The 57,671-nt window shown below is 71.1% G+C and carries 40 protein-coding genes, 1 tRNA gene and 3 pseudogenes (1 of these 44 cut by a window edge); 18 read left to right on the plus strand and 26 right to left on the minus strand.

Going from position 1 to position 57,671, the window contains the following annotated elements; translation table 11 throughout:
- Positions 1 to 195 precede the first annotated feature (195 nt).
- The gene (locus MCBG_RS34555; protein ID WP_223201392.1) at positions 196 to 414 is read left to right on the plus strand and encodes a hypothetical protein; all 219 of its coding nucleotides are present in this window, start codon (positions 196 to 198) and stop codon (positions 412 to 414) included.
- Positions 411 to 832 (plus strand): annotated as a pseudogene (locus MCBG_RS30360) (roadblock/LC7 domain-containing protein). Before MCBG_RS34555 ends, MCBG_RS30360 begins: the two are co-directional and overlap by 4 nt.
- Before the next feature lie 51 nt (positions 833 to 883).
- Here MCBG_RS30360 and MCBG_RS30365 read toward each other — a convergent pair.
- Positions 884 to 2,377 carry a GH1 family beta-glucosidase gene (locus tag MCBG_RS30365; RefSeq protein WP_043329818.1) on the minus strand — a complete coding sequence of 498 codons (1,494 nt, stop codon included), beginning with the start codon at positions 2,375 to 2,377 and terminating at the stop codon, positions 884 to 886.
- 854 nt (positions 2,378 to 3,231) lie between these two features.
- Between MCBG_RS30365 and MCBG_RS30370 the strand changes: the two genes are divergently transcribed.
- Entirely contained in the window at positions 3,232 to 6,129 is a 2,898-nt protein-coding gene (locus MCBG_RS30370; RefSeq protein ID WP_181373777.1) for a glycoside hydrolase family 48 protein, read from the plus strand.
- Positions 6,130 to 6,417: 288 nt separating this feature from the next.
- Here MCBG_RS30370 and MCBG_RS30375 read toward each other — a convergent pair whose 3' ends face one another.
- On the minus strand, positions 6,418 to 7,107 hold the full coding sequence (locus MCBG_RS30375) for a DUF3159 domain-containing protein (RefSeq protein WP_043329822.1): 690 nt from the start codon (positions 7,105 to 7,107) through the stop codon (positions 6,418 to 6,420).
- A gap of 92 nt (positions 7,108 to 7,199) precedes the next feature.
- Between MCBG_RS30375 and MCBG_RS30380 the strand changes: the two genes are divergently transcribed.
- On the plus strand, positions 7,200 to 8,081 hold the full coding sequence (locus MCBG_RS30380; protein WP_043329825.1) for a phosphatase PAP2 family protein: 882 nt from the start codon (positions 7,200 to 7,202) through the stop codon (positions 8,079 to 8,081).
- 8 nt (positions 8,082 to 8,089) lie between these two features.
- On the plus strand, positions 8,090 to 8,761 hold the full coding sequence (locus tag MCBG_RS30385; protein ID WP_043329826.1) for a maleylpyruvate isomerase N-terminal domain-containing protein: 672 nt from the start codon (positions 8,090 to 8,092) through the stop codon (positions 8,759 to 8,761).
- A gap of 2 nt (positions 8,762 to 8,763) precedes the next feature.
- Here MCBG_RS30385 and MCBG_RS30390 read toward each other — a convergent pair whose 3' ends face one another.
- Together MCBG_RS30390 and MCBG_RS30395 are read right to left on the minus strand one after the other, a co-directional pair.
- On the minus strand, positions 8,764 to 9,603 hold the full coding sequence (locus MCBG_RS30390; protein WP_043329827.1) for a DUF1028 domain-containing protein: 840 nt from the start codon (positions 9,601 to 9,603) through the stop codon (positions 8,764 to 8,766).
- Positions 9,604 to 9,656: 53 nt separating this feature from the next.
- Entirely contained in the window at positions 9,657 to 10,868 is a 1,212-nt protein-coding gene (locus MCBG_RS30395; RefSeq protein WP_043331146.1) for a low temperature requirement protein A, read from the minus strand.
- A gap of 144 nt (positions 10,869 to 11,012) precedes the next feature.
- On the opposite strand from MCBG_RS30395, the gene MCBG_RS30400 reads away from it, so the two are divergent.
- A complete protein-coding gene (locus MCBG_RS30400) occupies positions 11,013 to 11,987 on the plus strand; it encodes an LLM class F420-dependent oxidoreductase (RefSeq protein ID WP_043329828.1) in 975 nt (324 codons plus the stop codon).
- 1 nt (position 11,988) lies between these two features.
- Positions 11,989 to 12,789 (plus strand): SDR family oxidoreductase, encoded by an 801-nt coding sequence (locus MCBG_RS30405; RefSeq protein ID WP_043329829.1) that lies wholly within the window; start codon positions 11,989 to 11,991, stop codon positions 12,787 to 12,789.
- A 24-nt stretch (positions 12,790 to 12,813) separates the two neighbouring features.
- Here MCBG_RS30405 and MCBG_RS30410 read toward each other — a convergent pair.
- The 6 genes and pseudogenes from MCBG_RS30410 to MCBG_RS35395 form a co-directional block, all read right to left on the minus strand.
- A pseudogene (locus MCBG_RS30410) lies at positions 12,814 to 15,121 on the minus strand (DUF3488 and transglutaminase-like domain-containing protein).
- Entirely contained in the window at positions 15,097 to 16,251 is a 1,155-nt protein-coding gene (locus MCBG_RS30415; protein WP_043329830.1) for a DUF58 domain-containing protein, read from the minus strand. The pseudogene MCBG_RS30410 and the gene MCBG_RS30415 overlap by 25 nt, the downstream one beginning before the upstream one ends.
- Positions 16,252 to 16,253: 2 nt before the next feature.
- Positions 16,254 to 17,249, minus strand: a complete 996-nt coding sequence (locus MCBG_RS30420; RefSeq protein ID WP_043329831.1) for an AAA family ATPase — start codon at positions 17,247 to 17,249, stop codon at positions 16,254 to 16,256.
- Between the two features lie 25 nt (positions 17,250 to 17,274).
- Positions 17,275 to 19,839, minus strand: coding sequence for a fibronectin type III domain-containing protein (locus MCBG_RS30425; protein WP_181373778.1), 2,565 nt, complete (start codon positions 19,837 to 19,839; stop codon positions 17,275 to 17,277).
- Positions 19,840 to 20,046: 207 nt separating this feature from the next.
- A complete protein-coding gene (locus MCBG_RS30430; protein WP_223201393.1) occupies positions 20,047 to 21,102 on the minus strand; it encodes a fibronectin type III domain-containing protein in 1,056 nt (351 codons plus the stop codon).
- A 2,169-nt stretch (positions 21,103 to 23,271) separates the two neighbouring features.
- A pseudogene (locus MCBG_RS35395) lies at positions 23,272 to 23,397 on the minus strand (hypothetical protein); the annotation flags it as partial.
- Positions 23,398 to 23,645: 248 nt separating this feature from the next.
- Here MCBG_RS35395 and MCBG_RS30440 point away from each other — a divergent pair.
- Positions 23,646 to 23,729 (plus strand) — tRNA-Leu (locus MCBG_RS30440).
- A gap of 692 nt (positions 23,730 to 24,421) precedes the next feature.
- On the opposite strand, the gene MCBG_RS30445 is transcribed toward MCBG_RS30440, so the two are convergent.
- Together MCBG_RS30445 and MCBG_RS30450 are read right to left on the minus strand one after the other, a co-directional pair.
- Complete coding sequence (locus MCBG_RS30445) at positions 24,422 to 25,138, minus strand: hypothetical protein (RefSeq protein WP_043329837.1); 717 nt, start codon at positions 25,136 to 25,138, stop codon at positions 24,422 to 24,424.
- Positions 25,139 to 25,641: 503 nt separating this feature from the next.
- Positions 25,642 to 25,890 carry a hypothetical protein gene (locus MCBG_RS30450; RefSeq protein WP_140946419.1) on the minus strand — a complete coding sequence of 83 codons (249 nt, stop codon included), beginning with the start codon at positions 25,888 to 25,890 and terminating at the stop codon, positions 25,642 to 25,644.
- A 291-nt stretch (positions 25,891 to 26,181) separates the two neighbouring features.
- Here MCBG_RS30450 and MCBG_RS32185 point away from each other — a divergent pair, with 291 nt between their 5' ends.
- On the plus strand, positions 26,182 to 27,615 hold the full coding sequence (locus MCBG_RS32185) for a TIGR02710 family CRISPR-associated CARF protein (RefSeq protein WP_181373774.1): 1,434 nt from the start codon (positions 26,182 to 26,184) through the stop codon (positions 27,613 to 27,615).
- Between the two features lie 22 nt (positions 27,616 to 27,637).
- Here MCBG_RS32185 and MCBG_RS32190 read toward each other — a convergent pair whose 3' ends face one another.
- The 3 genes from MCBG_RS32190 to MCBG_RS32195 are packed head-to-tail and all read right to left on the minus strand — an operon-like array spanning position 27,638 to position 33,685.
- Positions 27,638 to 29,176: a phospholipase D-like domain-containing protein gene (locus tag MCBG_RS32190; protein ID WP_181373775.1), complete on the minus strand. Its 1,539-nt coding sequence runs from the start codon at positions 29,174 to 29,176 to the stop codon at positions 27,638 to 27,640.
- Positions 29,169 to 30,434, minus strand: a complete 1,266-nt coding sequence (locus MCBG_RS32735; protein WP_140946420.1) for a hypothetical protein — start codon at positions 30,432 to 30,434, stop codon at positions 29,169 to 29,171. Before MCBG_RS32735 ends, MCBG_RS32190 begins: the two co-directional genes overlap by 8 nt.
- Positions 30,431 to 33,685: a DEAD/DEAH box helicase gene (locus MCBG_RS32195; protein WP_181373776.1), complete on the minus strand. Its 3,255-nt coding sequence runs from the start codon at positions 33,683 to 33,685 to the stop codon at positions 30,431 to 30,433. Before MCBG_RS32195 ends, MCBG_RS32735 begins: the two co-directional genes overlap by 4 nt.
- 467 nt (positions 33,686 to 34,152) lie before the next feature.
- Between MCBG_RS32195 and MCBG_RS32740 the strand changes: the two genes are divergently transcribed.
- From MCBG_RS32740 to MCBG_RS30475, 3 genes are all read left to right on the plus strand, one after another.
- Positions 34,153 to 34,329, plus strand: coding sequence for a hypothetical protein (locus MCBG_RS32740; protein WP_157560799.1), 177 nt, complete (start codon positions 34,153 to 34,155; stop codon positions 34,327 to 34,329).
- Positions 34,330 to 34,728: 399 nt separating this feature from the next.
- Positions 34,729 to 35,922 carry a hypothetical protein gene (locus tag MCBG_RS30470; RefSeq protein ID WP_140946421.1) on the plus strand — a complete coding sequence of 398 codons (1,194 nt, stop codon included), beginning with the start codon at positions 34,729 to 34,731 and terminating at the stop codon, positions 35,920 to 35,922.
- Positions 35,919 to 38,750 carry a right-handed parallel beta-helix repeat-containing protein gene (locus tag MCBG_RS30475; protein ID WP_043329847.1) on the plus strand — a complete coding sequence of 944 codons (2,832 nt, stop codon included), beginning with the start codon at positions 35,919 to 35,921 and terminating at the stop codon, positions 38,748 to 38,750. The genes MCBG_RS30470 and MCBG_RS30475 overlap by 4 nt, the downstream gene beginning before the upstream one ends.
- A gap of 87 nt (positions 38,751 to 38,837) precedes the next feature.
- Here the strand turns inward: MCBG_RS30475 and MCBG_RS30480 are convergent, their stop codons facing one another.
- From MCBG_RS30480 to MCBG_RS30495, 4 genes are all read right to left on the minus strand, one after another.
- Positions 38,838 to 40,271 carry a GH1 family beta-glucosidase gene (locus tag MCBG_RS30480; RefSeq protein WP_140946422.1) on the minus strand — a complete coding sequence of 478 codons (1,434 nt, stop codon included), beginning with the start codon at positions 40,269 to 40,271 and terminating at the stop codon, positions 38,838 to 38,840.
- A complete protein-coding gene (locus MCBG_RS30485) occupies positions 40,268 to 41,167 on the minus strand; it encodes a carbohydrate ABC transporter permease (protein ID WP_043329848.1) in 900 nt (299 codons plus the stop codon). Before MCBG_RS30485 ends, MCBG_RS30480 begins: the two co-directional genes overlap by 4 nt.
- A 10-nt stretch (positions 41,168 to 41,177) precedes the next feature.
- A complete protein-coding gene (locus MCBG_RS30490) occupies positions 41,178 to 42,110 on the minus strand; it encodes a carbohydrate ABC transporter permease (protein WP_030500465.1) in 933 nt (310 codons plus the stop codon).
- 64 nt (positions 42,111 to 42,174) lie between these two features.
- Positions 42,175 to 43,446 (minus strand): ABC transporter substrate-binding protein, encoded by a 1,272-nt coding sequence (locus MCBG_RS30495; RefSeq protein WP_043329850.1) that lies wholly within the window; start codon positions 43,444 to 43,446, stop codon positions 42,175 to 42,177.
- A gap of 267 nt (positions 43,447 to 43,713) precedes the next feature.
- On the opposite strand from MCBG_RS30495, the gene MCBG_RS30500 reads away from it, so the two are divergent.
- The 3 genes from MCBG_RS30500 to MCBG_RS30510 all read left to right on the plus strand — a co-directional run bounded on the left by MCBG_RS30500 (position 43,714) and on the right by MCBG_RS30510 (position 48,045).
- Positions 43,714 to 44,727 carry a LacI family DNA-binding transcriptional regulator gene (locus MCBG_RS30500; protein ID WP_043329852.1) on the plus strand — a complete coding sequence of 338 codons (1,014 nt, stop codon included), beginning with the start codon at positions 43,714 to 43,716 and terminating at the stop codon, positions 44,725 to 44,727.
- Positions 44,728 to 45,318: 591 nt separating this feature from the next.
- Positions 45,319 to 46,731: a glycosyltransferase family 2 protein gene (locus tag MCBG_RS30505; protein WP_043329853.1), complete on the plus strand. Its 1,413-nt coding sequence runs from the start codon at positions 45,319 to 45,321 to the stop codon at positions 46,729 to 46,731.
- Between the two features lie 90 nt (positions 46,732 to 46,821).
- On the plus strand, positions 46,822 to 48,045 hold the full coding sequence (locus MCBG_RS30510; protein WP_043329855.1) for a glycosyltransferase: 1,224 nt from the start codon (positions 46,822 to 46,824) through the stop codon (positions 48,043 to 48,045).
- A 250-nt stretch (positions 48,046 to 48,295) separates the two neighbouring features.
- On the opposite strand, the gene MCBG_RS30515 is transcribed toward MCBG_RS30510, so the two are convergent.
- The 6 genes from MCBG_RS30515 to MCBG_RS30540 all read right to left on the minus strand — a co-directional run bounded on the left by MCBG_RS30515 (position 48,296) and on the right by MCBG_RS30540 (position 54,153).
- Positions 48,296 to 50,086, minus strand: coding sequence for a substrate-binding and vWA domain-containing protein (locus tag MCBG_RS30515; RefSeq protein ID WP_043329857.1), 1,791 nt, complete (start codon positions 50,084 to 50,086; stop codon positions 48,296 to 48,298).
- 84 nt (positions 50,087 to 50,170) lie between these two features.
- Entirely contained in the window at positions 50,171 to 51,448 is a 1,278-nt protein-coding gene (locus MCBG_RS30520; protein WP_051611444.1) for a serine/threonine-protein kinase, read from the minus strand.
- A 309-nt stretch (positions 51,449 to 51,757) separates the two neighbouring features.
- The gene (locus MCBG_RS30525) at positions 51,758 to 52,318 is read right to left on the minus strand and encodes an NADPH-dependent FMN reductase (protein ID WP_043329859.1); all 561 of its coding nucleotides are present in this window, start codon (positions 52,316 to 52,318) and stop codon (positions 51,758 to 51,760) included.
- An 11-nt stretch (positions 52,319 to 52,329) separates the two neighbouring features.
- Complete coding sequence (locus tag MCBG_RS30530; protein ID WP_043329860.1) at positions 52,330 to 53,268, minus strand: ROK family protein; 939 nt, start codon at positions 53,266 to 53,268, stop codon at positions 52,330 to 52,332.
- Positions 53,269 to 53,276: 8 nt separating this feature from the next.
- Positions 53,277 to 53,630 carry a DoxX family protein gene (locus MCBG_RS30535; protein WP_030500471.1) on the minus strand — a complete coding sequence of 118 codons (354 nt, stop codon included), beginning with the start codon at positions 53,628 to 53,630 and terminating at the stop codon, positions 53,277 to 53,279.
- A gap of 91 nt (positions 53,631 to 53,721) precedes the next feature.
- Entirely contained in the window at positions 53,722 to 54,153 is a 432-nt protein-coding gene (locus MCBG_RS30540) for a type II 3-dehydroquinate dehydratase (RefSeq protein WP_030500472.1), read from the minus strand.
- A 332-nt stretch (positions 54,154 to 54,485) separates the two neighbouring features.
- On the opposite strand from MCBG_RS30540, the gene MCBG_RS30545 reads away from it, so the two are divergent.
- The 3 genes from MCBG_RS30545 to MCBG_RS30555 are packed head-to-tail and all read left to right on the plus strand — an operon-like array spanning position 54,486 to position 57,509.
- On the plus strand, positions 54,486 to 55,649 hold the full coding sequence (locus MCBG_RS30545; RefSeq protein WP_043329862.1) for a DegT/DnrJ/EryC1/StrS family aminotransferase: 1,164 nt from the start codon (positions 54,486 to 54,488) through the stop codon (positions 55,647 to 55,649).
- Positions 55,646 to 56,776, plus strand: coding sequence for a Gfo/Idh/MocA family protein (locus MCBG_RS30550; protein WP_043329864.1), 1,131 nt, complete (start codon positions 55,646 to 55,648; stop codon positions 56,774 to 56,776). Before MCBG_RS30545 ends, MCBG_RS30550 begins: the two co-directional genes overlap by 4 nt.
- A 37-nt stretch (positions 56,777 to 56,813) precedes the next feature.
- Entirely contained in the window at positions 56,814 to 57,509 is a 696-nt protein-coding gene (locus MCBG_RS30555) for an HAD-IA family hydrolase (RefSeq protein WP_043329866.1), read from the plus strand.
- A gap of 63 nt (positions 57,510 to 57,572) precedes the next feature.
- On the opposite strand, the gene MCBG_RS30560 is transcribed toward MCBG_RS30555, so the two are convergent.
- Positions 57,573 to 57,671 carry part of the coding region annotated (locus MCBG_RS30560) for a non-ribosomal peptide synthetase (RefSeq protein WP_084789693.1) on the minus strand (this coding region is incomplete at its 5' end). Its footprint extends 3,109 nt past the window's final position, so 99 of the 3,208 annotated nt are shown.

Raw genomic sequence — 57,671 nt, forward strand, 5'->3', positions numbered from 1 at the left:
ACGGGCCGGAGGCGCCGACGTCCGGATCGCCGGCGCCCGCCGCGCCGGCCGGCGCCGTGCCGCGCCCCCGGCCGGCCCGGGCCGAGGACGTCCTGACCCCCGGCTGTCGCCGGACCCGCCGGCGGTGGGTGGTTCAGCCGGCAGGGGCCGACGGCGTCGCCGCTGGGTGTGACGCCCGCCCCGGCGCCGACGCCGGTGACCGGAGGGACCAACGAGCGGGGACTTCCGGTACGGGTGCCGATGGCCCAGCTCGCCCCGGCCTCCGTGGCCGACCGCCCGGTGATGCGGCACGAGCCGGACCCGGAGGCGGTCGGCGGCATGCTGTCGCGCCTCTACAGCGGGGTGCGGCGCGCCGAGGCCGAGGAGACCACCGAGATGTACCTGCCGCGCGACGAAGGAGGACGACGACAGTGACGACGTTGAGCCAGGAGGCACGCGACCTGAGCTGGCTGGTGAACGCGTTCGCGGAGCGCGTTCCCGGGGTGGCGCACGCGGTGGTGGTGTCCTCCGACGGGCTCCTGGTGGCGATCTCGGCGCATCTGCCCCGGGACCACGCGGACAAGCTCGCCGCGGTGACCTCCGGCCTGATGAGCATCACCGCGGGCGCGGCCCAGATGTTCGACGGCGACGTCGTCAAGCAGACAGTGGTCGAGATGGGGCGCGGCTATTTCCTGGTGATGCAGATCCGGGACGGCTCGATCCTGGCCACGCTGGCCGGGGCGGACCCGACATCGGCGTGGTCGGCTACGAGATGGCGCGGCTGGCCAAACAGGCCGGCGAGATGCTCACCCCGGCGCTGCGCGCCGAGCTGCAGCAGGCGCTGCCGCGCTGATCCGCCGATGCGGGGGCCCGGCCGGCGCGCAGCCGGCCGGGCCGCCACCGCCTACAGCCCGTTGCGGCGGATCACGTCGCGGTACCAGTGGGCGCTGCGCTTGAGCACCCGCCGCTGGCTCGCGTAGTCCACGTAGACCAGGCCCCAGCGCTGCTCGTACCCCTCGGCCCACTCGAAGTTGTCCAGCAGCGACCAGACGTGGTAGCTCTCCAGCGGTACCCCGTCGCCGATGGCCCGGTGGGCGGCGGCGAAGTGGTCGCGCAGGAAGCTGACCCGCCCGGCGTCGTCGACGTTGCCGTCCGCGCCGGGCACGTCGGGGCAGGGCAGGCCGTTCTCGGTGATGGTGATCGGCACCCGGCCGTAGTCCCGGGTGACCCGGGTGAGGATGTCGTACATGCCCTCGGGGTAGATCTGCTGCCACTCCGCCTCGGAGGTGGGCCACTTGCGGACCGTGCTGCCGTCGCCGGTGACGTAGATCGGCGTGTAGTACTGCACGGCGAGCAGGTCGACCGGGCTGGAGATGATCTTCAGGTCGCCGTCGCGGACGCCGCGGACCATCCGGCTGTCCGGGCCGCGGTCGTCCAGCACGTCCTGCGGGTACGCGCCCTTGAAGATCGAGTCGAGGTAGAGGCGGTTCTCGTAGCCGTCGTGGAGCTTGGTCGCGGCGGCCGCCTCGGCGCTGTCGTCGGCGGGGTAGCAGGGGTGCAGGTTGAGGGCGGGGCCGATCCGGCCGGTGAGGCCGGAGGCGCGCAGCGCCCGCACGGCGAGGCCGTGGGCGAGCTGGAGGTGGTGGGCGACCAGGTACGCCGCGTCCTCGTCCCGGAAGCCCGGGGCGTGGTGGCCGAAGATGTAGCCGTTCTGCACCACGGTCTTCGGCTCGTTGACGGTCAGCCAGACCGGCACCTGGTCGCCGAGGGCGTGGAACACCGCGTCGGCGTACTCGGCGAAGCGCTCGGCGGTGTCCCGGTTCTCCCAGCCGCCGGCGTCCTGGAGGGCCTGGGGGAGATCCCAGTGGAACAGCGTGGCCATCGGCGCGATGTCACGCTCGTGCAGCCCGTCCACCAGGCGGCGGTAGAAGTCGAGGCCGCGCTGGTTGGGGCGGCCGGAGCCGTCGGCCTGGATGCGGGGCCAGGAGATGGAGAACCGGTAGCTGCGCAGTCCCAGGTCGCGCATCAGGTCGAGGTCCTGCGCGTACCTGTGGTAGTGGTCGGCGGCGACGTCGCCGGTGTCGCCGTTGCGGATGCGCCCCGGCGTGTGGCTGAAGGTGTCCCAGACGGACTCACCCCGCCCGTCCTCCTTGGCGGCCCCCTCGATCTGGTACGCCGAGGTCGCCGCGCCCCAGCCGAAGCCGTCCGGGAAGCGCAGTCCGCGGTCCTGCTCCGGGTCGGTGGCGCGCTCGGGCGGGCTGTCGCAGCCGCCGAGCGCGACTGTCGACGCGGCGGTCGCCGTCGCGGTGGCGCCGGCGAGCCCGGTCCGGGCCGCGCCGGCCGCGGTCGCGGACAGGGCGGCGCGGCGGAGCAGGCGCCGTCGGGTGAGTAACGACATGAGGTTTCTCCTCGGAGTGACGGGCCGCCCTGGGCCGGGAGCGCTCCCATCATAGCCAGGGAGCGGCCGGCCCTGATCCGGCGGTCGCGGCGAGGTGCGGCGCGGCCGGCGGGCGGCCGGAAAGTGGGTGGGCGGGGGCGTCGCTCGGGAACGCCGCTCGGGGCGGCGTGAGCGGCGAGGGGTGGGGTGGATAGCGAGAAAGGCCGTCCGGGTGGCGTGTCACGCCTGTCCCGTCGGCCTCTTTTGCCGTCGACAACGGGGGTTTAGTGTGGGGACGGGGGAGGGCAACCCCCGTCCCCACCGATGGTGCACACACGCACGAAGTGGAATTGGCGTCCGTCGTGCGCGTCGCGCGGGAGCCGGGCCACGCGAGTGGCTCTGGTTCCACCTCCCTCCGTTTGGCGGGTGGCGGCCGGTGGCGGCGTCCGGGCTGGTCCGCCGCCGGCCTCTGGGCCGACGCGCCGGGCACGGGCGTACCCGGCGATCCAGTACTTGTATCACCGTCGATGGAAGCGCTCCCATCGGCGATGCTGCGACTGTAACGCCCGTCACGGGTTTGGAAAAGCCCCTAAACGAGATCGAAACATGGAAGCGCGTATCTGCGCTGGCCGTTGTGGTGGGAGCGCTTCCATGTCACACTCTCGTCACGCCACGCGGAGCCAGTGACGCGAGCGCGGGCCGCCGAGGGCACCCGGTGACAACCGGTGCGGCGCCCCGATCCCCGGCACGGCCGGGACGACCACCTTTCCGGACGCCTCCGTCCCCCCGCGTACGCCCCGTCGACGCGTGGAGGCGCCCCGCCGGGACCCCGAGGTCCCGGCCCGGTCCGAGGAGACACCGCCCACATGAGACTTCTGGCCAGACGTCGCCGTACGGCGATGCTCGCCGCCGCCGCCCTCGTCATAGGCGGGGTGGCCCTGCCCGCGGGCGCCGCCCAGGCCGCGCCCGCCTGCGACGTGACGTATGCGTCGAGCGACTGGAACAACGGCTTCACCGCCAACGTGACCATCAAGAACCTGGGCGACGCGCTCAACAACTGGTCGCTGAAGTTCACCTTCCCGAACAGCAGCCAGCGCGTGGTCCAGGGCTGGTCGGCCCGGTGGAGCCAGTCCGGCAGCGAGGTGACCGCCACGAACGAGTCGTGGAACGGCAGCCTGCCCACCGGCGCGTCCACCAGCATCGGCTTCAACGGCAGCTTCAGCGGCAGCAACCCGAAGCCCACCGCGTTCACCCTCAACGGGGTGGCGTGCAACGGCGCGCAGACCAACCAGCCGCCGACGGTCTCGCTGAGCGTGCCGTCCGGCCCGTTCGAGGCGCCGGCGGACGTCCCGCTGACCGCGACCGCCAGCGACCCCGACGGCACCATCAGCAAGGTCGAGTTCTACCGCAACGGCCTGCTGGTCAACACCGACACCACCGCGCCGTACGGCTACGACCTGCTCGACCTGCCGGCCGGCAGCTACACGGTGCAGGCCAAGGCGTACGACAACGCCGGCGCCTCGGCGGTCTCGGAGAAGTCGTTCACAGTGACCGCGGCCACCGGGCCGAAGCTGGTCGCCACTCCGTCCGCGGTCACCGTCAGCGAGGGCGGCAGCGCCACGGTCCGGTACACGCTCAGCGCGGCGCCCAGCGCCAACGTGCCGGTGACCCTCGCCGTCACCGGTGACAGCGACATCACCGTGTCGCCGACCACGCTGACGCTCACCCCGAGCAACTGGAGCACCGGCGTCACCGCCACGGTCTCCGCCGCGGAGGACGCCGACACGGTCGGCGGCACCGCCACGATCACCGCGTCGGCCACCGGCTACGCGCCGGTCTCCGTCGTGGCCACCGAGGCGGACAACGACAGCCCCGGCGGCGACAACGCCTACATCAAGAAGTTCCTCGACCAGTACGGCAAGATCAAGAACTCGGGGTACTTCAGCCCCGAGGGCGTGCCGTACCACTCGATCGAGACGCTGATCGTCGAGGCGCCCGACCACGGCCACGAGACCACCTCGGAGGCGTTCAGCTTCTGGCTCTGGCTGGAGGCGCAGTACGGCCGGGTCACCCAGAACTGGGCCCCGTTCAACAACGCCTGGACGGTGATGGAGAAGTACATCATCCCGTCGCACGCCGACCAGGCCACGGCCGGCTCGCCCGGCACCCCGCAGTACGCCGCCGAGCACAACCTGCCCAGCCAGTACCCGTCGACGCTGGACGCCAACGTCCCGGTCGGCCAGGACCCGCTGCGCTCGGAGCTGCAGTCCACCTACGGCACCGGTGACATCTACGGCATGCACTGGCTGCTCGACGTGGACAACACGTACGGCTACGGCCGCTGCGGCGACGGCACCACCCGGCCCGCGTACATCAACACCTTCCAGCGGGGCACCCAGGAGTCGGTGTGGGAGACCGTGCCGCAGCCGTCCTGCGACACGTTCAAGCACGGCGGCCCGAACGGCTACCTGGACCTGTTCGTCAAGGAGTCCAACGCCCCGGCCAAGCAGTGGAAGTACACGAACGCCCCGGACGCCGACGCGCGTGCCGTCCAGGCCGCCTACTGGGCGCTGACCTGGGCCAAGGCGCAGGGCAAGGCGGGCGACGTGGCGGCCACCGTGGCCAAGGCCGCCAAGATGGGCGACTACCTGCGCTACGCGCTGTTCGACAAGTACTTCAAGAAGATCGGCAACTGCGTCGGCGCGAGCACCTGCCCGGCCGCCAGTGGCCGTGACTCGGCGCACTACCTGCTCTCCTGGTACTACGCCTGGGGCGGCGCGTACGACGCCTCGCAGAACTGGTCGTGGCGGATCGGGTCCAGCCACAGCCACTTCGGCTACCAGAACCCGTTCGCGGCCTGGGTGATGACCAACGTCGCGGAGCTGAAGCCGAAGTCGCCGACCGCGGCCTCCGACTGGCAGAAGAGCCTCGACCGGCAGCTGGAGTTCTACACCTGGCTCCAGTCGGCCGAGGGCGGCATCGCCGGTGGCGCCACCAACAGCTGGGACGGCAGCTACGCCCAGCCGCCGGCCGGCACCGCCACCTTCTACGGCATGTTCTACGACGTCGACCCGGTCTACAACGACCCGCCGTCGAACCAGTGGTTCGGCATGCAGGCCTGGTCGATGCAGCGCATCGCCGAGCTGTACCTGGAGACCGGCAACGCGAAGGCCAAGGCGCTGCTGGACAAGTGGGTGCCGTGGGCGATCGCCAACACCACGCTGGGCACCGACTGGTCGATCCCGTCGGACATGAAGTGGACCGGCCAGCCGGCCAACTGGAACCCCAGCAGCCCGCAGCCGAACACCAACCTGCACGTCGAGGTGACGGTCAAGGGCCAGGACGTCGGCGTCGCCGGCGCCTACGCCCGCACGCTCATCGCGTACGCGGCGAAATCCGGCAACACCGCGGCGAAGGACACCGCCAAGGGCCTGCTGGACGCGCTCTCGGCGGCCGCCGACAGCAAGGGCGTCTCGACGCCGGAGAAGCGCGGCGACTACAAGCGCTTCGACGACGTCTACAACGCCGCCGACGGCCAGGGCCTCTACATCCCCAACGGCTGGACCGGGAAGATGCCCAACGGTGACGTGATCGCCCCGGGCAAGAGCTTCCTGGACATCCGCTCGTTCTACAAGAACGACCCGGACTGGCCGAAGGTGCAGGCGTACCTGGACGGCGGTCCCGAGCCGGTCTTCAACTACCACCGGTTCTGGGCGCAGGCGGACATCGCCATGGCGTACGCCGACTACGGCACCTACTTCCCGCAGGGGTGAGGTGACCCCTCCTTCGTGGGCGGGCTCGCGCCCGCCCACGAAGGAGGCCGACCCGGCCGATGGGGGAACGGAGCGGCCGGGTCGGCGGACGGCCTGACGCCCACGGTCAGGCCGGGTGGGCCGGCCGTCCGGCCGACGCAGCGGACCGGCCGGCCCACCACTCCGCCCGGTGACGACCCATGGCGCGAAAAGGCACGCAAAATTCAGCGGTCCACGGGATCACATCCGGGCCGTGGACGGAGTAACGTATTTGACGGAGAGGCCGCTCCCCCCGTGGCGGCCTCTCCATTACTCTTCCCGGACCGGCTCACCGCCGGGCACCGGCGCCGTCACCGGGTGCCGCAGTCCCGGATGCCCGGCCGGCAGCGACCGCCGGATCACCACCCAGCTCGACGCCAGCGCCGCCGCGATCAGCGGCCAGGTGAGCGCCGCCCGCGCCACGGTGAGCGCGACCACCTGCCCGTCCAGCCACAGCGGGATGAACACCGCCAACCGCAGCACGTAGGTGCCCGCCCACACCCAGCTGCCCCGGCCGTACGCCCGCAGCAGCGCCGGATCACGCCGCCACCGGGTCCGCTGGCCCAGCGCCGTGCCGACCACCACGCCGAGCAGCGGCCAGCGCACCACGATGCTCAGCGCCCAGGCCAGCGCGCTCGCCGCGTTGGCGGCGATCTGCAGCAGGAAGAAGTCCTCGGCCCGGCCGGTCCGCAACGCGACGAGCGCGGCCACGCAGACCGCGAGCAGCCCGATCAGCACCGAGCGGGGGCGGTCCCCGCGCCGCCACCGCCAGCCGGCCACCGCCGTGCCGGTCAGCAGCGCGGCGAGCACACCGCCGCGCAGCCCGCCGAGCACCCAGCCGAGCCCGAACGCGAGCGGCGGCAGCGTGGCGTCGACCGCCCCGCGCCGGCCGCCCAGCAGGTCGGCCAGCGACTCCGGCCGTGGCCCGGCCTGCGGTTCCCGCTGCGGCGTGCCGGTCACGCCCCACCTCCTCGGATCGCCCGCCTCACCGTACGCCGAAGCCGATGGCGCTCCGCCGCGCGCGTCGGCGGCCCTACCGTTAAGTTGTCCGGGTGCGGGAGACGGCAAGGGGTTGGACGGCGGTCTGGTTGGTCGTACTGGCCCTGCTGCAGACGGCTGCGTTCGTGCTGGTGTGGCGCTTCGCCGTGCACACCGAACTGGGCCAGTGGCTGGACACGGTGGCGCTGACCGGCAACCAGATCGGCCAGGACCGCATCGACGGTCCGGTCGACACGCTCCTCAACGCCATGTCCGTGGTGTCGCTGCTGGCCGCGACCGCGGTGATCGGCTTCATCGCGCTGATCCGGGGCCGCAAGGCGCTGGCCGTCACCGCGACGCTGCTGATCGCCGGCGCGAACGTGACCACGCAACTGCTCAAGCACTTCCTGGTCCGGCCCGACTTCGGCATCGACCCGGAGCGGGCCGCCGCCGGCAACAGCCTGCCCAGCGGCCACACCTCGGTGGCCGCCTCGGTGGCGGTCGCGCTGATCCTGGTGCTGCCGCGCAAGCTGCGGGCGGCCGGGGCGTTCCTCGGCGCCGGGTACGCCGCCGCCGCGGGCGTCGCCACGCTCTCCGCCGGCTGGCACCGGCCCAGCGACGCGGTCGCCGCGTACCTGGTGGTCGGCGCGTGGGCCGCGGTCGCCGGGCTGGTGCTGCTGGTCTTCCAGCGGGAGCAGGCGGTGGTCGAGCCCGGCGACGCGCACCGGGTGACCGCCGCCGTGCTCGGCGGCGCCGGCGCGGTGGCGCTGCTGGCCTCCGCGCTCGCGTTGTCCTGGCTGGTGGACCGCTCCACGATCCCCGTCGAGGCGCTCAGCCGCCGTCAGCTCTTCGTCGGGTACGCGGGCAGCGCGGCCGGCATCGCCGGCACGATCGCCGTGGTGGCCGCGCTGGTGCTGGTCGTGGTGCACCGGCTGGTGCCCCGGTGGAAGGGCTGATCCGGCGGATGGAGACGGTACGGGCGGCGTTCCGGGCCGAGTGCGACCGCCTGGAGCGGGTGCTGCGCGACCTGGACGACGCGGCGCTGGACCGGCCCACGCCGTGCCCGCCGTGGCGGGTGCGCGACCTGATCGCGCACGTGAGCACCGGGGCCGGACGCCTGGCGGGCATGCTCGCCGAGCCCGCGCCGCCCCGGGCCGAGGTGGACGCGGCCGCCTACTTCGGCGCGGCCAAGTTCAGCCCGCCGGTGGACCGGGACCGTGTCGAGGGCGCGCAGCGTGCGGCCCGGGAGCATCCGGGCGCCGCCGAGGTGGCGGCGGAGTTCGGCCGGGCCTGGCGCGCCACCGACGAGGCGGTCGCCGCTGAACCGCCCGCACGGGTGGTGCGTACCCGCCACGGTGACGCGATGGCGTTGCCGGAGTTCCTGCGTACCCGGGTGGTGGAGGTCGCGGTGCACGGCCTGGACCTGGCCGACGCGCTGGACCGGACGCCGTGGCTGACCCCGGCCGCCGCGGACGTGGTGATCGGCGTGCTCACCGGCGGCGCGCCGGTGCCGCCCGGACTGGGCTGGGATGCGCTCACCGTGCTGCGCAAGGCCACCGGGCGGCTGCCGGTCACCGGCGACGAGCGCGCGGAGCTGACCCGCGCCGGCATCGGCCGGCTGGCCTTCGGCGGCTGACCTCAGCGCCCGGCGCAGCGCCGCAGGTGCTCCAGCACGATCGGGTCGATCCGGCCGGGCACGAAGCGTTCCTCCAGGTTCTCCAGACCCGTCCAGGCGGCCAGCGCCTCGTCCAGTCCGGCCGGGCCGACCGGGTGCCCGGTGGCGGCGAGCAGTTCGGCCACTTCGGCGGCGAGCGGACCGGTGAGGTCGCGCAGCGTGGCCGGATCGGGGCGGCCGAACAGCATGTGGTGGATGCCGAGCAGGCGGCGCAGCTCGGAGACCGGGTCCACATGATCGTCCACCCGCAGGTCCACCAGCTCGTCGCCGGTTCCGGCGTAGCCGCCGTGGCGCTGCACCACGAGCATCGCCGCGCTCTGCCGCCCGCGCCGGTCGCCGCCGGCCGCGTCGCCGGCGGTGAGCGCGGCCAGCAGCCGCTGCGGGAACGGCAGCTCCGCACGGGCCAGCCAGGCGTCGCGCAGCGCGTCGATCACCTGCGGGCCGGTCAGGATGTTGCCCTGCGCGGCCCAGCCGTCGCCGGCCTGCCCACCGGCCCACGGGTGGCAGCGCGGCCCGGTCCAGGTGGCCCCGTCGCCGGTCGCGCCGACCACGGCGAGCTGCCGGTCGTCGCGTCCCGGATCGGCGGCCACCAGCCCGGCCACCGCGTCGGTGGCGCTGACGCCGGTCCGTAGCAGCGCGAGCGCCTGCGCCCGGTAGGCGAGGTTGGCGTGCGCCTGGGTCGCGACCGCCCCGACCAGCGCCTCGGCGGCCGGCACCAGCGCCCCGGCGGCGAGGAACCGGCTGGCCACTGCCACTCCGAACAGGCGCCCGTCGGCGGAGCGGGCGACGAGCGAGAAGGTCACGCGCGGATCGTAGCCCGCAGGGCGGGCACGGGGCCCCGCTCCGGCTGCACCGCTCAGAACGGCGGCGCGGCGTCCTCCGGCGGCCGGCCCCAGGCCCGCCGGGCGTCGGCGACCGCCACCGCCGTCAGGACCGCCGCGGCGAAGCCCGACGCGACGAGCGGCGCGAGGCGCACCAGCAGCGGTACGGGCAGCAGCAGCGCGGCGATCCCCACCAGCCGGGACGGGGAGACCCGGCCGAACACCTCGTACTCGAAGCGGGCCCGGCCGGCCAGGAACACGGCCGGCCCGCCGAGGATCACGGCCAGCCAGGGCAGCTCGTTGTGCCCGATCGGGTGCTCGATCACCAGCTCGTAGCCGATCGCGGTGGCGACCACGCCGATCACCATGACCAGGTGGGTGTCGGCGGCGGACCGGCCGACGGTGGCCGGGTGCGCCGCCCGGGTCACCGCCTCGCCCAGGATCTGCCCGGCCCGCTGCACGTAGATCCGCCACAGCAGCACCGAGGTGGCCAGCGCGACGGCGAACGCGGTGACCATGCCGGGGCTGGTGGGGGAGCGGGTGAACGACAGGCCGGCGAGCAGGATCGTCTCGCCGAGCGCGACCAGGAAGATCTGCTGGTAGCGCTCGGCCAGGTGCTCGCCGTGGATGTCCCAGCGGGAGACCGTGGACCGGCCCAGGCCCGGCACCGGCCAGCCGAACCGGGCGGCGAGGTACTCCAGCACCAGCGCCGCGGTCCAGAGCGCCACCCGGGCGTTCACCGGCAGCAGCGCGCCGGCCAGCCAGAGCACGCCGGTGGCGCAGAACGTGATCAGCATGCGCCGCTTGAGCCGGCGGTACTGCTGGTTCTGCAGCACCAGCACGAGGATCGCCGGCCGGCTCACCTGGGCCACCACGTACGCGGTGGCGAACATCAGGCCGCTGTGGCCGAATGCGCGGGGGATCGCCACCCCCATCACCATCGCCGAGATCAGCGCGGTGATCACGATGATCTGCAACCACAGGTGGTGCGGGTCGTAGCGGCTGGTCGTCCACGCCGTGCCCTGCCACACGGCCCAGAGCGCGACCAGCAGCAGCAGCGTCTTGCCGCCGCCGGTCACCGCCGACCAGCCCGTCTGCCCGCCCTCCAGCACCAGGTCCTCGAAGGCGCGCGCCGAGATCCGGGTCAGCGCGAACACGTACACCAGGTCGAAGAAGAGCTCCAGGAACGTGGCCCGGTCGGGCCCGCCGCCGGAGCTGCGCAGCGCGGCCGGCTCGGCGGTCCTCACCGCGCTGCCCCGTCCCCGGTCCACCTCATCCGGCAGTCGTAACACTCTTTCCCGGCGTCTCTGCACCGATCGCCCATATCGGTCTGGATCTTGCTCGCGGCGGTGCCGGACGGGCACCATCGACGGGTGACGAACCGATGGGGCATGACAGTGCCGCTGGGCGGTATCCCGCTCGCCGACCACGCCGCCGTCTACGCGGCCCTGGACGACGCCGGCTTCACCGACGTGTGGTCCTCGGAGGTGGCCGGCGCCGACGGGTTCACCCCGCTGGCCCTGGCCGCCGCCTGGTCGCCGCGACTGCGCCTCGGCACCGCGATCACACCGGTGTTCACCCGCGGTCCGGGACTGCTGGCGATGAGCGCCGCCGCGCTGGCCGAGGCGGCGCCGGGCCGCTTCGCGCTCGGCGTCGGCGCCTCCTCGCCGGTGCTGGTGCGGGACTGGAACGCGATCGAATTCGACGAGCCGTTCAAACGGACCCGGGACGTGCTGCGGTTTCTGCGGGCCGCGCTGCGCGGCGAGACCGTCGACGGCGCGTTCGACACGTTCGCCGTACGGCGCTTCACGCTGGAGCGTCCCCCGAGCGTGCCGCCGCCGGTCGTGCTGGCCGCGCTGCGCCCCGGCATGCTGCGCCTGGCCGCCGCCGAGGCCGACGGGGTGATCCTCAACTGGCTGGCCGCCGAGGACGTGCCGACCGCCCTGGCCGAGGTGGGCGAGCGCCGCCCCGGGTTCGAGGTGGCCGCCCGCATCTTCGTCTGCCCCACCGAGGACGCCGCGTACGCCCGCGCGCTGGGCCGCCGCATGATCACCGGCTACCTCACCGTCCCCGCGTACGCGGCCTTCCACAGATGGCTGGGCCGCGAGGACACGCTCGGTCCGATGTGGGCGGCATGGGCCGCGGGGGACCGGCGGGGCGCCTCCGCCGCCGTACCGGACGAGGTGGTCGACGCGCTGGTGCTGCACGGCTCACCCGAGCAGTGCGCGGCCGCCGTCCGCCGCTACGCCGACAACGGCGTCGACGTGCCGGTGCTGGCGGTGCTCCCCACGCCCGAGATCACCGAGGGCGGCGCGGCGGCCTGGATGGATCTGCTGCCCCGGCTCGGCCCCGGGAAGGTGGCCTGAGATGAACCTGACCGACCGGGTGGTCGTGATCACCGGCGGGGCCGGCGGGATCGGCGCGGCACTGGGCCGACGGTTCGCCGCCGAGGGCGCCGCCGCCGTCGTGCTGGCCGACCTGGCCGCCGACGCGGCCCGCGCCACGGCCGAGGCGATCGGCCCGGTCGCCACCGGCGTCGGCCTCGACGTCACCGACGAGGCGGCGGTACGCGCGCTCGTCGAGGAGACCGAGCGCCGCCACGGACGGATCGACCTGTTCTGCGCCAACGCCGGAGTGGCCACCGGCGGCGGCATCGACGCGCCGGACGCCGACTGGGACCGCGCCTGGCGGGTCAACGTGTTGGGGCACCTGCACAGCGCCCGCGCGGTGCTGCCCGGCATGCTCAGCCGGGGCCAGGGCCACCTGCTGCTCACCTGCTCGGCGGCCGGACTGCTGACCGCCGTCGGCGACGCCCCGTACACCGCCACCAAGCACGCCGCCGTGGGTCTCGCCGAGTGGCTGGCGATCACCTACCGGGACGCCGGCATCCGGGTCAGCGCGCTGTGCCCGCAGGGCGTGGACACCCCGATGCTCGCCGACGGCCTCACCGAGGGGCACCTGGGCGCCCGGGTGATCGCCGCGTCCGGGACGATCCTCAGCCCGGATCAGGTCGCCGACGCGGTGATTGCCGGGCTGGCCGAGGAACGGTTCCTGATCCTGCCGCACCCCGAGGTGGCCGATTATGCCCGCCGCCGTGCCGAGGACCCGGACGGCTGGCAGGCCGGGCTGCGCAAGCTCGTCCGGAAGCTGCGCGCCGCCGACCGCTGAGCCCTCACGGCGCGGGCGGTCCGGTCAGCGTCGCCACCGTAGCGGCCCCGGATGGATCGTCCACAGCACCTGTCGCCACCGCGACCGGGCCGCACGCAGCGCGTCGGCGAAGCCGGCGCTCAGCCGTGCGGCCCGGTCCGCCTGTTCCGGCGTGACACTGCCCGGTGCGAAACCCGCCTGGTTGAGCAGAGCGGCCAGCTCGTCCACCGCTGCGCCGTCCGGGCCGTCGATCGCCGCGCCCTCTCCGGGCCGCGCCGCGCGGGCCTCGGCGAGCGTCCGGCGGGCCCGCTCGGCGACCTCCGCCGCCGCCAGGTCCGGCCCGACCGGATGCCCGGCCAGACGCAGCGCGTCGGTCAGCTCCCGCCACGCTCCCGCGACCCGCTCGCCCGGATCGCCCACCGCCAGACGGGAGCGGGTCAGCCGCCGGCGCATCGCGACCAGCGCCGCCAGCACCGCGCCGACCAGCAACACCAGTCCGCCGACACCGCCGCCGACCAGCGCCGGTGTGCCGAGCCCGCCCTCGTTCCGGCCGGGTGCGGGCGCGGCAGCCGGAGGCGTGGCGCTCGGCTCCTCGGTGGGCGCCGGCACCTCCGACGGCGGCGGGTCCTCCGGCTGCGGCCGGAAGTCCTCCTCCACCGGACGGGGCTCCTCGTCCGGGCGCGGCATCGGATCGAACGGCACCCAGCCGACGCCGTCGAACAGCACCTCCGGCCAGGCGTACGCGTCGGCCGCCCGCACCGGCCCGTCGCCGTCGGGCCCGAACCCGACCACCACCCGGGTCGGCAGGCCGGCGAGGCGGCCGAGCACCGCGAACGCGGCGGCGAACTGCTCCGACGTGCCCCGCTGCCCGCCGCCGTTGCGCGGCCCGAACAGGAAGAACGCCAGATTCGGGTACGCGTGCCCGCTCGGCGCGTCGGCTGTCACCCGGTAGTGCTCGGCGAGGAACGTGGCGATCGCGTCGGCGCGCGCGTACGGAGCACCGTTCGACTCGGCGAGCTGGGTGGCCAGCCGGCGCAGCGGTTCCGGGGCGCCGTCGGGCACCCGCAGCACCCGGGCCACCTCGTCACCGGCGGGCACGTTCGCCGTGGGCAGCAGGTTCACGTCCGGGCGCTCCCGCACCGAGGACACCTCGTACCGCAGCCCCGGCCCGAGCCCTTCCGGACGGATCAGCGTCCCGGTCGCCGGGTCGTACGCCACCCGCGCGCCGGTCACCTCGCGCGGCGTGGGCACCGCCGGCAGCAGCCGTCCGGTCAGGTCGCCGACCGTGATCTCCTGGCGCACCTCGTCGGTGGCCGCCTTCGGGGCCGGCTCGGTGGCGGGCAGGATCCGCCCCGCGTTGCGGTACGTGGCGCCGACCCGCCAGGTCACCCCGTCATAGTCGCTGAGCACCGCCAGCCGGATCCGCGGCGCCCCGCCGTCGCCCGCGCCCGCGACGGTGCGCACGTCCAGCAGCCGCTGATCCGGGTTCAACGCCCACCCGGAGATCCGGATCAGCGGGTTCTCGTCCAACGACTCCACCCGCGGCGGCTCCACGTAGCGGCGCGGATCGACCGGCCGCTCGTCCACCTGGGCGGCCACCACCGGGGCGAGCAGCGCCGCCAACGCCACCACCACCGTGAGCCCGGCCGCGCTCGCCGCCACCAGCCGCAGCCGCACCGCCGCGCGTACCGCCGGGGTCAGACCGGCGACCGGATCGGGCGCCGGGCCGTCGCGACGCCCCGGCGTCGCCAGGCCGGCCGCCGCGACCGCCGCGAACACCACCGTCGGGCCAATCGCCGGATCCGCATTCGGCCCGACCACGTAGAGCGCCCCGGCGTAGAGCAGAGCCGGCGGCAGGTAGCCCAGCAGCACCCGCCCGGCGCGCAGCGCCACCTCGGCGGCGGTCAGCCCGGTCAGCCACGCGGCCACCACCGGAACCAGCACCGTGTCCGGCGCCGGCCTCGACCGGAATCATCGCGGTGAGCAGCCGGGGAATAGCGTTACGGGCGGCGTCGGCGGTCACCTCGCCGAGCCCGCCCGGCAGCGCCGCGTGCACGGCGGCCAGCCGCAGCGACAACAGCGTCCACCCGGCCATCGCGGCCACCGACAGCGGCGCCACCAGCCAGGACGGCAGCCGCCGCGCGGCCACGCCGACCAGCACCGACCCGACGGCCGCGCCGGCCATGAGCCGGGTCAGCAGCGGATCCGCGTACACCCGGCCAAGCACCACGCCGGAGAGCGCGACCAGCACGATCAGCGCGGCCGGTACCGGCACGGCCCGCAGCACCCGGACCGCGCGTTCCGCCGCCGGTTGGGTCCGTGGCAGCGTCACCACCGGCGGACCCCGTCCCACTCGGCGGCGAACGCCGCGCCGTCCGCCGCGTCCAGCACCGTGAGGCCCGTCGCGCCGGCCGCCGTCGGCCCGTCCGCGCCGAACACCCCGACCACCACCGACGGGTACGCGCCGCGCAGCGCGCCGACGTGCCCCAGCTCGTCGCGGCCACCCGGCCCGGTCAGGAAGACCAGCGTGTCACCGAGCCGGTCCCGGCGCAGCCGCCCGGTCGCGGCCGGCAGCACGTCCGGCCCGGCGTCCGCCAGCTCCACCGCGGCCAGCCGGTCCAGCGGCCCGGCCGCGCCCTCCGGCTCCACCTCTCCCGGTACGACGAACAGCAGCTGCACCGGCAGGTCCTCCCGCACCGCGGCGGCCACCACCGACGCGGCCGCCTCGCACGCCGACTCGAACGACTCCGCGACCCCGCCCACCCGGCCCGGATGCGCCGACGCGCGGTTGTCCAGCACCACCACCAGGCGCGGCAGGCTGGTGTCCACGTTCTCCCGCACCATCAGCTCACCCACCCGGGCGCTGGTGCGCCAGTGCACGCGGCGCAACTCGTCGCCCACCACGTACTCCCGCAGCGAGTCGAACGTGATCGACCCGTGCGGCACGCTGTCGGTACGCCCGTCCAGGCTGCGCCCGGCACCGGTCGGCACCGCGGACAGCGGGTGGATGCGCGGGTGCACCCACACCGGCACCGTGCCGCCGTAGCCGCGCGCCAGCGCCACCAGCCCCAGCGGATCCCGGCGCACCACCCGCAGCGGCCCCACCGGCACCACGCCGCGCCGGTGCGTCGGCACGTCGTAGCGCACCACGGTGTCCCGGCCCGGACGCAACCGCAGCAGCGGAACCGGCACCAGCGCCCCCGCGCAGCGGTCCTCGGCCACCAGGTTCGCCGCCCGCAGCCGCCCGGTGTTGCGCACCGTCAGCTCCATCGCCGCCGGCTCACCCCGGGCCACCCGGTCCGGGTCGGCCCGCCGCGCCACGTTCAGCCGGGGCCGCCAGGCCGCGTTCACCACGGCGTAGCCGACCGCCACCCCGGCCGCCGCGCCGAGCACCGTCAGCTCCGGGTACGCGTACCGGAACCCCACGCCGAGCAGCACCAGGGCGGCGACGAGCAGCCCGATGCCACGGGCGGTGATCCCCACGCTCAGCCGTGCACCGGCGTGGCCTGGCCCGTCGGCAACGGCACCGGCACCGACGCGACCGCTTGGCGCAGCACCTCGGCGGACGTCACACCACGCACCTGCGCGTCGGGGGTGAGCAGCAGCCGGTGCGCGAACACCGGCTCGACGAGCGCCTTCAGATCCTCCGGCATGATCCAGCCCCGGCCGTCGATGAGCGCGTACGCGCACGCCGCCCGGGTCAGCGCGATCACCCCACGCGGGCTCACCCCGACCCGCACCTGTGGATGGGTACGGGTCGCCGCGGCCAGCCGCACCGCGTACGCGTAGAGCGGCTCGGCGATGTGCACCCGCCGGGCCATGTTCACCATCTCGCCGACAGTGGCGGTGTCGGTGACGGCGGTCAGCGAGTCGGGGGAGCGGACCGTGGCGCCGCGCAGCACCTCCACCTCGACCGCCTCGTCCGGGTAGCCGACCGACAGCTTCACCAGGAACCGGTCGAGCTGCGCCTCGGGCAGCCGGTACGTGCCGTCCATCTCCACCGGGTTCTGCGTCGCCACCACCAGGAACGGCTGCGGCACCGGATGCCGTACGCCGTCCACCGTGACCGTGCGCTCCTCCATCACCTCCAGCAGCGCCGACTGCGTCTTCGGCGACGCCCGGTTGATCTCGTCGGCGATCACGATGTTGGCGAACACCGGCCCCGGGTGGAACTCGAAACCCCGGCTGGCCTGGTTGAAGATCGTCACCCCTGACACGTCGGAAGGGAGCAGGTCCGGCGTGAACTGGATCCGCCGCCACTGCCCCTTCACGGTGGCCGCGATCGCCCGCGCCAGCGTGGTCTTGCCGACGCCCGGCACGTCCTCCAGCAGCACGTGCCCCTGCGCGAACAGCGCGGTCAGCGCCAGCCGCACCACCTGCGGCTTGCCCAGCACGACCGCGTTGACGTTGTCGGCCAGCCGGGCGGCCAGGGCGGCGAAGCCCTGCACCTCCGGCTGGCTGAGCGGTTCGTGCGTGTTCACGGATGCGCCTCTCGGGGTGGTGCGGTCAGCAGGTGGGCAGCACGTCGAGGTCGTCGCCGCCCTCCAGGTTCAGCCAGGCCCACGGGATGTAGGTCTTGCCCTTGTACTCCACCTGGATCCACCAGGTGCTCTTCTTGTTGTTGTTGTAGATCCAGGCGTCCACTTCCTCGCCCTTGGCCTTGCAGTACGTGCGCAGCCGCCGGCCGTCCGGCACCCAGCCGGCCTGACGGTCGTTGTCCTGCCGGGTGACCTCGAAGATCTCATTGCCGTTGCGGCCCGGCACGTCCTTGTCGCAGTACGTCCGCTGGTCGCCGTCCGGACCGTTCTTGCAGGTGGCGATGCCGTACACCGGGTCGGTGGTCTGAGCGCGGCTGGCCGTGCCCTTACCGGCGGCGTTCGATGCGGTCAGCGTCACCGTGTACGCGGTACCCGGCGTCAGCCCGGTCACCCGCAGGCTGGAACAACTGCCGCTCGCCGTCTTCCCACCGGTCGCCGCCGTGCAGGAGGCCCGCCCACCACCCGCGTCCACGGTGAACGTCACAGTCACCGACGTGGCGTCCGCCGACGAGCCGGTCACCGTGATCCGCGGCTCGGCCACCGTCCGCGCGGTGGTGCTCGCCTCCGGCCCGGCCCCGGCCTCGTTCACGGCCTTGACCTTCACCGTCACGTTCTGGCCGTTGCCCAGGCCGCCCACAGTGGCCCGCACATCGGTGACCTCGACGGACTTCCCGGCCGCCTCCACCACGTACTTCGTCACCGGGCGGCCGTTGTCCACCGCCGGGGACCACTGCACCGCGACCGTGCCCGGCTGGTCGGCGACAGTGGACGCGCGCAGCTCGCCGGGCGCCTTCGGCGCCGTGAACGGCACCACCGTGTTGCTCACCGGCGACGCCTTCGACCCGGCGCCCTTCTCGCTCACCGCCGTCACGGTGAACGCGTACTGGGTGCCGTACTCCAGTTGCCCGGCCGCCACCACCAGCTCCGTCTTCGCCGACTCGCCCGCCGGGGCGCTCGCGCCCGCCGAGGTCGCCGTCACCGCGTACTTCGCGATCTTGTTGCCCTGGCCGTCGGCCTCGGGCCAGCTCACCCGCACCGTGCCGTCCGGCCGCGCCTCGGCGGTCACCGACGCCGGCGGGTCCGGCACCTCAGCCGTCGGCACCACCGGGTTGCTGCGCCGCGCCGGCCCCTCACCCTTGGCGTTCACCGCGTGCACCGAGAACGTGTACGTCTCGCCGTTCGTCAGGCCGGTCACCTCCAGCGACCGCTGGTTCGCGCCGACCTGGCGGGTCTGACCGGCGCCCTCCACCACGTACCTGGTGATCTCGGCGCCGTTCGACGCCGCGGCCTGCCAGCTCACCCGCGCCGAGGCGTCACCGGCGGCGGCGGTGACCGACTTCGGCGCGCCCGGCTTGGACACCTTCGGCTTCTTCGGCGCGGGCGGCGGCGGAGCCACCGGCGGCGGATCCCCGCCCAGCACGTCGTTCGCGTACTTGTCGACCTCACGCACCTGGTTGCGGTCGTCGACCACCTGCGCGGTGGACGAGTCCGGCGGGTTGATGAACAGGTGGTTCTCGCGCACCTCCAGCTCGACCGGACCGGGGCGGCTGGCGCCCTTCACGGTCTGCACGAGCTGCCCCTCGGCGTCGAACGCGTAGACCGTGCCGGTCGTCTCGTCGGCGCAGTAGAACCGGCCCGCCCACGCCACCGCCGGGCTGAGCCGCACACCGTCGCCCGGCACCGTGAACCGCTTCACCTCGCGGCTGTCCCGCACCACGTGCACCGACCGCTCACCGGGAACCGTCACCGGCACCTGCTGCCCGCTGGTACGGGTCGGCAGGTAGCCCGGCGCGGTCATGGTCAGCTCGGCCCGCGTGGTCCGGCCGCCCACCACCGTCACCAGCGACGCCGAGGTGCGGTCCAGCACCGCCACGCCCTCGTCCAGCGTGGACACCACAAGCTCGTGCGCCGGCTCGGCCACGTCGTACGTCTCGACGCGCTTCGGGCTGAGCCCGGCGGGCGGCGCGTCACCGGGCGTCTCCGGCAGCTCGGCGGCGGTGACCGCCGAGACGGTGCCCTCGCTCGGCACCGCGATCCACAGCTTGCCGGCGCCGTCGAACGTGCCGCCGGCGATGCCCGGCGGGTAGCGGACCGGCTCGCCCACCGGCGTCAGCGCCCGCGGGTCGAGCTGCCGGACGATGCCCTGCACCGCGTCCACCACGAACGCCGCGTCCTCGTGCAGCGCCACGCTCACCCCGAGCCCCGGCGCGGTAGGCGTGGTCGCGGTGATCTGCAACGTCGCCAGGTCCAGCGAGCTGACCTGGCCGGTCTTGAGGTCGCGCAGGATCAGCAGCCGGTCGGTCTGGGCCACCTGCATCTGGTGCCGCCGCCCACCCGGCACCTCCATCCGGGTGTCCACCCGCGCGGTGACGCCGTTGACCCGGGCCAGCTCGCCGCGGGTGGTGCTCCACAACCAGGAGGAGGCGTCGTAGCTCGCCACCGCGTTGTCCGCGGCGCCCAGCCCGAGCACCGTCAGGCCCATCGCGGCCAGCAGCGCGGCCACCGTGCCGATGGTCACCAGCCCGCCCCGCATACGCGATCGTGGACGAGCCTGCTCCGGCCCGGTGCCCGTGACGTCCTCGATGGTGGTCACTGCCGGCTGCCTCCCCGTGTCGGTGGGGGAGGCGCACCCGCGCGAGGTCGACCCTCCCCAGAGCCGGGAGCCATCATAGGTGCCGCCCGGTGCCGGTGAAACCCGCACCGTCCCCCTGTGGACACCGAGCGTGGCGTCCCCGGACCGTCAGTTCGGCGTCGCGCCGCCCTCCCGGTCCGTGCAGACCTGACCCGAGGTCGAGTACGAATCGGTCGCGTAGACAGCCAGCACGGTGAAGCAGTAGTCCAGCTTCGCGCTCAGCCCGTTCACCGTGTAGCGGGTCTGCCCCGCGTCCACAGTGGCCATCACCCCGAGCTTCTGCCCGGCCCGGCCACCCGCCACCACGAACGGCACCCCGCCGTTGGTCGGGTCGGTCCAGGTCACCGTGACAGTCGTGGTGTCGTCCCGTAGCTGCAAGTCGCCCGGCGGCGGACCGGCCACCTTCGGCGACGCGGAACCGGACGCGGGCGCGGGAGCGGGCGGCGGCGCCGCCTCCCGGTTGAGCAACACCGCGCCGACGCCGACGACGGCCACCACCGCGAGCACCGCGCCCCCGGCCACCAGGGCCAGCACCGTGCGGTTGCGGCCCGGCCGCTCCGGCTCCATCGGGTACGCGCCCGGCGGCTGGACCGGCGCCGGCTGGTGGAACATCGGCGGGTTCACCGGCCAGGCGCCCGGCTCCGGCTGGGCCGGCGGCTCGGGTCGCGTGGACTCGGGGAAGTCCAGCAGGTCCTCGTAGATCGGCATCGGCCGGTTCCGTTCCGGCGCGTCCCCTTCCGCCTGTCCGGCCGCGTCGCCGTTTGTCGGCTCGTCCGGGTCAGGCTCGTCCGTGTCCTGCTCGGGGTCGGCGGGCCGGTCGACCGGCTGGGACGGGGCGACACTGCTCCACGGCGGCGCGACCATGCCCCACGGCGGTACGGAGCCGCCGCTGACCGGCGCGGCGCTGACGGGCGCCGCATGTGCCTGGCCGGCCAGTGACGGGTAGTCGCCGTGACCGGGTGGTCCGCTGACCGGAGGGTAGCCGGTATGGCCAGGTGGTGCGCTGATCGGCGGGTAGGCGCTGTGGCCGGGCGGGGCGTAGGTGCCCTCGCCGGGCGGGGCGCTCACCGGCGTGTAGCCGCCCTGGCCGGGTGGTCCGCTGACCGGTGGTGGGTAGCCGCTGACCGGAATTCCGCTGATCGGGTACGCGGCCGCACCGCTCACCGGTTGCCCCGGTGGGCCGCTGACCGGGTGCGTGGGCGGCGCGCTGACGGGAGGCGGCGTGGGCGTGCCGAGGGCTGGCCTGTTCACCGGTGGCGTGGACGGTGAACCAATCGGTGGTGGGCCGGCTTGAGGTCGTGCTTCACCCGGGGGCGTGCTGGCAGCGGGTGCGCCTGCGCTCACCGGCGGCGCGCTCACCGGCGGCGCGCTCACCGGCGGCGCGATGGCTGGCGGTCCGCTCACCGGGGGTGTGCCGGCCGGGGGTCCGCTGACCACGGGTGTGTCGGCCGAAGGTCCGCTGCTCTGGGTGCCGTCCACCGGCGGTGCGCTGACGGGACCGGATACCGAGGGCTTGGACGCGGTGCCGGCGGCCGCTGTCGCGGCTTGGCGCTCCGACTCCTCCTCCAGCAGCGGGCCGATCTGCTGTACCTGGATCGTCGGCTTGTCCCAGCCCGGTCCACCGGGGACGGTCGGCGGCGTACCCGCGCCAGGGCCGCTCGCGCTCGCCTCGGTCGCTGCGGGGTGGACTTCCGAGGTTGCTGCCGTTCCGGTCCCGGCCGTGCGGTCCGTGGCGGTGTACGGAGGAGCGGCTGCGGCCCCGGCCACCGGTTGGACGGCTGCTGGCCGTGGCGGCACGGGGGTCGACGTCGGCGCCGGAGTGGGAGCAGAGGGCGGCGTGGAATCCGCTTCGGGCCGAGAGGCACCGGCCGGGGACGCCGTCGAGCCGGGCGTGCTGACCGAAGGCGGAGCCGGCGGGGCCGAGGTGGGGGTCGGCGGGGCGACCGTCACTACCGGCGGTGGTGGTAGGACACCGCTCGCCGGTGCGGGGATGCGCGGTGCCGGCGGCAGCACGGTCGGCGGAGGCGGCGGTGGCACGACTCCAGCCGACGGCATCCGCGACGGAGGTGGGGTAACGGAGGCTGGAGGCACCTCGGCGCTCGGCCTCGCTGATGGCGGCGGGATGACCGGTGGGGGCGGTAGCGGGGACGCCGGGCCGGATACGGGCGGCGCCACCGGCCGCCCGTGCACCGGCGTCCCGGCGGCCGGCGCGGCCGTCGGCGTTCCAGCTGTTGCCGTCGGCGTTCCGGGCGCTGCTGGGGGCACCACGGCGCCAGGGACCGCTGGCGGCGGTGGTGGGGCGACCGGAGGACGGGGCGGTACCGGCGTCACTCCGGGGGCTGCGGGCTGCCGACCGTACGTTCCGGGTGCGACGGGGGTGACACCCTGGGCCGGGGGGACCGGCCGGACACCGGGAATCTGCGGGGCCGCTCCGGCGGCCGACTGCGGCGTCAGCGGGGTGGTGGGTTCGGCGGGCACTACCGGGAACCGGGAGGTCGCTTCCTCCGAGATCGGCGCGAAGCGGGCCGTCGCCTCCTCGGATGGCGCAGAGGGCGGCGAGGGCGGCGCCCACGGGCTCGTCGAGGCGGGCTGCTGGCGCGGCGGGACCGGAGGGGCGGGCTGCAGGGGAGTGCCTTGAGGGCTCGGCACGGGATACGGCGACTGCGCGGCGCCGGGCGCCGGGGACGCCGGGCCGGGGCGGGGCGCCCACTGTGCGCCGGATACCGGCGCAGCCGCGGCAGGCGTTCCCTGGGCAGCGGGGCGGGTCGGCGCGGGCGGGTACGGCTGCGGGATCGCCGGCAGCGACACGGTGGGCTCGGACAGAGCGGGACCGGAGTGCCCGGGGGAAGCGGGACCGGGCAGGACCTGTCCAGGCTGTGCGGGCACGACCGGACCGGAGTGCCCCGGCAGAGCCGGGTTGGGGGGTCCTGGCAGGGGCGGACCGGAGTGTGCCGGCGGGGCCGGGCTGTGGTGTCCCGGCAGGGTCGGACCGGGGTGCCCGGGCAGGGACGGACCGGGGTGCGTGCCGGCAGCGGCGGCGAAGCCGCCGGGAGGTGGGCCGTAGCCGGCGGGAGCGGCGGCGGAGCCGCCGAGGTACTGGCGGGCTGCGCGTACCGCGGGGTGGTCCGGACCGAGCACGGCGGACCCGGCGGTGGCCACGCGGCTGTAGTTGCGGCGGGCCTCGTGCCGGTTGCCCAGCTCCTCGGCCACCCCCGCGAGGTCGAAGCTGAGCGCGAGCATCAGCGGGTCGCCGTCGCCCCGGCGGCGCTCGCCGGCGGCGTAGGCCTCTTCGAGTACGCGCCGGGCGGCGGCCGGGTCGTCGGCCTCGCGGTGCAGCCGGGCCAGCAGGTGACCGGTGGCCAGGACGTCCTGGTGGTCCTCGCCGTACGCCGGGCGGGCCGCGACGATCGCGTCGGCGAGCAGGCGGCGGGCGCTGGTCAGGTCGCCGGCGGCCCGCATCGCGAGGGCCTGGTGCTGGGTGGCGATCAACGGGGAGGGGTGGGACACGTGAGCAATGCTGCCCGGAATCGTCAGTTGCGCGCTACCCACCCGATTGTTGTGGCCTCTGACCTGCGCAAACGTGCGGCGTTGGTGCTGATGTGCATGATCGTTCCGGGCCGTGTACAGTAATGCCCCGTGCGGCCCGCCAGGCCGGCCGATGCGGTGAGATGATCACCTTGGCCGACCGGGTAGGCTGGTACGTGCAGGTCCGGGTGGCGGAATGGCAGACGCGCTAGCTTGAGGTGCTAGTGCCCGTATAGGGCGTGGGGGTTCAAGTCCCCCCTCGGACACTCCCGCGTAGCAACCGTGCGACGTTGGACGTTCAGGTGGTCAAGCATGCTTGACCACCTGATTTCACTCTCTGTTACCGCCGTTGGTGGCAGCCTCGTCGTTGGGCGAGGTGGGTCATGACAGACCGGCCGATCGATTCGGTGATCCCGTCGGTGGTTCCGTCAGGCGGACTCAAGATCCGCGGTGACTCGCGTGCCGCGATGAAGCGACCGCCTCTGCCGCTGGCGCGACTAGCTCCTACTCGTGACAGCAGCACGGTGTATGGGCTGGCGACTCTTGATGTGCACGGCCGCGTCGCTGATCGGCCGGTGATGATCGCTCTCGGCTGGGCTCCTGGCCTCAGGCTGGGCATTAGGGAAAGCGGCGGCCTGATCATCGTCGACCCTGACCCGCGTGGGGTGTTCCGGGTGACGAAAGAGGGCCATGTGCGGTTGCCCGCGGTGGTCCGCCAGTGGTGCGGGCTGACGGCCGGCGATCGGGTGTCGGCACCACCGCCACCTACGTCCGCGCAACCATCCACGAGGTTGCCGCCGCGCTGGCGGCACTCACCGGTGAGCCACATCCGCTGACCTAACGGGTGTTGGGGCGGGCCCTGACCTAACGGTCCGGGTCCGCCTACACGCAGCGACGATCGGCGGGAGGGGTCCGGTGGCGGCGCTGGTCGACAACCATCGGCCAGTGCGCGTAGGGCTCAGAGCGCCGACGGTGGGAGCCCGAGAGCAGAGGGCGGCGTTTTCTGCCAGCTCGGGGCCGGCTGACGCAGGTGCTGCGCCGCTGCGTCGGCGGTCAAGCGGACGACCGAGCGGAAGAACCTAACGCAGGCTTCCGCGTCCGCGAGCCGGAGGCCAGGCGCCGCCTGAGTCTTTTGCGATGCTCTCGGGTCTCGAACCGCAGCCAGGACCTTCACGGGCCTTAGGGTGGCGTGCCCGTGCGCGATGTCATGCCGGACCCGCAGCCACTGATCAATGACCTGAGCGACGTGCTTTGGCTCGACGAGCACAGTCGTGCCGCCAGAGCCGCGACCGCCGCGCTGACTCCAGGTCCAGTTGGGCCGTGGGTTGAAACCGGCGCGGCCGAGGAGCGAGCAGGTCTGATCAGGGCCCGGGGTAGCAAACTTTTCCACCGCGGCATCCAGGTCGACCTGCCACTGCTTCATCGCGCCGGCCAGCAGCGGCCCACCGGCGACGGACTGGAGCTCCGTCAGCGTCGCATCGCGGAGCGCCTTGGCGATGTCTTGCACAAAGGCTTGCCAAGTGGCGACGGCGAGAACGATTGTGCCGCGGTTGAGGGAAGTCTCGGTTGTGCGGCGACCAGGCCCGCCGTGGCCGACGGCGCGGTGGATGAGGCTCAGGTTGTCGCAGTGCTCCAGCGCCTTGACGAAGTTGTCGACAGCCTCTTGTACGTCCACTAGGCCTCCGCACTGTCCGATGAGCTGCTCCTGTGCGCGCCGACGACAGGCGCCGCTGTCTGCTGTCGATTGGCAGGATGAGGCAATCGACCAGGCGAGGACAAATGAGATGTCGTCCGGTGCGAAAGGCCGCGGGTTCAGCCGGCGCGACGCGAGTCAGCATTGGTCCGCTACCGCCATTGCGGGCAGGCTCGGCGTCGACACCCCGTTTTGCCCTCCCAGGTAGATCGCCGCGACGCCGGGCCTACCGTGCAGCAGCACACCCATGCCGCAGAGGGCGCGCAACCGGCCATACCAGCGACTCCGGATCCGACCTCGGTCCGCCGCCCCGGCACGTGGTCGAACTGTTTGCGGGCGGCTGGACCCGAATCACCGCAACCACGCGCGGTTGGTCATCACTCATGGCAAGCAGTCTGTAACGCATGGACGAACGCCGCAAGATCGGCATGCAAAGGCTGCGTCCGGCATGAGCTCAACAGGCAGGGTTCGGCCCACCCCTAGTGCTATAGCTCCTTGCTGGTTGACTGCCGATCTCGGACAACGCTGGTCCAGACATACACCCACGGCGGGCCGCCGCCAGCGATCGACTCCAACCCGTACACGCCGTTCACGTCCGCGTCGAGCAACTCGCCGCCGTACTCGATCCACAACCACCTCTGGTCGATCCTCCGAGGGGGTGCGCCGTCCTCGTCGACCGGAACCAGGAGGGAACGCCCGTCCAACGCACCCCCAACGGATGGTACGTCGATCATCGCCCACATGTTCTGATCATCGGCCGAGACTCGGCGGTGCCAGGCGTTTCGCCGATCAGACCCTCTCCGTTGCAGGCGGCGATCTGCAGCATGTTGCCGATCGGCGGGCTGTTCTTGGGTTTGGCGAGCCAGCCGCTGCTGACGGCGAGGTCAGCCGTCCTCGGACCTTTGAACCGCCGCCCCGTAAGCGAGTGCCGAACCACACCGCTTCGGGTATGTTGGTTCTTTGTCTCGTCGAGGGATTGTAGCCCCTCCGAACGTCTGCTGGCGCTCTGCTCGTATTGTCTCTGCATGGAAGCGCTCGGACCAGGTATGGATCGATATCGAAGGATCTTGAACGGTGAAGAGGCGTACGGAGAGCAGGGAACCCGCGTGGAGGCCGCTACCTCCTTCCTCCTTGCCGAGATGCGGACGCAGGTTGCTGACGCGGTAAGAGAACGGTCTGCGATCGACGCGCAGGGCATACCGTTGCTCATTAGCATGAGCGGGCTTACCCCGCTGCCTACGATCCTTGCGTACGATGTGCTCCGACCGAAGCATCTACTGGTCATATACTCTGAAAAGGCCGCCGGTGCTGTGGATGTAATTGGCGATCACGTAGTTGGCCCTGGACAGCTTAAGGCCAGTCAATTTTCTCATGTACCGGTGGATCCCACTGACCCAAGGATTGTCTACCAGGTAATTAACGAATACCTGGCGCGCTTCAATCCTGCTGATGGTCGAGTGATCCTGAATGTTACGGGTGGCAAGAAGGTGATGAGTGCCGCCGCCGCGTTAGCTGCCTGGCAGTTGGATCTTGAATTGTGCTATCTCGATGGCGAAGTAGAGGACGCGATTGGGTCAGTGATTCCTGGCTATCAGCGGCTGCTGCTTCTGGACAATCCGATCAGCATCTTCGGCGAACAGGAGATGGGCAGAGCGGCGGAGTTGTTTAACGCTGGCGCCTTCGATAGCGCCAGCCGTCGATATTTAGATTTGAGCGAACGCCTCGCAGCGCCGGCCGCCGCTCGGTTTTGGAAATCGGCGAGTGAGCTCTATCGTGCTTGGTGTGACCTGGACTTCGAGGCCCTTTCCCCACTGATTGAGAACATGGAGCGAGCGCTCGCCGACTACCGAGGACCCCTTCCGGCGGACGTTCAACGTCAGATCAGCGAGCAGCTAAAATTCCTCCGCTGTCTAGACAGCACGAATGCCAGCCGCCTGGATCTCATGCTCGCATTCCACCTGCTCGGAGACCACTACACGGCAGTTGGTCGACATGACTTTGCCGCGCTCCTGTACTACAGGACGATCGAGGGGTGTCTTGCGTGGCGACTCGAGAACAAATATGCGGGTTTCCGGTGTGACGAGCCTGACTACAGTCTCCTCGGAGAGGTGGGGGAAGAATATGCGAGGGTCTCCGCTGGCATGCCAGGCAAGGAATCGGGCCTTCCGGCGAAGGTGAGTCTTGTCGAGGCGGCCAAGCTGCTCGTCGCATTGAAGGATGGCTTTGCCGTGGCAACGCAGCTAGCGAAAGGCAGCGGGATCGTCAGCTTGGCCAGTCTTGCGGCGACCCGAAACCATTCGATCCTTGCCCATGGATTCAAGCAGATTGCCCCTAGTGATTCGCAGAAGTTGGGTGAACGGGCTGCGTTCTTTCTCAAGAAGCTTTGGGAGTTGGAACGCCCGTCAGACAATCTCGACGAACTGCGGTTAAACTTGGCATTTGTGCGCCAGGGCACCTGAGGTGGATGATGTTTTCTGTCATTCAGCGTCGCACTCGGGTCATAATCGTCGCGACGAAGCCGCGAGTAGTTTCCAGGTTGGTACGCGCTTTCGTCCACTCATCCATAATTCGCAACGTTCGCTCGGGCATGTTCGGCGGATCAAGGAGAGTGAGGCGGGGTAGGGGATCGTCAGTGAGGTGCCAGATTCCTCCTCCAACGAGAATGTGGTGCCCATTCCCGGCTTGCGAGTAAAGAGCGGGAGTCTTGCCAACGTTCTTGGCCAACTCCTGCCAAGATGTGTCGTCGCTACGAATCGCCATCGCGTTGCGTAGCGGCCACCTGGTCTTCCACCTGGCAGGGAAATCGGCGTCGAGTTGGAACTGGCTAGGGTGGCGCAGGAACCTCATGTCTGAGTGTTTTATGGCATGCTGCAGATATCGGGCAACTTCCTTTGCCGCCAGGTCTCCTTCCGCCAGTAGGAGTCCTGCTTCTACTCCGTCAAGTAATCCGCGCTGCAGGTCGAAATTGGCTGAGAAGATCGCGCCACGCGTTTCGTCGGCGATGATCGCCTTGGCGTGATTGAGAGAGTCTCCGTAAATAGTGACGCCCATGTCGGCAAGGATCTCGACTTGTCGAACATGTTCGTAGAACATTCGACTACGTACGAGTAGGTTGATGTTGATTCCGCGTCGGGCCGCGCCTTCGAGCGGTTCGATGACCCACTCTGGCTTCGCTGTCAGCCCGTCAAGGCTGAAACTGGCTAGCGTTAAGTCACGCTTTGCGCCGTGAATTGTTCGGCGAATAGCCTTGGCTATGTGGTGGTCTGTGTGATGCGTCCAGATGATTGACCGCGGATCATTGAGGTTCGGAGTGGGGAGAACCGGAAGATCTTTAGTCGGTTCACGTTGGCGAAGGGCGTAGGCCGCGCCGGGGCGCGCCTCCTCCGTGCTTTCGTGCCATAGCCGTGCGAATAGGCGACTGAGGGGCAGCACGCGATCACGACCGCGAAGCACCAATCCAAGCTCACCTGTAATCGGTCGGGTTGCGCTGCCGCGGAGCGCACTTGTCTCTAAGTTTGCGGTTCCAACTAAGGCATGCTCGTCGTCTACCACAACAAACTTGGCGTGGCAATGTCTGTGCCCACGGATGTAGATTCCCGCTCTCGTGAGGTTCTGAAATCGCTTATTTTGCGCTCGCACCGCGAGGTTGTCGTTCTCCTCGATGTCCTCAAGGGCGTCAAGTTCGCCAAGCTGATGCAGGCCGCGGCGTAGGGAACGGTCGTCCCATGCTGTGACAACGTAAACACGGCCGTGCAGACGATCCACGGCCTTGAGGAGAGCGCGAAGAACCTCATCTTCACCGATCCGAAAGCTGGCGATGAAGATCTTTTGGCGAGCCGAGTCGATCAGGTCCGTCACTGCCTGCAGGATCTGACGCTCGGATCCTCGGTAGGAAAAGACCGGCTGGAAAGATTCGCCACCGGAGCTCAGCTTCGGATTGAACGCAGCAGCGAGGGCATGGTTCCGCACGAAGGCGCCTTGGTCGGTTCGTGAGTTTAGGAGGTCGATCTGGTCAGTCATACTGCAGGTCCTGAGGCTCGGTAAGGGCGTAGGCGAGTTGGAAATGGCCGAGCGACCAGACGCGCGCCAGAATGTCATCCTGGGTTGTCAACTGTGGCATGCGAGGGTCGGGTGGCACGCTCTGCGCAAGCAGCCCGCGTAGCGGGTCGGGGCTGTCGCCGGCTTCTCGGGCTTCAGCAATGGCTCGATCCAGAGCGAAGAGCCGCTCGGCATGTTGGTCCCCGGCTGCGAATCGGACGGCCAGTTCGAGGATGGCATCCTCGGCGTTCGTGACCTCGACGGCCGCCTCGACGGCGAGATTCTGCTTCGCGGCGGCCAGCGCCTCGGCGGTGAGTCCGTCGAGGCGGAACTGCCAACGTCCGGTAGCCAGCCGCGACGGAGCTTCGGTCGTCACGTTGCCACCCGAGGTCAGCGCCCGCCAGAGCGCACGCCACTGCGACCCTCCAGAAGGGGCGTCGGCCAGGGCGAGCCAGGCTTCGCCGAGGTTGGTTGGCCCAGGTAGTTCGATCTGGATGAGTTCCCGGCGTCCGGTGGCGGTACGCCGCACCTCGCGGGCCGGCTGGAAGGCCAAGGTGACCTGGCTTCGGTCGCCGTCACGCCTGACGTGGGCGCTGCACAGATACGCCGGACACACGCCATCCGGGAAAAGTAGATCCTCGCTGCCAGTGTGGTCACTGACATCAACGATGTCGTCTTCAAGGCCGCATACCAGTCGCTGCCGGATGCGGTCTCCTAGAAGTTCCGATCTTGCGACGCCGCAGTGGTCAGGGGGTGCAGGTGCCGATGCAAGACGATATTCCTCCAGCCTTTCAAGGTCGCCTACGGCGCGCGAGGTTTGGGGCGTCAGCGCGACGATGTCATCAGTCCCTGGTAGGAAGAGAAAGCTCCTCTTGGTGTCCCCAAGTTTCGTCACAGCCTGTCTTTCGAAGACAGCAGCAGCCCGCTCTGGGAGGATCCTGTAGCTGGAGCTGTCTCTGGCGAGCGCGTCCTCGTTGGTCAGTCGGCGGGCGATTGGATGCAGCAACTCCCGAGGTAGCCCTGTGATGGACTCGAAATGTAACGTGGTAAGCGTTCCGAGCGTGATCGCGCATTCCAGGACAAATATCTCCAGGTTGGTCAGGGGAGAGTGAGACCGTTTCCGTACGCTGACATCCGGCCAGTATTCCAGTCTAATGGGCGCGCGCTTGATCGACGCAGTGTTGCCATCGACAGGACGGGGGCTCCGGTTCGTGCGGGCAAATCTGAAATTCTGGCTCACCCGGCGTCCTTGATGATGCTCATGACATCCTTCCTAGTCTCGAGCATTTCGAAGATGTGTTGATATAGCCTGCCGGCCTTCGGTACGGCGGTAAGCCGTTCGAGCGTTGGGCGATGACCGACCATGACCATACCCCTGCGGGCACGTGTTAGAGCCACGTTGACGCGTCGAACGTCCTGTAGCCATCTCCCATAATCGGGGGACAGTCGAGGCCGAATGGAGGCACGACAGAAGCTCAGGATGACGATGTCACTTTGCTGGCCCTGGATGCTATCGATGACTCCGATTACCTTAAACTGAACGCGACTGAAGTCGCCAAGGTGCGGGTGGCCAAGCCGCTGTCTGATTAGCTGCGCTTGTTTCTTGTAGAATGTCAGGACGCTGACAGACATCGACTGGTCTTGTTCCTGAAGCACGTCCTCCAAGTTTCGGCACACCCGGCACACCCAGTCGGCCTCAAGTTCGTTAATAAACCCACTACCGTCATGCTGATCGCATGCATCCCGGCCTCGGGCAGCGGTGTCCATGAACACCACTGGTGTGCGGAAGGCGGGCAGCGCAAACGACCTGACGGATGGCTGCGTCTCCTGCGGTGGTGGTGTGGTGAACGCGCCGTTATAGATAGGTTGGTTAACTAGACTCGCGATTGGCTCGATCATCCGACGCTGGGCGGTCAATCGTACGACAAGCCCTCTAGAGGTGGTAGGTAGGCAGCGTTCAAAGAGGCTCTGAACAACGTGCTTACGCATGAGTTTTAGGACCGCTCGCTCTTGCGTTCGGCGCCCTAGCCGGCTGGCGAGTTTCTCGAACGAGCGGCGGTGTGTGGGCCACTGATCGGTTGCCCGGAGCGCCTCCGCCGCAGCGACCACTGCGTCTCGACGGAAGGCTCTCAGTTCCAGCTCCTCGTGCCACTGCACTGCAAGCAAATCCGTCGCGGCCGCCAGGTCTTTCGCGCGCTTGCGGTCGACTAGGCGACTAGCGGCGAGGGCATGCAGGTGATGCTCGTCGGTGGGCTCGACGAAAGGCGGTAATTGTTGTTCATCACCGACCAGAATCCATCGACGGGCCCGCACCGCTCCAATCAGAAACTCGCTGTCCGTCACTCGACTTGCTTCGTCCAATATGAGCGTGTCGAAGTCGACGTCATCGAGAGATGCCGCGCCGCCGGTGGTGGCGCAAACGACGTTGGCCGACTGCCGCAACTGCGCCCCGAATAGTTCGGATATCTCGTGTTCGGGTCTGCCGTCGGCCTGTCCGGTGAGCTCAAACCAGCGGAGTTCAAGTTTGATAAATTTCGTGACCGTGTCGATCTGCGCAGTAAGTTCCTGCTCGCGTGATACCCAGTGCTCGTCTTCGACGGTTTCGGCATCGAGGCCGGTAAGCTGCGATAGGTGATCTCGAGCCTCTGCTAGACGGTCCCGAGCGGTTCCGATGTTCTGCTCAGCGTCAATTAATTCCCTTGCGAAACGCTCCCGCAGTGAGGCTTGGTCTAGGGCACGGTCGAACATCTCTTGTTCGCGGGCCGTAGTGCGCTGTGATATCGCGGCGACCCTCTGTCGTAGTTGTGCTAGCCTCCTTTCGGAGGTCCGGATCCGCTGCTTCAATTCCCCTGTCGCCTGTGCCCAGGCTATCCGGCCTGGACCCGATATTTTAGGCTGCTCAAGCTTAAGGTGCTCGAGCCGCTGCTTCGACGCCCTGATCTGCTCATGGAGCTGTACGGCCTGTTTGACGTCGATGGCCTCTGAGTCGCTCATTACCTTGATTGCTTCGTCGTATCGGCGTTGAGACTCCTGCAGTTCGGCGCTGCCGGTTCTAATCGTTTGGTCGTAGTCTAGATACTGCTTCTTGAGATCCAGATAACTGGCGACTGCCTGACGAACTGGCTCAATAACTGCCAGTTCCTGGCGCCAAATCTTGGCGTTGGACTTGTCGGGAGTTCGTGCCTGTCTCAGGTAGGTGGCGGCAACCTGGTCGGGCAGGTAGCGCTGTAGGTCATTACGCACCTTGGTTTCCGTCCACGACACGCGAATCGGAAACACGCTTGGCTCTTGGCTGAGTCGGAGCAGGACCTCGTCAAGTGCTACGTGCATAGGTGCGAGTAGTAAAATCCGCTCACCTCGATCGATCAGCTGCAGTACGGTTTCCGCGATCACCGAGGTCTTGCCAGTGCCCGGGGGGCCTTGAATGAGCAAGGTATGCGGAGTATGAACCGCCCCAGCTATCGCCCTCTTCTGCTCTTCGCTGAACTGAAAGCCCGGTTGAAGATCTGAATCCTCGAGGTGGAAGTACGGAAGGCTCGGCGGGTCGAAGGGGGGCAGCCCGCCTGGTTGGCATAGCAAGCCTGCTAGATGATTCCAGTTGCCGTCAACGTTGCCAGACAAAAAGCTGCGAACGGCCGTCAAATTCGGCTGCAACGCGAACCGCTGAATCTGGCTCAACTGCAGCTGAGTGCCGGGTGGGATGGAAAGTTCTGCTGGCACAATAAGGCTGATTCGCCCATTGGCGCTGTCACTGCCGACTTCGTCCACACGGCAATGGATCAGCCGCCCGTCATGAGTGGCGATGGTCTGTTTGGAGCGGGTATCGATAGCTGAGGAGCTGGACGCTGTTGTCAGTGTCAGAGTTCCTTCGATGCAGCTGACGACCGTTCCGGTGACATGCTGCTCTGGCGCTGTGGTGACCCGGAGTTTGAGCGCCTCCAGTAGGGCCAACAGGTGCCCAGCGTTCCGGTTCACGATCGCAGCCAGCTTCCGGTTGCCCTGCGGAGCCCGACGGTCCGCTGGCGGTAGTTGACGTCTGGCCTGCTTAACCAGATTTTCTCGCTTGCGACGGACGCTCTTGGCGTTGATGAAAATCTCAGCCAGTCGGGGCAGGTCGCACTTCGCTTCGCGATCGAACGGTTCGATGCTGACAGACAATGGTTGGACCAGGTAGCGGCGCCTCGGCACCATCACTGGATTGATCGACACAACAACTGCCGTCGGAACATTGCTGACTGGTCCATTTGACGGTCGAACGATCAGGCGAAATTGTGAGCCGCAGATGATGAAGGAGTTGCCATCGCTGCGACTCTCTACTGTCATCCCAGCTTTCAGATCCGCCTGAAGCTCGTCTTCGCTCACGTTGGAGCGGATGAGGACCGAACGTGAAATCGTCAGCTGCACGCGTTCGCTCTCTGCCTCGCAGAATCCAAATTTCAGCGGGAAGCGATCTGAGCAGTGCTCGATCAGCCATGCATCGGGAATCGTCACCTGTACAACTTCCTGGCCTGATGAATTCATTTTGCCGGCCGCCCCAGCAGACCTTGGTAGCGGCGCGTCATCGCCTCGAGGCTTCCAGTGGGACAACCGGGCTTGACCAAGGCGGAGGTCTGGGCGGTTCTGTCGGCGCCGCTGGGGGCTGTGGACTGCCTGAGCCGAATCACAGTGGCAAGGATCCAGGCCGCCAGCAACGTGCCTTCGCATTTGTCTTGGCAGACCCCATACATGCCTCCCCATGGTCACTCCGATACAGCAGTATGCGCTGGGGGTGCGACACGAGGCGGACCCTGATCTCCAGTAGGCGGCTCAGCGGGCTTTGGCGGGAGGGGCGGTGGCCGCCGCAGTGAGGCATCGTGCTCGCCTCGATCACGACCAGGCCGCTGTTCACGCTCTGGCTTCCCGGCCTGACGCCGGCGTCGGAGGAGATGCACAGCGTCGTAGCTGGCGTGATGCCGTAGGTGACCGCGCCGGAGGCATTCCGCACGCAGAACCCCCGGGGCACGTCCATGGCCCGCTTCTGGTCGGTGCCGAAGGTGCTGGGAGATCTGTTCCGCGACTGGCGGCGGGTCGCCGAGCGGCAGGGGCCGCAGACGCCCGCAGCCGACGCGTACGCCGCGGCGGTGCGCACCCGGTAGGCGATTCTGCAGGAGCTGGAGCCGTCGGTGGTGATCGAGTTCGGGACGACTTGGTTGGGCTTCCGTGATATGCCGCCAGCTCCGATCAACGCCACCGTGGCCGGGCTGCTCGACGACGATTGGCTGAACTGACCGCACGGGACGGTAAGGCATGGGGTGGCCGCCACGGAGCGGGCACCCCATGCCGTTATGAGCCGGCTGCGCCCCGGTGCCAGACGAAAGACGCATACGAACACCAAGTATCGGTCCGCTGAACAGGGATGACATGGTGCACTCCCGAAGAGTCGACGACTTCCGGAGTCAGTCTTCACCGAGCGGCGGCATAGGTCGGATCCTTGATCTGGCAGGGATCGGGTTCACGACTGCCTCGGGTGCCCGAGGGCTCCTACGCTGAAATTTGTGGAAGATGTCGATGACGCCCGCGAGCTCGTTGAGCAGCGGATGCGCGCCACGGGGTTCGAGGAGGACATCCTCGACAGGGTCTTGGATCTGCTGGAACGCTTCGACACCGATCGGGAAAAGCTGTTCGAGGAGATGCTCTCCAAGCTGGAGCAACCGGGCTATGACGGCCTGACCGACCGGTGGGAGACCAACTGCGAGCAGGCCGAGGCGCTGATGGAGCGCCTCGAATCGGACATCCGGTCGGTGCTGGAGGACAGCCAGGCCAACGCGATGTCCGTCGACGAACGGTGGACCGCGGTCGGCCCGCGTGACTTCCTCGCCGGTGAGCGCAAGATCTGGGCGCAGGTCGCCCGGCTCGACGTCCCCGAGGTCGCCACGTTGATGAGCAAGGTCCTGGAGGCCGACCTCGCGCTCATCAAGAAGTGCGAGGAGGACCTCAAGAACGCGCGCAGCAACGACGCGATCGTCGAGCAGCTGCTCCTCAAGAACTTCGGCTCCATCCAGGACACGGTCAAGAGCCTGCTCGTCAAGTACCTCCCGACTTCGGGCGCCCGCCTGATCGTCCTCTTCATGAAGGACCCGTCGTCCAAGGAAGCCGCCAACGAGGCGATCAAGAACTTCGAGAAGCTCACCGCGGAGAACCTCATGGCGGCCAAGCAGAAGCGTGCCGCGAAGCAGACGGTGGTCGACAACATCAAGCTGCTGACCGCGGCCCGCGAACAGCTCGACGAGGACTGGATCGACAAGCTCTTCGCCCGCGGCGCCGAGGCGGCGGGGAACTGGCGCGGCATCGGCGCGTCCGGCGACTACCGGGCCACCGACTGGGACTGGATGAAGGAGAACGTCCTCGACCGAGGGCTCGACGCGCGGGCCGAGGCGGCCAAGGAGCAGTCCCGCAAGCTCTACGACGAACTCTTCCCCACGCTCGTGGAGGAGAGCACCAACGCCTTCGCCCAGCTGACCGATGATCCGGGCACGCTGGCGAAGTTCAACGAGGAGCTGGAGAAGGCCTCGGAATCCCTGGAGTCGCTGCTGGCGACCGAGGAGGAATACGTCAAGGACCTGGCCGAGGGACCCTACAAGCAGACGGGCCTCGCCGCGTTCGCACAGGTCAGAGACGCGGTCAAGGTGGGCTTCAAGCTGCTCGCGGACAAGACGGAGGAAGCCGACGACGAGGTCAAGAAGTCATGACCGATTTCTTCGTCGCGGCGGGCGGCCCGGTCGGCGACGGCACCCGGGCCCGGCCGTTCCACGACCCGTGGCTCGCGCTGCGGCAGGCTGCGCCCGGCGACCGCATCCACATCGCGGCGGGCACCTATACCGGGCGCGGCGAGCGCTTCTCGTGGGTCGTCGACACCCCCGAGCTGACCCTGCTCGGCGGATACAGCCCCGACTTCGCCCGCCGTACCCCCTGGCAGACACCGACGGTCTTCGCGGCAAAGACCGGCCTGCGCGTCCCGAACGAGCCGAACATGCTCCAGGGCATCGGCGGCCACGACGGCCTCGTCCTGGACGGGCTGTTCTTCGACGGGGCCGGGCGCGACGACTACGACGAGCAGGGCGGCCTGCAGCGCGTCTCCTACGGGGACGGCCCGCTGGTGAGCCTGCGCGGCGAGCGCATCACCGTCCGCGACTGCTGCTTCGCCAACGGCAGCTCCGGCGCCGTCGAGCTCGGCGGCGACTCCGTGGTCTTCGAGAACAACATCGTCGTCAACTGCGTCGGCCTCAGCCTGCTCACCGTCCGCGACGGCGCCCCCGAGACCCCGGCCGCGGTCAGCCGCAACACCTTCGCCTTCGCCCACGACGACTCCGACCCGCCGCGCGGCTCCGGTGCCGACCGGGCCGTGGGCGTACGGGTCAACGGCGCTGCCGCGATCGCCGACAACGTGTTCGTCGGCTGCGGCAACGCGGCCGTCGCCTGCCTGCGCGACGTCGGGCAGATCGCCATCGACCGCAACCTGTTCTTCGCCACACCGCGCGACATCGTGCGCAGCCGGGTGCCGGGCGCGGAGGCCGAGCTCACCGAGGAGTACGCCGCGGAGCTCGAAGACGTCGGCCTGCGCTCGGCGGCCGGCAACACCGTCTGCGACCCACAGCTGACCGGGCTCCCGGCGGCGTGGCTCGACACGTACACGGTGGACGTCGCCGTCACGTACGAGCGCCCGCCGATCGCCGCCCTCAACGCGCTGCGGAAATCGGCCGGCCTCGGTGAGCTGTCGTCCGCATCAGACCGTGATGTTCAGCGGCCCGTCATGCGCCGGCTCGCCCCGGCCGAGGTGCTCGCCCTCGCGATTGGCGCGGCGCCGGGCGCGCACCCCGCCGACCTGGCGGCGCCGGAGCCGTTCACCGAGCCCCCGGCCGGCCCGTCGTACCAGGCCGTCGACTGGGCGCGGCTCTACGAGGCCGACCCGGCGCTCGCCGGAGCCCCGGTGCAGGTGCGGGCCGGGGTCGGCTTCGACCAGAACACGCAGATCCTCCCCGAGCTCGCGGAGACGCACATCGGCGTCGCCGTCTACGAGCCCGGCACCGACAACAGCCCGTGGTGGGCGCTCGCCCCGCGCTACGGCCTCGTCCATCACCAGACCGAGGAGGCCGTACGGTATTCGCGCGGCCTCGACGTCGAGTCCACGTACCTGCTCCGCGGCACGTACCGTCTCACGCCGCCCGGCGGGCGTCAGAGCGCCACCATCGTCCTCGACTCCCTCGCGCCCGTGCTCGACGTCACGGCCCCCGAGCCGCCCCGGCCGGCCGGCCGCGACTGGTTCGTGCGGGCCGGATCCTCCGGCGGGGACGGCAGCCGCGAGGCGCCGTTCCGCGACCCGTTCCAGGCCCTCGAAAAGGCCGCCGAGGGCGACGGCATCCTCGTCGCCGCAGGTGAGTACACGGGCCGCCTGCGGTCGGGCACATGGCGCATCCCCGTACGCAACCTGACGCTGCTGGGCGGGTGGGACGCCGAGTTCGCCGCGCGCGACCCCTGGCGGCACCCCGTGCGCTTCGTGCTCACCCCGGAGACCAAGGCGAAGGGCATCTTCGGCGATCCGGTGCTCACCGGCGAGGACTCGGGGGAGGGCCTCATCCTTGACGGGTTCATGTTCGACGGGGCGACCTACAACGCGTACGCCGACAGCGGCGCCCTCGACGCGGGCCACTCCCAGTCGGCGGCGCTGCTCGACCTGCGCGGCGGCAGCGGCGGCATCACCGTGCGCAACTGCGTCTTCGCCAACGCGGCGTACTGCGCCGTGCAGCTCAGTGCGGCGTACGGGACGTTCGAGAACAACGTGGTCGTCAACACGAGCGGCACCGCCGTCCGTGTCCAGGCACCCGGCGCGGGCCCCTGGACCATCCGCGGCAACACGGTCCTGTTCGCCGCCGACCCCACCGGCCGGGCCTCGACCGGGCAGTCCACGACCGGCTGCCTGCTGGACCTCTCCGGCCGGGGTGTCATGCGGGTCGAGGCCAACGTGCTCGCCTTCGCCGACAGCATCGCCGTCCGCGCGACCGTGCCCGACCAGAACCTGCTGCTCGACGGGAACGTGCTCGCCGCCAACCTGTACGCCGACCTCCACGACGGCCGCCACGTGCTCGTCGACGCCGAGAACCGCGACCGGGTGTTCCGCGACGCCCCGTTCGGCGCGCAGACCGGAACCCGGTTCGAGCTGCCGGCGGTGCCGGTCGACGCCGCGTACGCCGACCAGGCCGTCGGCCGCCTCTCGGCGCTGGCCGCCGCGATGCCGAAGGACGGGCTCAACGCCGCCGCGGCGGCGCTCGGCGTCTCGATCACGGCGCCGAAGACGGAGGCACCCGTCGAGGCGGCGCCCCCGGAGCCGAAGAAGGAACCGTCAGTGGCCGACCTGCTCGCGGACCTCGGCCGGGCCCGAAAGGCGTTCGAGGCGAAGGACGCGGCCCCGCCGACCACAGACACTCCGCTGTACTGCCCGGTCTATCCGGTCGAGGCGGCGCTGAGGCTGGCCCTCGACGCCCCGCCAGGCGAGCCCGGCGCCCACGCCCCGCCTTCATGATCGAAGAGCCCGACTCCACCGAAACCGGGGCGGTTCGGTGCCGGGTGACCGCGCATACCGTTGCCGCCACGAGCCGCGGGCGGCGCTTCAGGCGGAGGTGCGTTCCCGCCACGCCCGCAAGCGGTCACGCAGCCAGTGGTAGCTGGCCTTGGGCGTACGGGATCCGGTGGCGTAGTCGACGTGGGCCAGACCGAAGCGGGGCCCGTACCCGCGGGCCCACTCGAAGTTGTCGATGAGCGACCAGTAGAAGTACCCCCGCAGATCGAGCCGGTCGTCGACGGCGGCCGCACGGGCCGCCGCCGCCAGGTGCCCGGCCACGAACGAGATCCGTTCCGGGTCCGGCTCGGGTCCGTCCCGCAGGTCGGCGCAGCCGTTCTCCGTCACGTACACGGCAGGCAGGCCCGGGTAACGGTCCGCGAGCCCGGTCAGGGTGTCGAACAGCCCTTGCGGCTCCACCGGCCAGCCCAGGTCGGTGGTGGGCAACCCGTCCGGCCGTAGCTGCCGGACCCCGATGTCGAACGCGCTGCGCAGCGCCGGTTCGGGCTGCTCGTACGGGGCGTCGGCGACGTGCACCCGGTAGTAGTAGTTGACACCGAGGAAGTCCAGCGGCGTGGAGATCACCGCCAGGTCACCGTCCCGGCGGAACGACAGATCGCTCACCCCGGCGTAGAGCCGCTCGAACCCGGGCGGGTACGCGCCGCCCAGCACCGGATCCGTGAACTGCCGGTTGAGCATGAGGTCCTGCCGATCCGCCGCCGCCCGGTCGGCCTCGGTATCGCTGGCCGGCACGGCGGGGGAGAGGTTGAGCGTGATGCCGACGCGCGACCGCGGGCCGGCGGCGGACCGGACTGCGGCGACCGCCCTGCCGTGCCCGAGCAGCAGGTGGTGGGCGGCGGCCAGGGCGCCATGTCCTTCGGCGGTGCCGGGAGCGTGCCGGCCCTCCGCGTAGCCGACCATCGACGAGCAGTACGGCTCGTTCAGCGTGATCCAGTCCTGGACCCGGTCGCCGAGGACGCCCGCCACCGCGGCGGCGTACTCGGCGAACCACTCGGCGGTGTCCCGTACCCGCCAGCCACCCTCGTCCTCGAGCGCCTGGGGCAGATCCCAGTGGTACAGCGTGACGAACGGCCGGATGCCGTGCCCGCACAGGGCGTCGACGAGCCGGTCGTAGTAGTCGAGGCCCCGCCGGTTCACCGCGCCCCGCCCGGCCGGCATGACCCGTGGCCAGGCGACCGAGAAACGGTAGGCGTCCACGCCGAGGCCGGCCAGCAGGTCCACGTCCTCCCGCCAGCGGTGGTAGCTGTCACAGGCGACCGAGCCGGAGGTGCCGTCGTCGACGGCACCGGGGCGGCGGCAGAAGGTGTCCCAGATCGACGGCCCGCGGCCGTCCTCGTCGACCGCCCCCTCGATCTGGTACGCCGCGGTGGCCGCGCCCCAGATGAAGCCGGCCGGCAGGTCCGGCAGCTCGGGCAGGTGCGGCCGGGTTGCGGCCGCGGCGGCGCCTTGGGATGTGGTGGTCATCCCTTCACCGCCCCCTGCATGATGCCGTCGACGAGATGCCGGCCGAGGAGCATGAAGACGACCAGGATCGGCAGCGTGGCGAGCAACGTGCCGGTCAGCGTCAGGGTGTAGTCGGTGGTGTAGCCGCTGGCCAGTGCGGAGAGCGCCACCTGCACGGTCGCGTTGTCCTGCAGCACGACCAGCGGCCAGAAGAAGTCGTTCCACGCCTGCATGAAGGTGAACAGCCCGAGCACCGCCGCGGCGGGGCGGGCCGCCGGCAGGACGATGTGCCAGTACAGGCCGAACGTGCTGGACCCGTCGACGCGGCCGGCCTCCAGCAGTTCGTCGGGCACGGCGCGGCCGAGGTACTGGGTCATGAAGAAGACGCCGAACGCGGTTACCAGCCCGGGCACGATCACGGCGGTGAGGCGCCCGGTCCAGCCGAGGTCGGCCATCAGGATGTACAGCGGGATGATGCCGAGCTGGTGCGGCACCATCGAGGTCGCGATGGCCACGACGAGAAGCGCCTTTCGGCCTCGGAACCGCAGTTTGGCGAAGGCGAACCCGGCCAGGGTCGAGAAGAACACCACGGAGACGGTGATCGAGCCGCTGACGATGAAGGAGTTCACCAGGGCCCGGCCGAAGTCCGTCGTGTCGAACACGCGCGCGATGTTGTCGAAGAGGTGCCCGCCGGGCACCAGGGCCGGCGGCACCTTCGTGACGGCGTCGCTGGTCTGCGAGGACACGACGATGGACCAGTAGAGCGGGAAGACCGACCCGGCCACGACCGCCAGCAGGGCGCCGTAGCTCCAGACCGAGGCCTTGCGTGGGTACCCGAAGCTCCGGCGCCGGTGGGACCGGCGTGGCGGCGGCGAGGGCGTGGTGCCGGTCTGTACGGGGTCCGCGAGGGTGGTCACGGCGTTCTCCTCAGTCCTCGTCCTTGGCGATGCGCCGGGTGAGCAGGAAGTTGATGATCGCGAAGATGGCGATGACCAGACAGAGCGTCCAGGCGACCGCCGAGGCGTAGCCGAAGCGGAACTCCCGGAACCCCTGCTCGTACATGAACAGGGCGACGGTCTGGAACTGCCGGTCGGACCCGCCGGTGGGCGTCTGGGAGCTGGCGAACAGCAGGGGTTCGGCCATGATCTGCAGGCCGCCGATCGTCGAGATCACCGTGGTGAAGATGATCGTCGGCCGCAGCATCGGGACGGTGATCCGCCTGAACTGCTGAGCCTGCGACGCGCCGTCGAGGTCGGCGGCCTCGTACAGGTGGTGCGGAATCGCCTGCATCGAGGCGAGGTAGATGAGGGCGTTGTAGCCGGTCCACCGCCAGGCGACGATGAACGAGATGGCCAGGTGGGAGCTCCAGGTGTTGGCCTGCCAGTCGATCGGGCCGATGCCGACGAGGCCGAGCGCCCAGTTGACCATGCCGAAGTCGCGGCCGAAAAGCTGGGTGAAGACGATCGTCACCGCCACGATCGAGGTGACGTTGGGCAGCAGCACGCCCATCCGTAGCGCGGTGCGGGCCCGCAGCCGGTGGTTGAGCAGGTGGGCGATCCAGAGCGCGGCGAGCAGTTGCGGCACGGTGGACAGCACCCAGATGCTGAGCGTGTTGCCCAGGGCGTTCCAGAAGTACGCGTCCTGCAGCATCTCGCGGTAGTTCGCGAGGCCGACCCAGCGGTGCGACCCGGAGTCGAGCAGGTCCCAGTCGTTGAACGAGACGTACGCCGTGTACAGCAGCGGGAACAGCCCGAACGCGCCGAACAGCAGGAAGAACGGCAGGATGTAGAGGTAGGGCGAGCCCTTGGTGTCGAGCCGGCTCAGGCCGGCCCGCCGGGCCTGGTGGAGGTAGGTGGCCATCGTCGATCCTTCGTCGCCGGGCGCCGCCGGCGGTCAGGGGCGACCGCCGGCGGCGCGGGTCGAGTTACTTGGCGAGGCGCTCGACGTCGCTGACCATCTGCTTCCAGGACTCGTCGGAGCTTTGCTTGCCCTGTTCGATGCGGACGAGGGCGTCGCGGATGGTGGTCTGCACGTCTCCGGCTCGCGGGCCCTGGTACTGGGGCTTGAGCTGCTTCGCCGCGGTGGTGAAGAGCTGGCCCACCGGTGCGTTGTTGAAGAAGGCGTCCTTGTACTGGGCAATGTCGGGCTTGTCGTACAGAGCCGGGATGGACGGCAGGTTGCCCCGCGCGGTGAACACCTTGGCCTGCTGTTCCGGGGCGGTCAGCCACGCCGCGAGCTTCTTGGCCTCCTCGATGTGCTTGCCCTGCTTGGGAACGGTGAGGTACGAGCCGCCCCAGTTGCCGCCGCCGCCCGGGACGCTCGCCACGTCCCACTTGCCGGCGGCGTGCTTCGCCTGGTCCTTGATCTTGGTCATCATCCAGGCCGGACACGCGATGGTGGCGAACTGGTCCTTCGCGAAGCCGTTGTTCCACTCCTGCGAGCTGCCGATCAGCTTGGCCGACAGGTTGCTCTGGATCGCCTTCACCGTCAGGTCCCAGGCCTTTCGGACATCGGGGCTGGTGCCCACGACGATGGCGTTGTCCTCGTTGTAGTACCCGACCGGGGCCTGGCCGATGATGGCGTTGAACAGTTGGCCTCCGCCATCGAAGAAGGCGCTGCCGGCCGGGGCCTTCGCCGCGTACCGCTTGCCGAACTCGATGTACTGGTCCCAGCCGCTGCCCCAGGCGGCCGACACCTGGTCGCGGTCGAAGGGCATGCCGGCCTTCTCGAACAGGTCACGCCGATAGCAGATGGCCAGGCCGCCGACGTCGGTGCCGTACCCGATCTGCTTGCCGTCCTTGGCCAGCGACGCCGCCCACTTCCAGTCGAGGTACTCGGACTGGCGGTCCTTGCCCAGGTCGACGAAGAGGTTGCCCCGCTCGCGCATCTGCGCGATGAAGCCCGTGTCGACGCCCTCGATGTCGCCCGCGCCGGAGCCGGTGGCCAGGTGGGTGATCAGGTCGCGGTGATGGTCGTTGTAGGCGGCCGTGCGCTCCTGGATCGTGATGTTCGGGTGCGACTTCTGGTACTCGGCGTACAGGTCCTGGTACCCGAAGTTGCCGAACAGGTTGACGTTCAGGGTGATCTTTTCGTTGCCGCCGCCGGAGCCTCCCTCGGTGCCGGTGCCACACGCGGTCAGCAGTACTCCGGCGGCCAGGGTGGCCGCCGCCAGTCGCAACAGTCGTTTTGGGTGCATGCCAGGGAACCCTTTCGTGCGATGTAACCGGTTACCTGAAACCGGTTACATTGTCGGCGAAGCGATGGTGGTGGGGGTGGGTGGAGTTGGATGAAGATCGGATGCCGGCCGAGTTGCGGGTGACCGCCGGCGAGCACCTTTCCTGGGAAGTGTGAACGGGTTCGGCTAGGGGGTGTCAAGTTACGAAACGATAACGTTCGATGCGGGTTGACCGGCGGACATCGCTGGCGCTACGGTCGTGAAACCGGTTACAGAGAAGGCACCACATTGGCCACTATCAGGGAGTTGGCGCGCCGCTCCGGCGTGTCCGTCGCCACCGTGTCCCGCGTCTTCAACACCCCCGAGGTCGTCAGCCAGCACACCCGCCAGCGCATCCTCGACCTGGCCGCCGAGATCGGCTACCTGCCGAACGGGTCGGCCCGGACGCTCGCCACGAAGAAATCCAACATGGTGGGCCTGGTATGGGACACCGACCATCGCCGCCCTGGGTGGCGCCACCCATTCCTGCAGGAGATCCTCGTCGCGCTCAAGACGGCGCTCAGCGCGCACGGGCTGAACCTGCTCATGCTCGCCGGCCACGACGCGGCGGGGCCCGACGACGGGCAGCGATACGTGCGCGCCGTCCGCCAGCACAACCTCGACGGCGCGGTCATCATCGACAACGGCACCCGGGACCCGGCCGTGCTCGCCCTCGTCGAAGCCCAGGTGCCGTGCGTCGCTCTCGACCTGCGGGTCGACGGCCCGACGTCGACCTACATCACCTCGGACAATGCCGGCGGCGCGGCGCTCGCCGTGCGCCACCTCGTCGAACGCGGCCACCGGCGCATCGCCACCATCACCGGCCCGCTGCGAACCTGGCCGGGAGCCGAACGGCTCGTCGGCTTCCGGGCCGCGCTGGCCGGGGCCGGCCTGCCGCTCGCCGACGGCCACGTCGTCGAGGGAGACTTCTATCTCGACGGCGGTCACGCCGCGATGGACCGGCTGCTCGCCCTCGACGACCGCCCTACCGCGGTGTTCGTCGCCGGTGACGAGATGGCTGTCGGCGCGATGCGGGCGGCCCAGGCAGCCGGCCTACGGATCCCCGACGACATTGCGATTGTCGGGTTCGACGACATCGAGGTGGCCGCGCTGATCCCGCCCGGGCTCAGCACCGTCGCCCAGAACAAGCCCGGCTTCGGCACGGCCGCCGCCGAGGCGCTGGTCGCCATGCTGCACGGCGGCGACGACCCGCCCAAGCCGACCGTGTTGCCGACGACGCTCGTCGTCCGCGGCACCACCTGACCCGAACCGCGCGACGTCGGCGCCGTTCCGCTCTGGATCGTGCTGCTGCTCGCGGTCGCTGCTGCCGGAGCCGCTGTCACCGACCCCGCAGCCGGGCCTGCCTCGAGCGTCACACCCGTGCCTGGGCGAGGTCGCGGCCGGCGGTGGCGCGAATGATCCGGGGCCAGGTCGGCGGGGCCAGCGCATTCGACCGCCTCGCCGCACTGCCGCGACCCGCCGGCTGACCCAGCAACCCCACGCCCCGACCAGCAGCACGGAGGAACCCGGCCCAGCGCCGGCCGTCAGCATGCCAGCGAACTGGTACGCGAATCCCGAACCAACCTCATCGAACACGTCCAGTCGGCCGCGACAGCCGCAACCTTCCAGGCGTACGTGAGTTCGCCAGCCGAATCGGGCTGATCCAACCCGCTGCTTCCTGTCGCGGCTGCTGCTCCTGCGCGTGGGTGGGTTCCGGTCGGGCGGCGACTGTCGTGTCGGGACAGTGCACCCCTATAGACCCCTATTGATGCGTAGTGATGTCGTCGCGGAGCGTTATCGTCTGACGGTGTCGCCGCCCTCTGACGGCAAGATCGTCTGACGGAGAGGATCGCCATGTCGCTGCCCACCAACCCTCCGGCGCTGAGCGTGGTGATGCCGACCTACCAGGATCCGCAGTGCCTCGCGCTGACCCTCAGGGCGCTGACCCGGCAGACGCTGCCGCCGGAACGCTTCGAGGTGATCGTGGTCCGGGACGGTGGCTCGTCCGACGGGTACGCCGAGGCGCTCGCCGAGGGTGCCGGTCTCCGCCTGCGCGTGCTGGAACTCGCCGAGCGCAAGGGCCGCTCCGCCGCCCGCAACGAGGGGGCGCGCCGTGCCTGCGCGCCGCTGCTGGTCTTCCTCGACGCCGACTCGTGGGCGGTGCCCGACCTGCTGGAGCGGCACCTGGCCTGGCACAGCGTGCCCGGCAACGCGGCGGTGCTGATCGGCCGGCGGGACGAGATCGGCCTCGCTGACCTGCCGGCAGTGCTGGCCGGGGAGTCGCACGCGGTCGCACGCGCCTTTCCGCACGGCGGCGACCTTCGGTTCGCCACGGGGCTTCCCGACGACGGGGGCGAGTGGCTCCGGGCCGGCTGGGTCATCGCCTACACGCACAACATCTCGCTGTCCAGCGCGCACTTCGCGCAGGTCGGTGGCTACCGCGAGGCGTTCGGTCTGAGCTACGGCGTGGAGGACGTCGAGTTGTTCTACCGCGTCGACCGCAGCCTCCCCGACGGCGTCAACTTCGGCTACGACGACGACGCCCGGGTCGTCCACCTGCCGCACCACAAGAACATCACCCGCAACTGGATGGAGATGAAGGCCAACTTCCAGCAGGCGGCCCGGCTCTATCCGTGCCTGGAGTGGGAGTTCCTCACCGCCGTCATGGGGTACGAGGCGATCCGGCGGATCCTGCACTATCGCGCGCTCATCGACGAGTGCGTCGAGCGGTCGGCCTGCGCCATCGGCCCCGCCGCCGCGCGCCTCGCCGGCCAGGTGCGGGGGCACCGCACGCTCTGGATCGGCACCGGTCGAGCCGATTCCGGGTTGCCCGCCTCGGCGTTGACCTTCGACTACGCCGCACCCATCGGGCGGACCAACTTCCACCTGCTCGGCGTCGCCCCGCCCATGCCGTCGGGCAGCCTGGACGCGGTGATCAGCGTGGACTTCTGGCGGTACCTGCTGTGGCCGGAGCTCTGCCAGTTCATCTCGGCCTCGCTGCTGCTGGCCGGGGAGGTCCACCTGGTCGCCACCGCCGACTCGACGCCGGGGATGTGCGCCGCCGACCCGCAGACGCTGGACTACCTGCGCCAGGCGCAGGCCGCGGCCTGCACGGCCGAGCTGCGCGCGGTCGAGGGGCTCGGCCACGTACTGATCCTGCGGCCCCTCCGACCCGCGCCCGGTGCCGCGCGCCGGGTACCCGCTCAGACCGCCGCCGGGGCGCGACCCGCTGCCCTGGTGCCGGGGCGCTCCACGACGCGGGGATAGCAGATCGACGGTGCGGCCAGGCCCGACAACGCTGTCGGGTCTGGCCCAGCCGCGCCCGGATCCGGCGTAAAAGACGGAAAGGCGAGTATTGTGCGCGTACTGCTGTCGACTCTCGGGTCGCGTGGCGATGTCCAACCCCTGGTGGCGCTCGCGTCGCGGTTGACGGCCCTCGGCCATCAGGCCCGCCTCTGCGCCCCGCCCGACTTCGCCCGCTGGGTGGCCAGCTTCAGGATTCCCTTCGTGCCCGTCGGCCCGCCCTGGCGCAGGTCGGCGGCGCCCAGGTCGCGGGCCGCCGTGCCAAAACCCTCGCCCGCGCAGGTACGCAAGTTCGCCGAGTCCTCCATCGGCATCCAGTTCGAGGTGCTGTCGGCCGCAGCCCGGGACTGTGACGTCCTCGTCGCGTCGACGGGCCTCCAGATCGCCGCCCGCACCGTGGCGGAGAAGCGCGGCATCCCGTACGTCTTCGCGGCGCTCTGCCCGGCGGCCCTTCCCTCACCCCACCACCCCCCGCTGCCGCTGCCGGTGCTCGGGGAGGTCCCGGCGCCCGCGTCGGCAGACAACAGCGACCTGTGGGCCGCCAACCTGCGGCACGTCAACGACACCTTCGCCGCGCCCCTCAACGCGCTGCGGTCGGCGGTGGGGTTGGGCACGGTCGACGACGTCAGCGACCACATCCACACCGACCGGCCGTGGCTGGCCGCCGACCCGGCCTTGGCACCCTGGCCGGACGTCGCCGATCCGGCCGTCTACCAACCGGGCGCCTGGCTCCTGCCCGACAAGCGGGCCCTGCCCGCCGAGCTGACGGCCTTCCTGGACGCCGGCGGGCCGTGCGTCTACGTCGGATTCGGCAGCGTCGCCGCACCCCCGGGTCTGCTGGAGACGGCCGTGCGGGCCGTGCGCGCGGTCGGTTGCCGGCTGGTCGCCTCCCGGGGCTGGGCGCCGCTCTCGCCGGTCGACCGGTCCCCCGACTGCCTGGTGGTCGGCGAAGTGAACCAGCAGGACCTGTTCCGGGAGGTGGCCGTGGTGGTCCACCATGGCGGCGCGGGCACCACGACCACGGCCGCGCGGGCCGGGACGCCGCAGGTCGTCGTACCGCAGGTGTACGACCAGCACTACTTCGCGCGCCGGGTGCCCGCGCTCGGCATCGGCACCGCACACCCCGGCTCCGTGCCGACCGTCGAGTCACTGACCGAGGCTCTGGGCGCCGCGCTGCGGCCGGAGGTGGCCGCCCGCGCCCGCGAGTTCGCCGGCGTCGTACGCACCGACGCGGCGCAGGTCGCCGCGGAGCGGTTGGTCGTCGCACCGGGAGCCTGATCGGTGAGGCGACGCTCCAGGTACTGCGGGGGCGGGTCCGGCTGGTCGCGCCGGATCAGCCGTGGACCGGTGGGGAGGGCGACCTGCTGGTCATCCCGGAGGCCCGGCACTCGTTGTACGCCGAGGTTAGGGCGTCGGCGGACCGGACCGGTGTCGGGGTGCTCCCTACTCCGGCCGGCGCTGTTCACCGGCGGGGCTGCGGAGACCGTCGGTCGCGCCGCGGGCTCGTGGCGAGCGGGGCGCGTCGGCGTCAGAAGCTGCTGACCAGCTTCACGAACGCTTCGTCGATCTTGGCGGGATCGGTCGCGTCGAAGGCCTTGCCCGATGATGCCTTGGCGATCCGGTCCAGGGTGGCGAAGTCCGACTCCCGGTCGAAGGCGATGCAGAACACCTTCACCGGACGCCGCGGGTCGAGGGCGACCTCGGCGAGCAGGCGGGCCAGGTCGTTGTCCTGCCGGTACTCGTTCTTGCCGTCGGTCAGCACGACGATCGCGTTGATCCGCTGCGGGTCGTACCGGTCGAGCAGCTCTCGGTGTGCGGCCCGGACCGTCGCGTAGAGCGCGGTGCCGCCGTCGACGTGCAGGCCGGCGATCTTGCTGTTGATCCGCTTCTGGTCGAACTCGCCGAGAGGGATCTCCTCCCGGTAGGGGCTCTTCGGCCGCTTCCGGGTCTCCGAGGAGAACGACCAGAGACCCACCCGGTCCTCGGTGTTGAGCAGCGCGAGGCCCTTGCCCGCCGCTGCTGAGGCGACCTGGAAGCGGGTGCGGGTGCCGACCATCGCCTGCATGGACCCGGACGTGTCCAGGGCTATCAGGATGTTGGCCTTCTTGCGGAGCGTCCGCCAGCCGTCCAGCATCGCGCCGACCACCTGCGGGTCCGGGGGCTCGAAGTAGCTCAGCCCACCGGTGGGCTCGGCGCCGACGTTGGCGAGCAGCTCCGCCGAGGCTCGGCGCTCGTGGTCCCGGAAGCCGAGGCGGGCGAAGGTCTCCTGCTGGGCGTCCTCGGTCAGGAAGGCCAGGAAGTCGGTCGCCGCCGCCCGCTGCCGCTCGTCGGCGGAGGGCAGCACCACGAACGGGTGGTCCAGGTTGAACGTGCCCTCCTTGGGGTGGACGGCGACCAGCGGGACGTTCGGCCTGCGGCCCCGCTCCTGCCCGTCCTGCCGAGGGCTCAGCGCACCCGTGTTGTAGAGGTCCACGAGTTCCTCCTGGAGGACGATGGCGCTCATGTCGTCCGTACTGCCCGCGCCGCCCGCCAGGTCCGCCTCGGCGAGGCTGCGCAGCAGGTCCACCGAATCGTCGCTGTAGTGCGACACATTGGCCTCGATCCGGCGGACGAACTGGGTGACCGCGGGGTCGGCAAGGTCGGACCGGGTCAGGTCGCTGGACCGTTGCACCGCCGCGTAGTAGGTGGCGATGGTCGCCGCCAGCCCGGAGGTGGACAGGTTGGGGTTGTCCTTGCCGAAGGTGAAGCGGCCCCACTCCGGCTTGCCGAAGCCCGCCCACCCGTCCCGCCCGGACAGGCCCAGGATCTCCCCCCAGCCCAGCGGCCCGCGCCGGCGTATCAGTTCGGCCTTGGGCTGCGGCATCGCGATCACCAGTGGGCTGTTGGCGATCGACGGGTAGCGGTCCGGGGTCTGCGGTGCTCGCCCGGCGGCTTGGTCGAGCAGCCGGAGCTGGCCGGTCCACAGGCTCGACGTCGGCAGCCAGACCTGTGGTCGCGGCAGGCCGGTGTGGGTCCAGCCGGTGGCCAGCGCCTCGGCGGCCTGGCCCGAGTTGAGCGCGCTGACGTGCACCTGGGCGCAGCCACCGCCGTCGATCGACCGGCTGCTGCGGTTGTAGCGCTCGGCCAGGTCGACCAGCAGCGCCGCCTTCTCCGTCGACGAGTTGACCTGGAGGGTGGTGGCGCAGTCGGTGCGGGGCACCTCGCTGCCCGCATCGCGCTGCTGGACGAACACGAACGCCCCGGCGATGACCACCAGCCCGGCGGTGACGGCGGCGGTGTAGGGCAACCACTGCCGCGTGCGGGTAACGGATGGGGTCATCGGGGCGTCCTCCTCGGCGGGCGGCTGGTGGCCGTCAACCTATCGATCCGGCGCCAGCCGGCGACCCGGACCCCTGCCGCGGCGTCACGGGCGGTCGGACCGCCCCCCGACCGCCGTAGCGACCAGCAGCCGGACCAGGTAGACCACGACGAAGGCGACCGCCCCGACTGCGGCGGCCGGGCCGATCGCGCTCGACGCGACGTAGCCGGCGGCGGCGCCGGCCGAGCCGAGGAAGAGCGCTGTCGAGATGCCCCAGGCGTCGAGGGCCTCACGACGCAGTCGCCGCAACGCGCCGCCGGACCCGGCGCCGACGCCGGGCTCCGTCGCCGGCAGGTACGCCGGCTGGGTCGTCATCCGTGGGTGTGCCGGCTGCGTCGGCCGGGCCTGGGTCGGCTGTGGCTGTGGCTGCGTCGGGCGCGGCTGCGGTGCCGTCGGCGTGATCTGGGGAAGGGGATGGTTCGGCGTCGGCGTGCCCGCGGTCTCGTTGCCGACCTCGAGCAGGCTCTCCCGACGTAGCGGCACGGTGGCCGTGGCGTCCTGCCGCAGCAGCCGCACCAGCACCTGCTCGGCACCCGGCCGATCCGCCGGATCCTTCGCCAGGCACTCCCGGATCAGCTCGTCCAGCACCGGAGGCAACGCCGGCAGGTCGGGCGGATCGTGCAGCACCCGGTGCATCACGGCGAAGAGCGAATCATCGCCGAAGGGTGGCCGGCCACCGGCAGCGAACGCGATCGTGGCCGCCCAGGCGAAGACGTCGCAGGGCGGACCGACCGCGTCGTTGCGGAACCGCTCGGGTGCCATGTACGCGGTGGTCCCCATGACCCGGCTGGACGCCGTCTCGGTCACGCCCAGCGCGCGAGCGATGCCGAAGTCGATCACCCTAGGGCCGTCCCTGCCCAGCACCACGTTGTCCGGCTTCAGATCGCAGTGCACCACGCCGGCACTGTGGATCGCGGCGAGCGCGGTGACAGTGCCGACCGCGAGCCGGTGCAGGGCGTTACCGGTCACCGGGCCGCGTTCGCGGACGTGCCGGTGCAGGGTCGGGCCTTCGATGAACTCACTGACCACGTAGGGACGCTCGCCGTCGACCTCGGCGAAGAGCACCTGCGCGGTGCAGAACGGAGCGACCCGGCGCGCGGCGGCGATCTCCTTCACGAACTGCGACCGCGCCCGTGGATCAGTCAGATCGACGTTGACCATCTTGACCGCGACGCGGTCACCAGCGTCGTCCTCACCGAGGTAGACGACCCCCTGCCCACCCGCGCCCAGCCGGCCGAGCAGCCGATACCGGCCGGCGGTGACCGGGTCGTGCGTCCACAGCTTCGCCAATCCTGGCACCGGCGTGCCGGCCAGTTCTGACATCCCGACTCCATCAGTGTCGTGCCCGGCCACCGGCGGCGCAGGGCACGGCCATCGTGTCATGCCGCAGCGACGACAGAGGACAGCCGATCATGGGTGGAGGCCACCGCCGCCGGTGGTCTCGCGGTGGCGGTCGCCGCACTGCGCGGGCCGGCCCGGCCTACGACGGCGGGCGTCCCTCCAGGGTGTCCCTTCGTCCTCCGCCGTGGCCGGCGCGAACTCGTTTCCCGCCGTGCCGTGCCGTGCCGTGCCGTGCCGGGCGGGTCGATGCCGGTGCCCGACCCCGGTCGCCGACGCGCAGCCGCAGCGGCGTCAGGCCCGGCGCAGCGTCCGCAGTGTGCCGGCCCAGGCGACCACCTCGTCGAGCATGGTGCCGAGGGCCTGCTCGTGGTGCGCGGCCGGCCGGAAGTCGCGGAAGTTGACGAAGTCGGTCGTCAGAGAGAGCGCGACCTGGGAGCGGACGTCGGCGACGCCGAGCTGCCCGAGAACCAGCCGCAGGTGCTCCGCCGCCCGGGTGCCGCCGTGCACGCCGTAGCTGACGAGGCCGGCGGCGGCGTGCTGCCACTCCTGGTAGAGGAAGTCGAGGGAATCCTTCAGCGCGCCCGGGATGGAGTGGTTGTACTCCGGCGTGACGAAGACGAAGCCGTCGAACCCGGCCACGGTCGCCGCCCAGCGGCGTACGGCCGGGCGTCGCGACGGCGCCATCGACGGCGGCAGCACCTCGTCGAAGTGTGGCAGGGCGTAGTCGGCGATGTCGACCAGTTCGACAGTGGCGTCGCCCCGCTTGGCGGCGACGTCGCGCACCCAGCGGGCCACGGCGTCGGCCTTGCGGCCGGGTCGCGTGCTGCCGACGATGACACCGATCCTGACCATGCTGCTCTCCTCTAGGCGATGGGGACGGGGCGCGCGGGAGCCGACGTGCCGGTCAGGTCACGAGCCAGCTCCACCGCGCCGTGCAGGGACGACAGCCCGCCGAGGGCGGCGGGACGCACCGGTGGCGCCGGGCGCCCGGGCCGGCCGGCGCGACGTGCCCGTTGCGCGACGAGCGGCACGAAGCCGGGCAGGCCGGCGGCGAACCCGCCGCCCACGATCGCCAGCGCCGGATCGAGGATCTCGCCGAGGCTCACCACCGCCGCCGCCAGCGCCCGGCAGCTCTCCTCGACCGCAGCCACCGCCCAGGGCTCGCGCCCGTCGAGTCCGGCCCGTAGGTCGTCGAAGCCCACCTCGCCGCCTCGGCGGGCGGCGGCGCGGCGCAGGGTGGCGGGGCCGGACGCGACGGACTGGAGGCAGCCGTGCCGGTCGCAGTCGCAGCGCTCACCGTCGAGGGCGACGACCATGTGGCCGATCTCGGCGGAGGACCGGCCCGGCACTGGCCGGCCGGCCAGCACGACGCCGCCGCCGATCCCGGTGCCGACGCCCAGGTAGACCACGTCGTCCGCGCCGGCGCAGCGCGCCTCGGCCAGGGCGGCGAGATCACCGTCGTCGGCGACGGCGGTCGCCGCGTCGGGAAAGAGGCGGCGCAGCGCGCCGGTGAGGTCGAGGCCCGCCCAGCCGGGGCGCCCAGGCCAGGTGGTGACGGTGCCCCCGGTGTCAGTGGTCGCCGGCATGGCAACCCCGACCGCGTCCACCGGCCCCCACCGGTCGAGCAGCCGGTCCACCTCGACGGCCAGCACCGTCAGGTCGTCGGCCGGGTCGGCGGCCCCCCGGGGCCAGCGGAAGGTCCGGTCGTACGCCGGCCGCCCGGGTGCCTCCGCGTGCAACGCGACCTTGGTGCCGCCGACGTCGATGCCGAGGACGCCGCCGTGGCGCTGCGGACCGGACACGGCCGGCCTCAGCCCAGCCGCACGTGCAGGTAGACGAGCGCCAGGGCGGCGACGGCAAAGATCACCGGCGTCAGGATCGTCGCGGCCGGGTCCTTCGCCCGGGCGTGGTAGACGACCGCGCCCGTCATCTGCAGGGCGAGACCGATCGCCGCCGCGATGCCCAGGGGCGGCCAGAGCAGGCCGAGCAGCAGCCCGGCGACCGCGGCGAGTTCCAGCACCCCCAGCACGCGGGTCAGCCCCGGCGAGACGCCTAGGTGGTCCATCCGCTCGCGCATCTGTGCCTGCCCGGTGAGCTTCGGCACGGCGGTGCCCGCGAACACGGCCGCGAGGACGAGGGTCAGGACGAGGACGGGAATCTCCACGTGAGGTCCTTCGGGAAGAGTCGGGACGTGCGGACGACCGTACCGCCGGCACGCCGGCGCCCACGGCAGCGGACGGCGGGGTGCCCGGTCGTCATCGGACGGTCGCGGTGAGGGCGCGCGCGGCCAGCCGGTAGCCCAGCGCTCCGAGCCCGACGATCACCCCGCTGGCCAGCGGGGCGATCACCGAGTCGTGCCGGAAGCTCTCCCGCGCCCACACGTTGGACAGATGCACCTCGACGAAGGGCCGGGGGTAGTTGGCCAGCGCGTCGCGCAGGCTCCAGCCCGCGATCATCAGGGCGCCCGGGTTGACGATCGCGCCCACCGTGTCGTAGCTGTTCTGGATCGTACGGATCAGCGCACCCTCGCAGTCGTGCTGCTCGGCGACCACACCCCAGCCCCGGGCGGCGACCTCCTCGCCGACGGCGCGTTCGATGTCGTCCAGGGTGTCGGTGCCGTAGATCTCCGGTTCCCGCCGGCCGAGAATGCCCAGGTTCGGGCCGTTCAGCAGCAGCACGTCCGACACGCTTCACCTCGTGGGGCACGGCCCTGGTCCCGCAGAGCCTGATGACTGGTCACCGCAGTCTTACTACGCCGACGGCTCCCGGCGAACCGGCGGCGCCCGACGCACGGCGGACTAAGGGGTGGCTAGGGGCTGTTAGGGGCGGTGACCGCGTATCCGCGTCGGTTACCGTCCTCCCTGCTGAAGCGACGCCGCCGGCTCCAGACGGAGGCGTCACGTACCGCGCGGCCATCCGGTGCTCCGCTGCGCCCGGCCCGCGCACCGGCGGTCTCGGGTCGTCCCGCCCGATGGTCCGCCCAAGCCCCTGGTCTGCCCGAGTTGGGAAGTGGGAAGTCATGAGTGGTCAGCCCTCGACGGTGTCCGAGTTCCCCGAGTGGCCGCAGTACGGCGACGAGGAGCGAACCGGACTGATCCGCGCCCTCGAACAGGGTCAGTGGTGGCGGATGGGCGGCAGTGAGGTCGACTCCTTCGAGCGGGAGTTCGGTGACTACCACGGCAGCCCCCACGCGCTTGCCGTCACCAACGGCACCCACGCGCTGGAAGTCGCGCTGGAGGTGCTCGGCGTCGGCCCCGGTACGGAGGTGATCGTCCCGGCGTTCACGTTCATCTCGTCCTCGCTGGCCGCGCAGCGTCTCGGCGCGGTCGCCGTGCCGGTTGACGTCGACCTGGACACCTACTGCGTCGACCCCGCCGCCGTCGAGGCCGCGATCACCCCCCGTACCAAGGTGATCATGCCGGTGCACATGGCCGGGCAGTTCGCCGACATGGACGCGCTCGACAAGCTCGCCGCCGACGCCGGGGTGGCTCTGCTGCAGGACGCGGCACACGCCCAGGGCGCGCAGTGGCGCGGCCGGCGGGCCGGCGCGCTCGGCTCGGTGGCCGCCTTCAGCTTCCAGAACGGCAAGCTCATGACCGCCGGCGAGGGCGGAGCGGTCGTCTTCCCCGACGAGGAACTGCGCGAGCGGGCATTCCTCGTGCACAGCTGCGGCCGGCCCCGCACCGACCGCGAATACCTGCACAGCACCACCGGCTCGAACTACCGGATGAGCGAGTTCACCGCCGCTGTGCTACGCGCCCAGCTGACCCGCCTCGACGAGCAGATCGCGCTGCGCGAGCAGCGCTGGCCGCTGCTGTCGAGCCTGCTCGCCGAGATCCCGGGCGTCGTGCCGCAGGCGACCGACCCCCGCACCGACCGCAACCCGCACTACATGGCGATGTTCCGTGTCCCCGGGATCGGCATCGAGCGTCGCCGTGCCGTGGTGGACGCGCTCATCGCCCGGGGCGTCCCGGCGTTCGTGGCGTTCCGGGCGATCTACCGGTGCGAGGGCTTCTGGAAGGCCGGCGCGCCCGACGAGTCGGTAGAGGAGATCGCGGCCCGCTGCCCCAACACCGAGCAGATCCACTCCGACTGCCTCTGGCTGCACCACCGCACGCTGCTCGGCACGGAGCAGCAGATGCACGAGATCGCCGCCGTGCTCGCCGACATCCTCGCCGGATGACGGCCCGGCCCCCGGCCGCGGCCGGCCGGCCGGTGCGGGTCGCGGTGGTCGGCCTCGGCTGGGCCGGGCGGGAGATCTGGCTGCCCCGGCTCGCCGTACACCCCGGCTTCGAGGTGGTCGCCGTGGTCGACCCGCAGCCCGTGGTGCGCGATCAGGCCCGCGACACGCACGCCGTCGCGTCCGCGTACGCCGACGTCGAGGACCTGCCCGCCGGAACGGTCGACCTGGCGGTGGTCGCCGTACCGAACCACCTGCACGCGGTCGTCGCCGTCCGGCTGCTGCGCCGGGGCGTACCGGTGTTCCTGGAGAAGCCGGTCTGCCTGACCTCCGCCGAGGCGGGCATCCTGGCCGACGCGGAGCGCGACGGCGGCGCGGTGCTGCTGGCCGGCAGCGCCGCCCGTTACCGGGCCGACGTCCGGGCGCTGGCCGACGTGACCGGTGGGCTGGGCCCGATCCGGCACGTCGATGTGGCCTGGGTTCGCGCCCGAGGGGTGCCCGACGCGGGCGGCTGGTTCACCCGCCGCGACCAGTCCGGCGGGGGCGCGCTGGTTGACCTCGGCTGGCACCTGCTCGACACGGTGCTGCCGCTGCTCGGCCCGGCCCGGGTCACTCACGCGATCGGCAGCGTCTCGGACGACTTCGTCAACGACAGCGCCGCCCACGCCGCCTGGCGCGGCGGGGCCGACACCGCAGGCCACGTTCCCGGCGACGTCGAGGACACCGCCCGGGGGTTCCTGCTCACCGACACCGGCGCCTCCGTCGCCCTGCACGCCTGCTGGGCCTCGCACGAGTCGCTGGACCGCACCACCGTCACCGTGCACGGCGCCGCGGGGTCGGCGACGCTGCGCTGCACGTTCGGCTTCAGTCCCAACCGGGAGCCCACGCCGGTGCTGACGCGTACCCGCGACGGCCGGACCGCGCGGCTGCCGCTGCCCGGGGAGCCGATCGGCGCGGAGTACGACCACCAGCTCGACGCCCTGCCCGGGCTGCTCGCCGACCCGGCCGCCCGGGGCGCGGCCGTCGCCGAGGCCCGCCGGACCATCGACATCATCGAACGGATCTACCAGTGCGCCCGGCCCACCCGGCCGGAGCGCCAGCACGCACTGGTGGGCCATCGCGCCGGGTGAGAACCACCGTCGGCCCCAACCCCTTCCGGGAGCAGCCATGAGCCGTCCATCGTCCACAGTCGAGGTGACCCCGCCGTCGCCGGCGCGCGGCCCGATCCGCGCGGTCGTGTTCGACCTCGACGGCGTCATCGTCGACAGTTCGGCCGTCATGCGTGAGGCGTTCAGCATCGCGTACGCCGAGGTGGTGGGCGACGGGCCGGCACCGTTCGAGGAGTACAACCGGCACATGGGCCGGTACTTCCCGGACATCATGCGCCTGATGGGGCTGCCCCTGGAGATGGAGGGGCCGTTCGTCCGCGAGAGCTACCGGATGGCCCACCTCGTGCCGCTCTTCCCCGGCGTCCGGGAGACCCTGGAGACCCTGCACTCGCGTGGCATCCGGATGGGGATCGCCACCGGCAAGGCCGGCCCGAGGGCCCGCTCCCTGCTCGACCAACTCGGCGTGCTGGGCCTCTTCGGCCAGGTGATCGGTTCCGACGAGGTGGCCCGTCCCAAGCCTGCCCCGGACATCGTGCTCCAGGCACTGGGCAACCTCGACGTGCCGCCGCACGAGGCCATGATGGTGGGCGACGCGGTGATCGACCTGCTCAGCGGCCGGAACGCCGGGGCGACGGCCGTCGCCACGACGTGGCACGGCGGGGACATCGCGGCGCTGCTCGCGGCCGGCCCCGACCTGGTCGTGCACGCCCCGGCGGAGTTGCTGGCGCACTGCCCGGCGGCCCTCGTCCACTGACCCGGACCGGAGCGCGCCGGGCTGCTCGCGTGAGCAGCCCGGCGCGCTGCCGCCAGGCTGTGGTCAGCGTGTGTCGCTGACCGCCTCGGGGCCGGCTTCCAGGAAGCGCAGCATGCCGGTGGCCAGGATCTCGGCGGCGGGGGCCGGGACCAGGTCGGTACG

Source organism: Micromonospora sp. M42, from assembly GCF_000568915.1.
Classification (GTDB): Bacteria; Actinomycetota; Actinomycetes; order Mycobacteriales; family Micromonosporaceae; genus Micromonospora; species Micromonospora chalcea.

Excerpts from the sequence above, each read along its gene's own strand:
- MCBG_RS30365 (WP_043329818.1), bottom strand. The coding sequence starts at position 2,377 with ATGTCGTTACTCACCCGACGGCGCCTGCTCCGCCGCGCCGCCCTGTCC.
- MCBG_RS30385 (WP_043329826.1), top strand. The coding sequence starts at position 8,090 with ATGGAGACGGTACGGGCGGCGTTCCGGGCCGAGTGCGACCGCCTGGAG.
- MCBG_RS30400 (WP_043329828.1), top strand. The coding sequence starts at position 11,013 with ATGACAGTGCCGCTGGGCGGTATCCCGCTCGCCGACCACGCCGCCGTC.
- MCBG_RS30405 (WP_043329829.1), top strand. The coding sequence starts at position 11,989 with ATGAACCTGACCGACCGGGTGGTCGTGATCACCGGCGGGGCCGGCGGG.
- MCBG_RS30425 (WP_181373778.1), bottom strand. The coding sequence starts at position 19,839 with ATGCGGGGCGGGCTGGTGACCATCGGCACGGTGGCCGCGCTGCTGGCC.
- MCBG_RS30450 (WP_140946419.1), bottom strand. The coding sequence starts at position 25,890 with ATGATCGACGTACCATCCGTTGGGGGTGCGTTGGACGGGCGTTCCCTC.
- MCBG_RS32185 (WP_181373774.1), top strand. The coding sequence starts at position 26,182 with ATGGAAGCGCTCGGACCAGGTATGGATCGATATCGAAGGATCTTGAAC.
- MCBG_RS32190 (WP_181373775.1), bottom strand. The coding sequence starts at position 29,176 with ATGACTGACCAGATCGACCTCCTAAACTCACGAACCGACCAAGGCGCC.
- MCBG_RS30475 (WP_043329847.1), top strand. The coding sequence starts at position 35,919 with ATGACCGATTTCTTCGTCGCGGCGGGCGGCCCGGTCGGCGACGGCACC.
- MCBG_RS30480 (WP_140946422.1), bottom strand. The coding sequence starts at position 40,271 with ATGACCACCACATCCCAAGGCGCCGCCGCGGCCGCAACCCGGCCGCAC.
- MCBG_RS30490 (WP_030500465.1), bottom strand. The coding sequence starts at position 42,110 with ATGGCCACCTACCTCCACCAGGCCCGGCGGGCCGGCCTGAGCCGGCTC.
- MCBG_RS30495 (WP_043329850.1), bottom strand. The coding sequence starts at position 43,446 with ATGCACCCAAAACGACTGTTGCGACTGGCGGCGGCCACCCTGGCCGCC.
- MCBG_RS30505 (WP_043329853.1), top strand. The coding sequence starts at position 45,319 with ATGTCGCTGCCCACCAACCCTCCGGCGCTGAGCGTGGTGATGCCGACC.
- MCBG_RS30515 (WP_043329857.1), bottom strand. The coding sequence starts at position 50,086 with ATGACCCCATCCGTTACCCGCACGCGGCAGTGGTTGCCCTACACCGCC.
- MCBG_RS30520 (WP_051611444.1), bottom strand. The coding sequence starts at position 51,448 with ATGTCAGAACTGGCCGGCACGCCGGTGCCAGGATTGGCGAAGCTGTGG.
- MCBG_RS30525 (WP_043329859.1), bottom strand. The coding sequence starts at position 52,318 with ATGGTCAGGATCGGTGTCATCGTCGGCAGCACGCGACCCGGCCGCAAG.
- MCBG_RS30545 (WP_043329862.1), top strand. The coding sequence starts at position 54,486 with ATGAGTGGTCAGCCCTCGACGGTGTCCGAGTTCCCCGAGTGGCCGCAG.
- MCBG_RS30550 (WP_043329864.1), top strand. The coding sequence starts at position 55,646 with ATGACGGCCCGGCCCCCGGCCGCGGCCGGCCGGCCGGTGCGGGTCGCG.
- MCBG_RS30555 (WP_043329866.1), top strand. The coding sequence starts at position 56,814 with ATGAGCCGTCCATCGTCCACAGTCGAGGTGACCCCGCCGTCGCCGGCG.